Genomic DNA, 57,671 nt, shown 5'->3' on the forward strand with positions numbered 1-57,671 from the left:
GTCGCGCGGGCGGGGCGGGGGGCCGCGGCGGCGGGTCGCCCCGCGGCCGGGGGGGGGGGGGGGCCCGGCGCCGCCCCCCCCCCCCCCCCCCCCGCCCGTGTGTCGGGGATACTGGTAGGCGCAGACACAGAGGGAAAGGCCACACAACGTGACTGAGATCGAGATCGGGCGCGGCAAGCGCGGCCGCAGGGCGTACGCGTTCGACGACATCGCCGTCGTCCCGAGCCGGCGCACCCGGGACCCGAAGGAGGTCTCGATCGCCTGGCAGATCGACGCCTACCGCTTCGAGCTCCCCTTCCTGGCCGCTCCCATGGACTCGGTGGTCTCGCCGCAGACCGCGATCCGCATCGGTGAGCTCGGCGGCCTCGGCGTGCTGAACCTCGAGGGCCTGTGGACCCGGTACGAGGACCCGCAGCCGCTGCTCGACGAGATCGCCGAGCTGGACGAGGCCACCGCGACCCGCCGTCTGCAGGAGATCTACGCGGCGCCGATCAAGGAGGAGCTGATCGGGCAGCGCATCAAGGAGGTGCGCGACTCGGGTGTGGTCACCGCCGCCGCGCTCTCCCCGCAGCGCACCGCGCAGTTCTCGAAGGCCGTCGTCGACGCGGGCGTGGACATCTTCGTGATCCGCGGCACCACCGTCTCCGCCGAGCACGTCTCCGGCGCGGCCGAGCCGCTGAACCTGAAGCAGTTCATCTACGAGCTGGACGTCCCGGTCATCGTCGGCGGCTGTGCCACGTACACCGCGGCCCTGCACCTGATGCGCACCGGCGCGGCGGGTGTCCTGGTGGGCTTCGGCGGCGGTGCCGCGCACACCACCCGCAACGTGCTCGGCATTCAGGTCCCGATGGCGACCGCGGTGGCCGACGTGGCCGCGGCCCGGCGCGACTACATGGACGAGTCCGGCGGCCGTTACGTGCACGTCATCGCCGACGGCGGCGTGGGCTGGTCCGGCGACCTGCCGAAGGCGATCGCCTGCGGCGCCGACGCGGTCATGATGGGCTCCCCGCTGGCCCGCGCCACGGACGCGCCCGGCCGCGGTCACCACTGGGGCATGGAGGCCGTCCACGAGGACGTGCCGCGCGGCAAGCTGGTCGACCTGGGCATCGTCGGCACCACCGAGGAGATCCTCGCGGGCCCGTCGCACATCCCGGACGGCTCGATGAACTTCTTCGGCGCCCTGCGCCGCGCGATGGCCACCACGGGCTACAGCGAGCTCAAGGAGTTCCAGCGCGTCGAGGTCACCGTCGCGGACGCGCAGCACAAGCGCTGACGCCGGTCCCGCCGGTTTCGCGGCGGGCATGTCGTACGGGATGTCGTAAGGGATGTCGTACGGGAAAGGGCCCCGCACCTTCGAGGTGCGGGGCCCTTTCCCATGGGCGGGGGCGCCCTCCTACTCGGCGCCCTCCTACTCGGCGGCCTTCTTCGAGCCGCTGAACGCGGCGAACGCGGCCAGCGCGAAGAACAGGAAGGTCAGCGGGTCGAGATCTTCCTTCCACAGAGCCTGCACGGCGTCGAGGTGGTCGGTGAGGATCGTGCCGACCGAGATGTTCAGCTGCTTGCCGACGAGGATCGCGACGGCGAGCAGCTGGCCGAGGTAGACCGCGCCGAGCGAGAGCACGGCGCTGACCACCGGCAGGACCGGGTTGCGGCCGCCGGCCTTGCCCGCGGCGAAGCCGACGAGGAAGCCGACGCCGACGGCGGCCCAGCCGATCTCGCGCTCGATGGCACCGGCGATCCCGCCGTAGGCGCCGCCCGCGACGAGCGCGGCGACGAGCGCGGCCACCAGGCCGAGGCCCATGTTCGACCGGGCGGGCGCGGCCGGGGCGAACGGCGGCTGCGGCAGGGGCTCGGCGCCCTGGGCGAAGGGGTTGCCGGTCTGCGGTGCGGCCTGCGGAGCGGTCGGCTGAGCGGGCTCGGCGCCCTGGGCGAACGGGTTGCCGGGCGGCGGGACGGGCTGAGACATGAAGAAGTTCCCCCCATGGGAAGCGTGATGGAGCGATGAAGCGGCCTGGAGGCTAGCAGGCGTCCACGACATCCTCACAGGGGGTTTACTTCGGACACCCCCTAGAGCCGGTGGGCCGCGCCCGTCGGGGTGGCGCCGCGGGTGTCGAGGAGGAGCTGGGCCTTCACCGAGAGCCCCTGAAGGTCGTAGGTGCGGTGGTGCTGGAGCAGGATCGTGAGGTCGGCGTGGGCGGCGGCCTCGTACAGCGAGTCGGCGCGCGGGACGGGCAGCTCGCGGACGCGCCAGTCGGGGACGTACGGGTCGTGGTAGCTGACGGCCGCGCCCAGCTCCATCAGGCGGCGGGCGATCTCGTCGGCGGGGGAGCCCTGGCGGTCGGCCAGGTCGGGCTTGTAGGTGACGCCGAGCAGCAGGATCCGGGCGCCGCGGGCGGACTTGCCGTGCTCGTTGAGGAGGGTGGCGCAGCGCTGCACGACGTACTGCGGCATCCGCTGGTTGACCTGCCCGGCCAGTTCGACCAGGCGCAGCGGGCGGTGGCCCGCGAGGGTGTCGACGGGGACGCCGTGGCCGCCGACGCCGGGGCCGGGGCGGAACGCCTGGAAGCCGAAGGGCTTGGTCTCGGCGCAGCGGATGACGTCCCAGAGGTCGACTCCGAGGTCGTGGCAGAGCACCGCCATCTCGTTGACCAAGGCGATGTTGACGTGCCGGAAGTTGGTCTCCAGGAGCTTGACGGTCTCCGCCTCGCGCGGTCCGCGGGCCCTGACCACCTTGTCGGTGAGGCGGCCGTAGAAGGCGGCGGCGGATTCGGTGCAGGCGGGGGTGAGGCCGCCGATCACCTTGGGGGTGGCGGCGAGGCCGCGGGCGTCGCCGTGGATCCGGCTGCCGGGGTCGAGCCGGCCGGGGGAGTAGGCGAGGTGGAAGTCGCGTCCGGCGCGCAGCCCCGAGCCGCCTTCGAGGAGCGCGCGCAGCGGGCCCTCGGTGGTGCCGGGCGGCACCGGGGACTCCAGGATCACGGTGGTGTGCGGCCGCAGCCGGGCGGCGAGGGCGCGGGCGGCGTCGGTGACGGCGGTGAGGTCGAAGCCGCCGTCGGGTCCGGGCGGGGTGGGGGCGCAGATGACGGCGGTGCGGACCCGGCCGAGATCGGCCGGGCGGTCGGCGGCCTTGAAGCCCGCGGCGAGCAGCCGCCGGATCTCGGGCGCGGTGAGGGAGCCGTCGACGGGGGGCCGGCCCGCGGCGAGTTCGGCGACCGGGCGGGGGTCGGTGTCGTATCCGATGGTGGCGATGCCGGCCGCGGTGGCTGCCTGGGCGAGCGGGAGTCCGTGGTGGCCGAGGCCGATGACGGCGAGATCAGCGGGCATGGAGGTGGGCCGTCCTTCCCAGTAGCCGGAGGGGACGCGGCTCGCAACCCCTGTGGACCAAGGAAGCGAACGCAATGTCAGACTAAGAGTAAATATGACCGATATGCGGCATTGCGGGCCCGGAGGTCGCCGAGTGTTATCCACAGGGTGGGTGGTGGCGGTGGCTGAACTCGCGGGGGCGGGACAGAATCGACTGCGAGAGCCGGGCCGGGGGACGACGGGAGGCACCAACCGTGAGGACAGCGACACTGGGACCCGCAGAGCGCGCCGAGGCGCTGGCGGCGATGGCCGAGGGCGAGCTGGACGTGCTGGTCGTGGGCGCCGGGGTGGTGGGCGCGGGCACCGCGCTCGACGCCGTCACCCGCGGCCTCGCCACCGGCCTCGTCGAGGCCCGCGACTGGGCCTCCGGCACCTCCAGCCGGTCGAGCAAGCTGATCCACGGCGGCCTGCGCTATCTGGAGATGCTCGACTTCGCCCTGGTCCGTGAGGCCCTCAAGGAGCGCGGCCTGCTCCTCGAACGGCTCGCGCCGCACCTGGTGAAGCCCGTCCCGTTCCTCTATCCGCTCCAGCACAAGGGCTGGGAGCGGCTGTACGCGGGCTCGGGCGTCGCGCTGTACGACGCGATGTCGGTGTCCTCGGGACACGGCCGCGGCCTCCCGGTGCACCGCCACCTCAGCCGCCGCCACGCCCTGCGGGTCGCGCCCTGCCTGCGCAAGGACGCTCTGGTCGGCGCCCTGCAGTACTACGACGCCCAGATGGACGACGCCCGCTTCGTCGCCACCCTGGTGCGCACCGCAGCCAGTTACGGCGCGAAGGTCGCCAGCCGGGCCCGGGTCGTCGGCTTCCTGCGGGAGGGCGAGCGGGTGGTCGGCGCCCGGGTGCGGGACGTCGAGACCGGCGGGGAGTACGAGATCAGGGCCCGTCAGATCGTCAACGCCACCGGGGTGTGGACCGACGACACCCAGGCTCTGATCGGCGAGCGCGGCCAGTTCCACGTCCGCGCCTCCAAGGGCATCCACCTGGTGGTGCCCAAGGACCGGATCCACTCCAGCACCGGACTGATCCTGCGCACCGAGAAGTCCGTGCTGTTCGTCATCCCCTGGGGCAGGCACTGGATCGTCGGCACCACCGACACCGAATGGGACCTCGACAAGGCCCATCCGGCCGCCTCCAGCGCCGACATCGACTACCTCCTGGAGCACGTCAACAGCGTCCTGGCCACCCCGCTCGGCCGCGACGACGTCCAGGGCGTCTACGCGGGCCTGCGCCCGCTGCTCGCCGGTGAGTCCGACGCCACCAGCAAGCTGTCCCGCGAGCACACCGTCGCCCACCCGGTCCCCGGCCTGGTGGTCGTCGCGGGCGGCAAGTACACCACCTACCGGGTGATGGCCGAGGACGCCGTCGACGAGGCCGTGCACGGCCTCGACAAGCGGGTCGCCGCCTGTGTCACCGAGGACACCCCGCTGCTCGGCGCCGAGGGGTACCGGGCGCTGTGGAACGCCCGCGCGGGCATCGCCGCGCGCACCGGCCTGCACGTGGCCCGCGTCGAGCATCTCCTCAACCGGTACGGCTCCCTGACGGAGGAGATCCTCGACCTGATCGCCGCCGACCCGGCGCTCGGCAGGCCGCTGCCCGCCGCCGAGGACTATCTGCGGGCCGAGATCGTCTACGCCGCCTCCCACGAGGGCGCCCGCCACCTCGACGACGTGCTCACCCGGCGCACCCGGATCTCCATCGAGACCTTCGACCGGGGCACCCGCAGCGCCCGCGAGTGCGCCGAACTCATGGCGCCGGTGCTCGGCTGGGACGCCCGGCAGATCGACAAGGAGGTCGAGCACTACGAGAAGAGAGTCGAGGCGGAGCGCGAGTCGCAGCGCCAGCCGGACGACCTGACGGCGGACGCCGCGCGCCTCGGAGCGCCGGACATCGTGCCGATCTGACCCGTTCAGGGCACGTCCCGGGGGTGCCGGACGTTCTCGGAGTTCGGACCCGGGGGAGGCAGCGGTCCCGGAGTGAGGGACAATGAGCTCTCTTCCAGGGCGGGTTGCCGCATCGCGCGGGAGCGCCGGGCGCGGGCGTGATTCAGGGATCGCAGAGGGGACGCATGTCGGAGGCGGAGCAGTCGCGGAACACAGGGCGCGACCCCCGGCGGGACGCCGCCTCGGGCGCGGCCACCGACGGCGACCGAGGCGCGGTCCCGACCGCGCGCTCGGCGGAGCCGGACGAGCGGTCGCCCAAGGGTGGTGACGCCGTGTCGGACGCCGTGGCGGACGGTACGTCGGGCGCCGCTCCGGGTGCCGCTTCGGGCGCGGGCAAGGCCGCGGCGGAGCCGGTGGACGCGGCGCCGAAGGACGCGAAGCCCCAGGCCGGGGCGGACGCGAAGGCGTCGGGTGCGAAGGCGTCCGGCGCGCGGACTTCGGCCGGGGAGCCATCGGACGCGAAGCCGTCGGACACGAAGCCGTCGGACCGGCGGCCGGGTGCGAAGCCGGGCGCGGGCGCGCCCGTCACCCTGTCCAAGAAGTCCGGGAGCTCCGAGTCATCCGGCTCGTCCGGCTCGTCCGGCTCGACCGGGTCGACCGACGGGGCCGAGCCGGTCGCCGGGTTCGGGGCGGACACCGCGGCCGGCACCGGAACCGGCAGCACCGCAACCGGCGGCACCGGCCGCCCCGGTGACGCGGCGTCGGCCGAGGGCAGGCTGCTCGCCGGGCGCTACCGGCTCGGTGTGATGCTCGGCCGCGGCGGCATGGGCACGGTGTGGCGCGCGGTCGACGAGACCCTCGGCAGGACCGTCGCCGTCAAGGAGCTCCGCTTCCCCAGCAGCATCGACGACGACGAGAAGCGCCGCCTGATCACCCGGACCCTGCGCGAGGCCAAGGCCATCGCCCGGATCCGCAACAACGGCGCCGTGACCGTCTACGACGTGGTCGACGAGGACGACCGCCCGTGGATCGTCATGGAGCTCATCGAGGGCAAGTCGCTCGCCGACGCCGTCCGCGAGGACGGCACCCTCAGCCCGCGCCGCGCCGCCGAGGTCGGCCTCGCCATCCTCGACGTGCTCCGCTCCGCGCACCGCGAGGGCATCCTGCACCGCGATGTGAAGCCCTCCAACGTGCTGATCGCCGAGGACGGCCGGGCCGTCCTCACCGACTTCGGCATCGCGCAGGTCGAGGGCGACCCCTCGATCACCTCCACCGGCATGCTCGTCGGCGCCCCCTCGTACATCTCGCCGGAGCGCGCCCGCGGCCACAAGCCCGGCCCCGCCGCCGACCTCTGGTCGCTCGGCGGACTGCTCTACGCGGCCGTGGAGGGCAGCCCGCCGTACGACAAGGGTTCCGCGATCGCCACCCTCACCGCGGTGATGACCGAGCCCGTCGACCCGCCGAAGAACGCGGGCCCGGAGCTGGAGAAGGTCATCTACGGCCTGCTCGCCAAGGACCCGGCGCAGCGGCTCGACGACGCGGGCGCCCGGGCACTGCTGCGCGCCGTGCTCGACGCGCCCGAGGCCCCGCCGCAGCCCTCGCCCGAGGAGACCCGGGTCGTCCCGCTGCCCCCGCTGCCACCGGGCGAGCCCACGGCCGGTGCCGGGCCGAAGCCCGCCGAGGCCGCGGCCGACCGGATGCGCGGCGCCCTCAAGTCCGTGCGCAACGCCGCCGGAGCGGCCCGCACCGAGCCGCCGCGCCCCGCCCGGGGCACCACCGGCCACGCCGCAGGACCCGGCGCCGGAGCGGGCGCCCCCGACCGGCCCGGGTCGGCGAAGGCGTCGCTCACCGACGTCGTCCCGCGCCGCACCCTGGTGATCATCGCCGGGGTCGTGGTGCTGGCCCTGCTCGGCACGATCCTGTACGTCGCCCTCGGCGGCAACAAGGACGACGGCGACCAGCGGGCGGGCGCCGCGAACGGCGGCACCACCGCGTCCGCCGGGGCCTCCGGCGGCGCGGGCGGCAAGAACACCGACACCTCGCCGAGCGACCCGACCCAGCAGGGCAGCGGCGGCAAGCCGGCCGCCAGCAACGGCGGCCAGAGCGGCAGCACCCCCTCCGGCACGCCCGGCACCGCCCAGAACGGCGGCTCCGGCACCGGCGACACCGGCGACACCGGCGGCGCGGGCGCCGCGCTGCCGCCCGGCTACGTCCTGGTGACCAACGACCGCTTCCACTTCTCCATGGCCATGCCCGCCGCGTTCCGGATGACCGACATAGCGGGGGACAACTCCGGCGGGATATTCAACGCCGCCAAGGGCTCCTTCCCGCGCGTGCAGGTCGACTTCAACGACAGCCCGCGCGACGACGCGGCGGCCGCGTGGCGGGCCGCGATGGCAGGAGTCGCGGCGAGCAGCAACGGGTACAAGCACATCGGCATAGGTCCGGTGTCCTACAAGGGCTACCCGACCGTCGCCGACTGGGAGTTCGAGCGCACCCAGTACGGGCAGCGGATCCGGGTGCTCAACCGGGGCTTCAAGGTGGACGCCGACCGCGGCTACTCGATCATGATCAGCTGCGCCGCCGACAAGTGGGACGCGGCGGACTGCAAGACGCTGCGGGAGACGGCGTTCGCCACGTTCAGCCCCACGGACTGACCGGCGCACGTATCGTGAGAGGCCCCGCCCGAGACCGTGCGGGTGGGGCTCGGGGGACGGCAGGCGCGTGGGGAGGCGTCGTGGACGACTACGCCGGAAGGGTGCTCGCGGACCGCTACCGTCTGCCGCTGCCGCCACCGGACACGCACGCGTATCCGCACGAACTCGCGGAGACGCGCGCCTTCGACACCTACAGCGGCCAGGAAGTGCGCATCCGTCAGGTGCCGCTGCCCGAGGTCGTCGACGCCGAACTGCTCGACGGACAGCCCTACACCGAGCAGGGCCGGGCCACCCGCCGCCCGGCCGAGCCGACCGTCCGGCGCGCCGTCGAGGCCGCCCAGGCCGCCGCCCGGATCCCCGACCACCCGCGCCTCGACCAGGTCTTCGACGTGTTCGCCGAGGGCGGCTCGCTGTGGATAGTGAGCGAGTTCGTCCCCGCGACCCCGCTCTCCGAACTCCTCGCCGAGGGCCCGCTCAGCCCGTTCCGGGCCGCCGAGATCGGCGCCGACCTGCTCACCGCGCTGCGCGCGCTGCACGCGCACGGCTGGACCCATCGCAACGTCACCGCCCGCACCGTCCTGGTCTGCGACGACGGCCGCGTGGTCCTCACCGGCCTGGCCGCGGGCGCCGCCGAGGAGGCCCTGTGCGGCTACGCCCCGGTGCCCGACCCCGACGAGGACGACGCCTTCCCCTACCGGCCGCGCGCCGCCGAGGAGTTCCCGGCAGCCGAGGCCGAGGCCGAGGTGTACGAGGCGGAAACCTACGACACCTACGACACCGACGACACCGACGGCACCGAGACGCACGAGGACGAGGCGTACGGCGCCGAGGGGTACGAGGACGACGCCGACACGGACGCCGACGCCCGCCCGTACGGGCGCGGGGAGTCCGGCCCGCCCGAGCTCGGCCGCTACGCCACCGGCGGCGCCCCGTACGGCGCGTTCCCGGACACCGCCGCCGTGCCCGCGCCGATTCCGGCCCAGGCCCCCGCCCCGTACCCGTACCACGACACCGTGCTGCCGCCCGCCCGTTCGCCCGAGCCGTACCCCGACCAGACGTACCCCGACGAGACCTACGTCGACGAGCGCGGCCAGGACGGTGACGCGTACCCCGACGAGACCTATCTCGACACCCACCCCGACACCCACCCCGACGGTGGCGAAGGTGACGCGCCCGCCGCCACCGGGTACGGGCCGCACGGCGGCACTCCCTACGGTCCCGCCCGCGGCGCCCGGCCGGAACCGCCCGCCGTGCCCCCGGCGCAGGCCGGGCCGGTCGCGCCGCCCGCCGCCGACCCGCGCGCGCGGGCCGGGGCGATCGCCGCGTACCGGGCGGGCGCCCGGGCAGCCGCCGCGATCGGCGACACCGGCTCGCTCCCGGCCCAGCGCCCCGCCGGACCGCAGTCCGGACCGCAGTCCGGGCCCCCGGCCGGGCCGCCGGTCCCGCCCGAGCCGCAGTGGTGGGCACGGCCCGCCGACGACGGGGCCGACGACGGCGATGACGACGACACGTACGACGCCTACGACCGCTACGGACCGGAGGGCCCCGACGGCCCCCACCACCCCGACGGCCCCGACGACGAGGGCGGGACCCGGCCGCCCCGCGCGTACCTGATCGGCAACTGGAGCGACGGCCCGCACGCCTCCCGCGACGGCGGTCCGGCCGGTGGCGGCCCCGGCGGGGGCGGCCCGGTGCTGCCCGCGCTCCCCGCCGGATACCGGGCCGCCGCGCCCGACCCGGTGGCCGAGCCGATGCCCGCGCCCGCCGCCGACAGCTACCGCGGCCCGGTCACCCGGCTCGCCGCCGAACGCGCCCGGCAGACCCGGATGGCCGTGGTCGGCGCGGTCACCGAGCGCTGGGCGCCCGAGCAGGCGGGCCCGGTGCACGAGCACTGGCGGCTGGCCCCGCCGATCGGCCCCGCCACCGACCTGTGGGCGCTCGGCGCGCTGCTCTACCGGGCCGTCCAGGGCCACGCCCCGTACCCCGAGGACAACGTCGCCGAGCTGGTCCAGCTGGTCTGCGCCGAGCCGCCCGCCTTCGCCGAGGAGAGCGGCCCGCTGCGCCCGGTGGTGGAGTCGCTGCTCCGTCAGGACCCCACCGAGCGCCTGGACGTCGAGGAACTGAGCGGCTGGCTGCGGTCGCTCGTACGGTCCGCGCCCGAGCCGGACGCCGGGACCGGCGTCGTCCCGCTGCCGTCGCCCGATGCCACCCGGCTGCCCATCGTGCGCCGCCGGGGCGAGCTGGTGCGCCGCTGGCGCGGCGGCGCGGGCAGCCGACGCAGGCATGCCAAGGGGCGCGAGGGGCGGGGCGCGGCGGGCGGTCCCGAGTACGTGTCGTCCGCCCTGTACGCGGACGAGCCGGCCGGGTCGGGTCCCCGGGTGGCCTACGCGCCCGCGTACACCCCGACGGAACCCGCCGCGCCCGCGCCCGAGCGCGCCGCGCCGGAGCCCCGGCCGGCCTACGCGAACCAGACCGAGTACGCCGAGTACGCCGAGTACGCCGACGGGCAGGGCTACGACGAGATCCCGCAGCGCGCCTCACGCGCCCCGCGCGCGCCCGGGCGCCCCTCGGGCTCCCCGCGCAACCTCGGCCGCACCCTGCTGGTCCTGGTCCTGGTGCTGCTCGCCGCCGCCATCGTCTACGCGGCCTTCTTCATGCCCCGGCAGGGCGCGGGTGACGGCGGTACGGGCAAGGGCGGCACGGGCAAGGCCCCTTCGGCCTCCGGCGTCCCGGCCACGCCGTCCGGGCAGCCGCCCACGACCGGCGGCCCGTCCACCGGCACCGGCACGAAGCCGACCCCGGGTCCGACGGCCACCACCGCGCGGCCCACCGGGGATCCGTCGACGCCCGCCCTGGCCGAGGGCTACCAGCTGCACAAGGACCCGGAGGGGTTCCAGGTCGGCCTCGCGCGCGGCTGGCGGCGCAGCCCGATCAACGACGCCGGGCAAGTGCGCTTCACCAACGGTGACTTCACGCTGATCGTGGTGCCCGGCCGGGACTCGGTGCGGGCGTCGGGCGCCGACCCGCTCGCGTACCAGAACAACAAGGAGCGCGAGCTCCAGCCGTGGCGGGACTCCTCCTGGGCCGGTGCCTCCGGGCTCCGCCGGATCGACATCGGCCAGCAGGCCATGGCGGTCGGGCAGTTCACCTGGCCGGACAGCACCGGGCGTGAGGTGTTCGTGCGGAACCTGGCGCTGATCGACCGCGGCCGCTACCACGTCGTCCAGGTCATCGGACCTGATGAGCGACGTGACAAGGTGTCCGAGATCTACGACCAGGCGGTGAAGGTCTACCGGGCGACCCGCTGACCTGCGGCGCCGCCCGTCCCACCGGGTGGCGTCCGGGCGCTGTCCAGGCGATGTCCGGGCGGCGCCCGGGTCCGGTCGCGGTTGGCCGAAAACCGTTGCTGGTTACAGCTTGTCGGCAAAGCGAGCCCCGAGGTTCCGTCCGCCGTACCCCCCTCCGTAATCTTTCCTCGGAAGCGACCGAGCGGGGGCACGTGGAACATTCTGAGAGCACCGGAACCGGGCTGCTGCTCGCCGGTCGCTACCGGCTGGGCGAGTCCATCGGCCGCGGCGGCATGGGCAAGGTCTGGCGCGCCCACGACGAGGTGCTGCACCGGGTCGTGGCCGTCAAGGAGTTGACGGCGGGCCGGTTCGTGGCCGAGGCCGACCGGCTCGTGCTGCACGCCAGGACACAGAAGGAGGCCCGGGCGGCGGCCCGGATCAGCCACCCCGGCGTGGTCACCGTGCACGACGTCCTGGAGCACGACGACCGCCCGTGGATCGTCATGCAGTACGTGGACGGCCCCTCGCTCGCCGACGCGACCAAGGAGTCCGGCACCGTCGAGCCGCGCGAGGCCGCCCGGATCGGCCTGCACGTGCTCGGCGCGCTGCGCGCCGCGCACGCCGCCGGGGTGCTGCACCGCGATGTGAAGCCGGGCAATGTGCTGCTCGCGCGCGACGGCCGGGTGCTCATCACCGACTTCGGCATCGCCGCGATCGAAGGCGACTCCTCCATCACTCGTACGGGTGAACTCGTCGGCTCCATCGACTATCTGGCGCCCGAACGGGTGCGCGGCGGCGACCCGGGCTCCGCGTCCGATCTGTGGTCGCTCGGCGCCACGCTCTACGCGGCGGTGGAGGGTGGCTCGCCGTTCCGCCGCAGCTCGCCGATCGCCACCATGCAGGCCGTGGTGACCGAGGAACCGCCGTACCCGGAGAAGGCCGGGGCGCTCGCCCCGGTCATCGTCGCGCTGCTGCGCAAGGACCCGGAGCAGCGGCCGCGCGCCGACGAGGCCGAGCGGATGCTGCTCGACGCCATGGAGGGGCGCGCCCCGCAGGCGGCACAGGCGTACGTGCCGACCCAGCGGATGCGCCCCGAGGACCTCGCCGCCGCCGCGCCCGGGACGACCACCCCGCTGCCGGTGCCGTACGAGGAGCTGACCGAGGACCCGACCGCGCGGGTCCGGTCCGGGACGGGCACCCAAGTCCCTGGCACCCCGGCCGCCGCGTCCGCCCCCTCCGTAACGGTGGGAGAGCAGGCCACTCCCGCCACCCCGACCGCTTCCGCCACCCCGGGCACCACCGGCACCTCGGCCACTCCAGCCGCTCCCGTCCCGTCGCCGGGCGGTCCGGCGAACGGTTCCGGCCACGGCGGCGGCACGGTCGGCACCGGTACCACCGGAACCACCGGCACGACCGGCACCACCGTCGGCACCGGCGGGCCCCGCCCTCGGGGCCGCTGGCGCCCCGCGCTGATCGCCGCCGTCCTCGCCGGACTGCTCGCGGGCGGCGCCGTGTTCGTCGCCATGACCCAGTTCGGCGACAAGGGCGGCGACCAGGGCGGCGAGGGCAAGCCGGGGCCGACCGTCACCGACGGGGCGACCAAGTCGCCCGCCAAGGGCGGCGTCCCGGCGGGCTGGCACCGGGTCCAGGACCCGGAGGGCTTCAGCCTGGTCGTCCCGGACGGCTGGAAGCGCCAGATGGACGGCGACCAGATCGACTACACGCCGGACAACGGCCGCCACCGCATCCGGATCAGCGTCGACAAGTCGCCCGACTTCGAGAACCCGTACATGCACCTGCTCGATCTGGAGAAGATCGTGGCCAGGCGGATGGAGTACAAGCGGGTCCGGCTGACCCAGAACACCTTCCGCGACCAGGTCAATTCCGCCATCTGGGAGTTCACCTGGATCGAGAAGCAGACGTTCCCGGGACCGCGCCACGCGATCGACCAGGTGTACTACGGCGACGACGGCGTCGAGTACGCCCTGTACATGGCCTCGCCCGAGACGACCTGGGACCGCACCCGCGAGCAGTTCGACATCATGAAGAAGTACTTCAAGGCCCCGGGGGAGGCCGTGAGCCCCTGATCAGGGCGGATGTGCCAGCGATCGCTGGCGCGGTTGTGCGCGCCCGGTGAAAACGCGTTACTGGTGGGTACCCAAAGCCGGGATTGCGGCCTACGCTCGGGCTCATGACGGACTCGCAGGCAGCCGACGCGCAGGCCCCCACCACCGCCCAGACCGCCGAGGCCGGCCCGGCCGACCAGGTCCGGGCCACCCTGGTCGCCGAGGCGCCAGGGCGCGGCACCAACCCCGTCGCGGCCGCCCCCGCCGGGGCGCGCACCGCCGCCGACGTGGTCACGCCCGACCTGGTCGCGCGGCTCACCCGCGGGCTCGTGGGCTCCGGCCGTACCGCGAACCACACCCCCTTCACCGGGGCGAAGCTGGCCGACCTGCCCGAGTCCACCCCGGACGACGTCGCCGAGGCGTTCCGCCGCGCCCACGCCGCCCAGGGCGCCTGGGCCGCGACCCCGGTCCGGGCCCGCGGCGCCGTCATGCTCCGCTTCCACGACCTGATCCTCGACCGGCAGGCCGAGATCCTCGACCTCATCCAGCTGGAGACCGGCAAGGCCCGGCTGCACGCGCACGAGGAGGTCCAGTCGGTCGCCGTCGCCGCCCGGCACTACGGCCGCAAGGCCGACGCCTATCTGCGGCCCCGGCGGCACACCGGCGTGGTGCCCACCCTCACCAAGGTCACCGAGCTGCGCCAGCCGCGCGGGGTCGTCGGCCAGATCGCGCCCTGGAACTACCCCCTGGAGCTGTCGGTCGGCGACGCCCTGCCCGCCTTCGTGGCCGGCAACGCGGTGGTGATGAAGCCGGACACCGAGACCGCGCTCACCGCGCTGTGGGCCCGTGACCTGCTGATCGAGGCCGGGATGCCGGCCGAGGTGTTCCAGATCGTGCTCGGCGACGGCCCGGTGGTCGGCCCCGAGGTGGTCCGGCACGCCGACTACGTCTCCTTCACCGGCTCGACCCGTACCGGCCGCGAGGTCGCCCAGGGCGCCGCCGCCCGGCTCGTCGGCGTCAGCCTGGAGCTCGGTGGCAAGAACGCCATGCTGGTGCTCAAGGACGCCGACATCGAGAAGGCCGCCGCGGGCGCCGTCCGCGCCTGCTTCTCCTCCGCGGGCCAGCTCTGCATCTCCATCGAGCGGCTGTACGTGCACGAGTCGATCGCCGACGACTTCGTCGCCCGCTTCGCCGCCCGCACCCGCGCCATGCGGCTCGGCAGCTCCCTCGCGTACGGCGCGGACATGGGCTCCCTGGTCGGCGAGCGGCAGCTGGAGACCGTCACCCGGCACGTCGACGAGGCCGTCGCCAAGGGCGCCACGCTCGTCGCGGGCGGTGTCGCCCGCCCCGACATCGGCCCGCTGTTCTACGAGCCGACCATCCTCGACGGCGTCGAGGCGCCGATGGCGGTCTGCGCCGAGGAGACCTTCGGCCCGGTCGTGTCGATCTACCGGTTCACGGACGAGGACGAGGTCGTCGAGCGCGCCAACGCCACCGCGTACGGCCTCAACTCCTCCGTCTGGACCACCGACTCGCGCCGCGGCCACGCGGTCGCCGCCCGGCTGCGCACCGGCACCGTCAACATCAACGAGGGGTACGCGCCCGCGTACGGCAGCGTGCGCGCCCCGATGGGCGGCATGAAGGACTCCGGCCTCGGCCGCCGGCACGGCTCCGAGGGCATCCTCAAGTTCACCGAGGCGCAGACCGTCGCCCAGCAGCGGCTGATCCCGCTGGCCCCGTCGCTCGGCATGGACGACGCGAAGTACGCCGCGTTCATGACCACGTCACTGAAGGTGATGAAGGCCCTGCGGCTGCGCTGACCCGCGCCCGCGCCCGCATCCGTATCCGATTCGCCGTCCCTGTCGGCCCGTTCCGGTCCCGTTCCGTACGAGGAGAGCCATGACCGCGGTACCCCCTGCCCAGAATCAGGCCGAGGACGGCCCGGAGGGCGACGACAGCGCGTACGACGACACCGCGTACGACTACGACGTGGTCGTGATCGGCTCCGGCTTCGGCGGCTCGGTCACCGCGCTCCGGCTCACCGAGAAGGGCTACCGGGTCGGCGTCCTGGAGGCCGGGCGCCGCTTCACCCGGGCGACCCTGCCGAAGAACTCCTGGGACCTGAAGAACTTCCTGTGGGCCCCGACGCTCGGCCTCTACGGCATCCAGCGCATCCATCTGCTCGGCAACGTCATGGTCCTCGCGGGCGCCGGGGTCGGCGGCGGCTCGCTCAACTACGCCAACACCCTGTACGAGCCGCTGGCGCCGTTCTTCGACGACCCGCAGTGGAAGGACATCACCGACTGGCGCGCGGAACTCGCCCCGTACTACGACCAGGCCAAGCGGATGCTCGGCGTCCGGGTCAATCCGACGATGACGCCGTCCGATGTGCACCTGAAGGCCACCGCCCAGGCCATGGGCATCGGCGACACCTTCCACCTGGCGCCGGTCGGCGTGTTCTTCGGCGACGGGCAGGACTCCGACGGCTCCGAGACGGCACGGGCCAGGCCGGGCGGCGAGGTCCCCGACCCGTACTTCGGCGGCGCGGGCCCGTCCCGCCGGGCCTGCACCGAGTGCGGCGAGTGCATGACCGGCTGCCGCCACGGCGCCAAGAACACCCTCAACGAGAACTACCTCCACCTCGCCGAGCGGGCCGGGGCGACCGTCCACCCGATGACCACCGTCGTCGCCGTGACCGAGAACTCGCGCGGCGGCTTCGCGGTGCGCACCCTGCCCACCGACAACCGCAAGAAGGGCGCGGGCCGCACCTTCACCGCCCGCCGGGTGGTCGTCGCGGCCGGCACGTACGGCACCCAGACGCTGCTGCACCGGATGAAGGACAGCGGTCTGCTGCCGCACATCTCGGGGCGGCTCGGCGAGCTGACCCGGACCAACTCCGAGGGCCTGGTCGGCTCCCAGACCACCGACCGGCGCTACCGCAAGCGGCACGGCCACGCGCGCGCGGACTTCACCAAGGGCGTCGCCATCACCTCGTCCATCCACCCGGACGAGAACACCCACATCGAGCCGGTGCGGTACGGCAAGGGCTCCAACTCCATGGGCGCCCTCACCGTCCTCCAGGTGCCTTACGGCGCGCACCGGGTGCGCCGCTGGCTCGGGGAGGTCGTCAGGCACCCCGCCCTGGCCGTCCGCTCGCTGTCCAACCGGCGCTGGTCGGAGCGGACCATCATCGGCCTCGTCATGCAGTCCCTGGACAACTCGCTCACCACCTACCGCAGGCCCGGCGGCCTCGGGAAGGGCCTGCTCACCGCCCGGCAGGGGCACGGCGCGCCGAACCCGACCCAGATCGAGGCGGCGACCAGGGCCGCGAGCCTGATGGCCGAGGAGATCAACGGCTTCGCCGGGTCCAACATCGGCGAACTGATGGGCACCCCGCTCACCGCGCACTTCCTGGGCGGCTGTCCGATCGGCGCGGACGCGGAGTCCGGTGTCATCGACCCGTACCACCGGCTGCACGGGCACCCGGGCATCTCGGTGGTCGACGGCGCGGCCGTCTCCGCCAACCTCGGCGTCAACCCGTCGCTGACGATCACGGCGCAGGCCGAGCGCGCGATGTCCTTCTGGCCCAACAAGGGCGACGCCGACCCGCGGCCCCGGCCGGGTGCCGCGTACGTGCGGATCGCCGCCGTCGAGCCGAAGTCGCCCGCCGTCCCGGCGGAGGCGTTCGGCGCGCTGAAGCTGCCGTTCCTCGGGATGCCCGCGCTGCCGCCGAAGGCGGCGAAGCCCGCGGAGTAGGAGCGGGTGCCGTCCCGGCCGGGATTCCGGTACTCCGGCCGGGATTCCGGTACTCCGGGCGGGCGGCCCGGGACAGCGGAAAGGGCGCTGCACCCCCCTCCGAGTGCAGCGCCCTTCCGGTCTCCCGGTGTTGCTGACTAGATGACCGGTGACCTGGGGCATTGGTTGTAGCCCGCTCACGGAATCTTTATGTGACGCGCGTCACATGTGGGGCGGGTGATCGGTGGCGCCCGGGCCGGACATGGCACAGGGGCCCCGCGGCGCGATTCCGGTCGCGCGCACGGGGCCCCTGGAGGGCACCGGCGTCAGGGCTGCGGCGGTGCCGTGGGGGCGGCGCCGGGGGGTGGGGCGCCGCGTCGGGAAAGAAGGCGGAGGGGTGTCGCGGGGAGCGGGACGGTGCGGGACGCTTCGGTTCGGTTCGTATCGGCCGAGTCGCGGTCGGTCCCGGGCGTCCCCGGGACCGACCGCCTTTTCTGGGTGACCGGGCTGCTGTCCCCTGCCGTCCGGTCACGCGCGCTGGGGCGAGGTCCCACGACGCACCTCAGAGGTACGTCACACGCCCCAGCGAAGCCACGCGTGGTCTTGTTCGGGCCCGCCCCTGGCTGGCACGGACATCACGACCAACGAAGCCGCGGCGGACCCGGTCACGCGCCGTACGGGTGAGAGGCGGCCCGAACTCGGGTGCGGGGGCGTACGGGGACCGGTCCCGCGTCGCCCCGGGGGCGCTGCCGCAGGGTGGCTCAGACCCGGCCGCGGCACAGCTCCAGCATGGTCATCGCGAGCGAGGTGCCCGGCTTGCCGAGCGCGTCGCGGTAGTGCGCCAGGACCTCCATCTCGCGGGCCAGGTTCACCCGGCGGCCGCCGGAGGTGATCCGGGCCTCCTGGATGACGGCCGAGACGGCCATCCGTTCCTGGATCAGACCGATGATCCGGTCGTCGAGCGCGTCGATCCGCTCGCGGGCGTCGCCGATCAGGCTGGCCGCCTCGTCGGTGCGGGCGCCGGTCTGCTCGGTGAGGGTCTTGGTGCTCGTGGTGACGCTCATGGGTGGGGCTCCTTGTGCTCGTCGTGGTGGTGGGCACGGGGCCGGAGCGAGAGGACCCGAAACACAGAACGCCCCGGGCCTTTCGGACCGGGGCGCCTGGGAAGTCGTTGTCAGTTGCTGCAGCAGCACGACCTGTGGCGTCCGGACCGGCCGGCGCCATAGGTAAAGACGTGGTTCGTGAGCTTGCGCATGGCAGACAGTATGGCCCTCGGTGACGGAGCGGGGGCAACCCGGGTTCGGATGGTGAGACGAAGACCACCCCGGGGCCGCCCCGATTCGGATGGTGCGACGAAAGCCGAATCCCGCGCGCCGGTAGAATCGACAAATAGAGAACCTCTCCCACCCCCGCCGGAAGGCCGCCGTAGTGTCCTCAGCGCCCCCCGCTGCCGCGCCCGACGTCGTCCTGGTCGTCGACTTCGGCGCCCAGTACGCCCAGCTCATCGCCCGTCGCGTCCGTGAGGCGCGGGTCTACAGCGAGATCGTCCCGTCCACCATGCCGGTGGCCGAGATGCTGGCCAAGAACCCCAAGGCGATCATCCTCTCCGGCGGTCCGTCCTCCGTGTACGCCGAAGGCGCCCCGCGCCTGGACCGCGCGCTGTTCGAGGCCGGGGTCCCGGTCTTCGGCATGTGCTACGGCTTCCAGCTGATGGCGACCACGCTCGGCGGCACCGTCGACAACACCGGCTCCCGCGAGTACGGCCGTACCCCGCTGCACGTCTCCAAGGCCGGCTCGACCCTCTTCGAGGGCACCCCGGTCGAGCAGTCGGTGTGGATGTCGCACGGCGACGCCTGCTCCGCCGCCCCCGAGGGCTTCACCGTGACCGCGTCCACCGACGTGGTGCCGGTCGCCGCCTTCGAGAACGACGAGAAGAAGCTCTACGGCGTCCAGTACCACCCCGAGGTGCTGCACTCCACGCACGGCCAGCAGATCCTGGAGCACTTCCTCTACCGCGGCGCCGGCATCAAGCCCGACTGGACCACCGGCAACGTCATCGAGGAGCAGGTCGCCGCGATCCGCGCCCAGGTCGGCGGCAAGCGCGCGATCTGCGGTCTGTCCGGCGGCGTCGACTCCGCCGTGGCCGCCGCCCTGGTGCAGAAGGCCATCGGCTCGCAGCTCACCTGCGTCTACGTCGACCACGGTCTGATGCGCAAGGGTGAGACCGAGCAGGTCGAGAAGGACTTCGTGGCCGCCACCGGCGCCAACCTGGTCGTCGTCGACGCCCAGGAGCGCTTCCTGACCGCGCTGGCCGGCGTCTCCGACCCGGAGACCAAGCGCAAGATCATCGGCCGGGAGTTCATCCGGGTCTTCGAGCAGGCGCAGCTGGAGATCCTCCAGGAGGAGGGCCCCGAGGTCGCGTTCCTCGTGCAGGGCACCCTCTACCCGGACATCGTCGAGTCCGGCGGCGGCACCGGCACCGCCAACATCAAGTCCCACCACAACGTGGGCGGCCTCCCCGACGACATCGAGTTCGAGCTCGTCGAGCCGCTGCGCCAGCTGTTCAAGGACGAGGTCCGGATGGTCGGCCAGGAGCTCGGCCTGCCGGAGGAGATCGTCCAGCGCCAGCCGTTCCCCGGCCCCGGCCTCGGCATCCGCATCGTCGGCGAGGTCACCAAGGAGCGCCTGGACCTGCTGCGCGAGGCCGACGCCATCGCCCGCGAGGAGCTGACCTCCGCCGGTCTCGACCGCGAGATCTGGCAGTGCCCGGTCGTGCTGCTCGCCGACGTCCGCTCGGTCGGCGTCCAGGGCGACGGCCGCACCTACGGCCACCCGATCGTGCTGCGCCCGGTGTCCTCCGAGGACGCCATGACCGCCGACTGGTCGCGCCTGCCGTACGAGGTGCTCGCCCGCATCTCGACCCGCATCACCAACGAGGTGGCGGACGTCAACCGGGTCGTCCTCGACGTGACCAGCAAGCCCCCGGGCACCATCGAGTGGGAGTGACCCCTCCCGCCGTACGTGCCTGAGCGCGCCTGAAGCCGTCGTCCCCGAGCAGGGGGCGGCGGCTTCGCGCGTACGCCGACTCCGTACGCCGAATTCGTACGCCGAGTTCGGACGCCGGGTCTGTACGCCGACTGCGGACGCCGAGTTCGTACGTTGTCCGTACGGGCTCTGGTGACTTGCGGGTACGGGCGTTACCTTCCGGCGCATGACCGAGATACCGGCGCCCGGCCCGGCCCCCGTCCCCGTGGACCAGCTCCACTTCGCCATGCCGCCCGTCCACGCGACGGCCGCCGAGGAGCGCCTGCACCGCAAGCAACGGCTCGCCGCCGCGCTGCGGATCTTCGGGCGGCTCGGTTACGAGGAGGGCGTGTCCGGGCATCTCAGCGCGCGCGACCCGGAGCATCCCGACTGCTACTGGGTGAACCCCTTCGGTGCCCCGTTCGCCGACCTCACGGCGAGCGACCTGATCCTGGTCAACGGGGACGGCCAGGTCGTGCACGGCGGGCAGCACGTCAATCAGGCCGCCTTCACCGTGCACGCCCAGGTGCACCGGGCCAGGCCGGACGTGGTGGCGGTGGCGCACACCCACTCCACGCACGGGCGGGCGCTCGCCGCGCTCGGCGAGCTGATCGACCCGATCACCCAGGAGGCGTGCGCCTTCTACCAGGACCACGCCCTCTACGACGCCTACACCGGGGTCACCGTCGACCCCGAGGAGGGCCGCCGGATCGCGGTCGCGCTCAGCGGCTTCAAGGGGATCGTGCTGCGCAACCACGGGCTGCTCACGGTCGGTTCGTCGGTGGACGCGGCGGCCTGGTGGTTCATCGCGATGGAGCGCTGCGCCCAGGTGCAGCTGGCGGCACGGGCGGCGGGCAAGCCGGTGCTGATCGACCACCGGGACGCCGTCGCCACCCGGGAGCAGCTCGGCAGCGATCTGGTCGCGTGGATCAACTATCAGCCGCTGTGGCGGCGGATCAGCCGCACGGAACCCGAACTCCTGTCGTAGAAGACTCCTTTCCGTCAATGTGATGACTCTTCAATCACTCCCGCACCGGGGGTGGTGTCGCCTCTCCCGGGGCATTGGGTGCGGCACAATTCCCTGGAACCATGGGCGAGTTGGCTGACCGTTGTGCTGGGTCGGGCCGACGGTGCCGGTCGGACGAGTGGGGAAGTGGGCGGCGCCGTGGCGGTGCAAGAGGCGAGAGTGTGCGGCGACCCGGACGGCGGCGGCTGCCCGCACTGCGAACGCTCCGGCCACCGGCGTGCCGTCGCCGCCTTCCTCGCCCGCCGCGACGAACTCGCCGCCGGGCACGGGGTGCCCGCCGCCCTGGCCCACTCGCCGGTCGCCTCCCGGCAGTGGGTCTCCGACGCGCTCGCCCAGTCCGCCCGCACGGTGAGCGCCCGGGGCCGGGACGCGGGCCCCGGCCGCTCCGGCCGGGTGCGCCGCCGCACGGTCGCCGCCGCCTGGGGCGCGGTGCTCGCGCTGCTCCTCGGGCAGGCGCTCACCGCCCTCGGCACCGGCTGGACCGGCACCCGCACCGCCGCCCTGGGCGCGGCCGCGGTGCTCGCCGCCGCGCTGACCGGCGCCGCCGGGCTGCACCGGGCGCGCGGCGGGGTCCTCGCGCCGCTGCTCGGCGAGGACAACCGGGTCTCCACCTCCCGTACCGTCGCCGCCTGCTGGCTGCTGCTCGCCGTCTTCGCCGTCCTCCAGCTCTCGCTGCTGCTCGCCGCCGGGGCGCCGCACGTCGACCTCGGGCTGCGGCGCGGCGCCGGACTGCTCGTGGTGCTGGCCCTGGCCGGGTGGACGGCGGTCACCGCGCGGCTGATCGTGGCGCTGCGGGTGGCGGGCCGCCGGCTGCAGAAGGTCCGCGCCGACCGGCCCAGGGCCGCCGATCTGCTCTGCGACGACGACGGGCGGGCCGCCCTGACCGACCTGCAGTACGTCCTGGTGTCGACCGCCGTGCTGGTGGTCGCCGCGGTGCGGCTCGGCCGCGCCCCGGACCGGCTGCCCGAACTGCCCTGGGCGCTGGTGCTGCTGTTCGCCGTCTCGGTCACCTGCTACCTCTCCGGGAAATGCGCCGAGGGCGGCCGCCCCAAGATCTTCTCGGTGGTCCGGGCCCGCGAGGCGGGCGACCTCGACGCGCCCATCCGCACCGGCGACGACATCGAGATCCGGGGCACCGGCTTCGTCCCGGCGGGCGCCGCCGCGCCCGATCCGCTGACCCGGCTGGTGGTCCGGATCGGCCCGGTGCACGCCCATGTCCCGCTGGTGCCGGTGCCGGGCGGCTTCGCCAACCCCACCGACACGGCCCTCACCGTGCCGCTCCCGGTCGATGTGGAGCCCGGCCGGGTCGAGGTGTGGGTGGTGACCGCCGCCGGGGTGGAGACCAACCGGGTCACCGTCGACGTCCTCGACTGACCACCCCGACCCGGGCCCCCGGGGCCCGCGGCCCCCTTCGGTCACCGGAAACCCCGGGCCCAGGGAATGACCCCGCACAGAAATCCGAGGAGAATCGTTCCTGGGGGACTGTTGAAGGTAGAACGGACCCGGACGGGCAGCGGGACGGACACCCTGACGGATTCCCGGAAGGGCCCGCCGGACCGACAGCGAACGGGCAGCGGGACGAGAGGCGGCCGGAGATGACGGCGACGGGACCCACGGACGAGACGACACCGGGCGGCGGCTCCGGCGGGCTTGGCGGGCCCGGCGGGCTGGGCGGGCCCGGCGGACTTGGCGGGCCCGGCGCCTGGAAGGCCCTCGCCACCCGCTACGCCCTGGTCCCGCTGCGGATCTTCCTCGGCATCACCTTCATCTACGCGGGCCTCGACAAGCTCACCGACGCCGCCTTCATGGCCGACAGCGGCCTCGGCTCGATCGGCGAGACCATGCGCGGCGTCCGGGACACCTCGGCCGTCCCCGCCCTCGTCGACCTCGCCCTGAAGAGCCCGGTCGGCTTCGGCTACGCCATCGCGCTCGGCGAACTCGCCGTCGGCCTCGGCACCCTCTTCGGGCTCTTCGGCCGGGTGGCCGCCCTGGGCGGGGCGCTGATCTCGCTGAGCCTCTGGCTGACCGTCAGCTGGCAGGTGAACCCGTACTACCTCGGCAACGACCTCGCCTATCTGATGGCCTGGCTGCCGCTGCTGCTGGCCGGGACGCCGGTGCTGTCGCTCGACGCGCTCCTCGCCGCCCGCCGCCGTATCCGGTAGGCGGTCCAGGACGCCAGCGCGGCCAGCGCGCAGCCGCCGGACAGCACCGGCATCACCACGTACCAGGGGACGGACCAGACGCCCGCCGCGTCGCCGAGGAACAGCGCCGACAGGGTCAGCGCGGCAAGGCCGAGGATCAGCCGCCCGGGGCGGAACTCATGAAGCAGCACGGGTGACCTCCACCTGTCCGAGGCCGACCTCGAGGAAGAGGTCGACGGTGCCGCCCGGGGCGACGCCCGGCGGCGGGAGCAGCGTCCGGGTCTCGTCGAGATCCGGCTCGATGTCGATGTCGTCGTGCCGCACGCCGGGCGTGGCGGGCGGCTCGGGCGCGGTGGGCGCGGCCGGGGCCGTCTGGGCGGCCGGTGCGGCCGGTGTGTCCTGGGCGTCCCGGGCGTCCCGGCTGGCGCGCGCCTCGGGCGCGGGCGGGGCGCTCGGGGTGCTCCTGGGCAGCGGCGCGGCCTGGTTCGGCGGCAGGCTCAGATCCCCGAGACCCACCTGGGCGCGCAGCGTCACCGTCGCGTTCCGCGGCACGATCACCTTCACCTTGCCCGCGCCGACCTCCACCGAGGTCGACACCCGGGTGCCCGCGGGGACCTTCAGACCGGACAGGTCGAGTGTGCCGACACCCGTCCCCAGCTCGTACCGCGACTGCACCGAGGCGGCCGCCGCCGGTCGCCAGGTCTCCCGTGCCCACACGGTGGAGATCTGCTTGGGCAGCACCGAGGCCACCGTGAGCAGGCCCGCCGTCAGCACGAACAGACACAGCGTGCCGAAGCCGGTGCGGCCCAGGAAGCTGCTGATGAGCAGCCCGAGACCGATCACGCCGAGCGCCGCCGCGAGGCCGATCTGCAGGCTGGTGCCCAGCGGGTGGGAGTGCCAGGTCAGGCCGGTGCCCAGACCGCCGGCCATCAGGGCGAGCAGGAAGACGAGCCCGCCGATGGACAGCGGCTCCGCCCCGCTCCTGACCGAGGGCTTCGGCCGGGCTCCGGGCGGGACCGGCGGACCCCACTGGCCGCCCGGGGTCGGCACCGCACCGTTGACCAGGCCGTCCCGGTCGACGATCCCGTGCGGGCCCCAGAGATAGCCGATGGCCACCTTGCCGGTCGAGCCGTCCTTGACGATCGGGTCCCGCCACCAGGACGGGAACTCCACCAGCGGCGGAGCCTTGGTCTCCGGCGGCGCGTCGGAGACCGCGAGCGCGGCGGCCGGGTCTATCCGGCCGCCGTCCTCGGCGGTCTGCGCGACCGCCGGCCGCCGCTGCGACCAGACCGCGGCGCCGCTCACCGCGACCGTCAGGACCAGGGCGAAGGCCAGCGTCGAGCCGTTGCGCAGCATCGAAAGGAAGATGCCGCAGCCCACCAGGGCCATCAGCACCGCCGACAGCGAGGCGCCGGACACCCGGCCGGTCAGCAGCCGGCGGCCCTCGCTCTCCTCCTCGTCCGCGAGCGGGATCAGCAGCCACGCGAAGCCGTAGAACAGCAGCCCGACGCCGCCGGTCACCGCGAGGACCGCGAGCGCGACCCGGAAGATCACCGGGTCGAGGTCGAAGTGCCGGCCCAGACCCCCGCACACCCCGGCCACGACCTTCTGCCCGCGCGATCTCCGCAGCTGCGGAGCGGGCGGGGCCGGTGGGACCTCCGCCGTCGGCGGGGCCTCGTGGTGCGAAGGCGTGGAACTCGTCATGGCTCCATGGTGACGGCCCGTGACGCCCGGCGGCACCGGGATCGACCCTGGCCCGACCCTGATCTTCCACCCGGCCCCGACCCCGAGACCGTCCCAGGGTCGATATCCGGGCGGACCCTGATGCCCGGCGGCGGCCGAACGTGTGACGATCGGTACATGTCCGCAGCCGCTCGTGTCACCGACCTCGACGAACCCCCCGTGCGCAAGCTCTACCGCAGCGCCGACGGGCGGTGGCTCGGTGGGGTCGCGCGCGGCCTGGCCGGGCACCTCGGCCTGCCGGTGATCTGGGTGCGGGCCTTCTTCGTCGGCCTGATGCTGGCGGACGGCCTCGGCGCCCTGCTCTACGCGGTGTTCTGGATCGTCGTCCCGCTCGGCGTCGGCGGCCGGGCCACCCCGCGCCCCGTCTTCGAGACCACCGCGGACGGCCGCAGACGCCTGCGCAAGCCCGACAAGGGACAGATCTTCGCGCTCATCGCCCTGGCCGCCGGTGTCTCCGCCTTCGTGGGGAATCTGAACGTCGACCGGCAGGCCGGCCGCTACATCTGGCCCTCGCTGCTCATCGGCGTCGGCGTCGTCCTGGTCTGGCGCCAGGCCGACAACGCCCGCCGGGCCAGCTGGACCGACCCCGGCCGCCGCCGCCGGGTCTTCCAACTCGTCCGCGGCCTCGTCGGCGTCGGCCTGGTCGGCACCGGCCTCGCCGTGTTCATGGTGGTCCGCGGCTCGGTCACCGAGCTCGGCACCGCGCTGACCGCCGCCGTCGCCGTGCTCACCGGCATCGCGCTGCTCGCCGGACCCTGGCTGGTGCGCATGTCGCAGGACCTCAGCGAGGAGCGGACGCTCCGCATCCGCGCCCAGGAGCGGGCCGAGGTCGCCGCCCATGTCCACGACTCCGTGCTGCACACCCTCACCCTGATCCAGCGCAACGCGGAGGACCCCGGCGAGGTCCGCAGGCTGGCCCGCGCCCAGGAGCGCGAGCTGCGCAACTGGCTGTACAAGCCGGAGGGCACCGGCAAGGACGAGGAGGAGGAGCCGGGCACCGTCGCGGAGGCGGTCAAGCGGGCCGCCGCCGAGGTCGAGGACAAGCACGGCGTGCCGCTGGAGGTGGTGGTCGTCGGCGACTGCCCGCTCGACGAGCGACTGGGCGCGCAGATGCAGGCCGCGCGCGAGGCGATGGTCAACGCCGCCAAGTACGGTGGCCAGGGCGGGGCGGTGCAGGTCTACGCGGAGGTGGAGGGCCGGACGGTCTTCGTCTCGGTGCGCGACCGCGGCCCCGGCTTCGACCTGGACGCGGTGCCGGACGACCGGATGGGCGTACGAGAATCGATCATCGGCCGGATGCAGCGCAACGGCGGATCGGCGCGGCTGAGATCCGTGCCCGGCGGGGGTACCGAAGTGGAGCTGGAGATGGAGAGGGCGGACGGATGAGCGACGAGACCGAGACCGGGGCGGAGACCGGTGCTGTGGCCGGGACCGGGGGCGGCACCGGGGGCGGGGCGGCGGGTGGCCCGGGGCGCCGGGTGCGGGTCGTGCTCGTCGACGACCACCGGATGTTCCGCACCGGGGTGCAGGCCGAGATCGGCCGTACCGACGTGACCGGCGTCGAGGTGGTCGGTGAGGCCGCCGACGTGGACCAGGCGGTCACCGTGATCACCGCGACCCGCCCCGAGGTGGTCCTCCTCGACGTCCATCTGCCGGGCGGCGGCGGGGCCGAGGTGCTGCGCCGCTGCGCGAGCCTGATGGCGGCGGCCGAGGACCCGGTCCGCTTCCTGGCCCTTTCGGTGTCGGACGCCGCCGAGGACGTCATCGGGGTGATCCGGGGCGGTGCCCGCGGCTATGTCACCAAGACGATCACCGGCACCGACCTGGTCGCCTCGATCTTCCGGATCCAGGAGGGCGACGCGGTGTTCTCGCCGCGGCTCGCCGGGTTCGTCCTGGACGCCTTCGCGTCGACGGACGCGCCGCCGGTCGACGAGGACCTGGACCGGCTGACCCAGCGGGAGCGCGAGGTGCTGCGGCTGATCGCCCGGGGGTACGCGTACAAGGAGATCGCCAAGCAGCTCTTCATCTCGGTGAAGACGGTCGAGTCGCACGTCTCGGCGGTGCTGCGCAAGCTCCAGCTGTCCAACCGGCACGAGCTGACCCGCTGGGCGACGGCCCGCCGCCTGGTCTGACCCGCCGGGAGCCCGGAACCCACGGCCCCGGGGCCGTCAGCCCACCCGGGTCGCGCCCGCGAACGGCATCTCGTCGATCGGGGCGACCCGGACCGGGGCGCCGGGGCGCGGCGCGTGGATCATCTGGCCGCCGCCGATGTAGAGCCCGACGTGGCTGATGCCGGAGTAGAAGAAGACCAGGTCGCCGGGGGCGAGTTCGGCGCGGGACACCCGGCGGCCCGCGTTGATCTGGGTGTAGGTGGTGCGCGGCAGCGTCACCCCGGCCGCCCGCCAGGCGGCCTGGGTGAGTCCTGAGCAGTCGTAGGCGGACGGCCCGGTCGCGCCCCACACGTACGGCTTGCCGAGCTGTGCGCGGGCGAAGGAGATCGCCTCGGCGGCCCGTCCGGTCGGCGCGCTGATCGGGCCCCGGTCGGCGCCCGCCCGGTCGGCCCGGTCGGCCGGGGCCCCGCTCGCCGGGCCGGAGGCGCCCGAGCCGCCCGCGGCGGTGGCCGTGTCATGGCCGCCGGCGGCCACGGCCGCCTCGTAGCGGGCCCGTTCCTCGGCGGTGAGCCGGGCGAGCAGGGTCCTGGCGGCGTCGAGCTTGCTCCGCACGGCGGCCTTCTGCCGCCGCAGTTCGGCCTCCTGGGTCCGCAGCTCGTCCAGCCGGTCCGCCGACCGGGCCCGCAGCTGTCCGACGACGGCGAGCTCACGCCGTACCCCCGCGATGGCCGCGGCCTGCCGGTCGCCCGCCTTCTCGGCGAGCGCGGCCCGCTCCAGGTACTGGTCCGGGTCGGAGGTGAGGGCCAGCTGGATCGCCGGGTCGAGCCCGCCGGAGCGGTACTGCGCGGCGGCGACGGCACCGAGGGCCTCGCGGGAGCGGTTGAGCCGCTCGGTCCTGCGGGCGGCCTCGTCGCGCAGTCCGTCGAAGGCGGCCCGCGCCTGGTCGGCGCGTTCCTTGGCGCCGTTGTACTTCTCGGTCGCGACCTCGGCCTCTTCGTACAGCCGGTCGACCTGGGTCCTGACCTGCGCGGGGGTGGGGCGGGGCGCGGCGTGCCCGGAGCCCTCGAAGACGGTGGCGGTGGCCGCCGAGGCGAGGGCCAGGGTGGCGGCGGTGCGGGCCGCCTGGCCACCGAGGGGGGACTGCCTGGGCTTGCGGTGCGCTGCCACGAGGGCGGGTCACATCCTCTCCCTGTGGGGGACGCTGCCCGCCGGGGACCGGCGACGGCCCGCACAGGGGAGACGGGCCGCCGCCGGTTTTCTTTCGGCGGGGGCAACCGACAACCGCCGGAGCAATGGCGGTGATGGGGAGCCGGTCACCTGGTGGAGGACGCTAAACCTGGCCCGGCGCGTCGACCCGGCGTTGACCGCTATTGGCGCACGATGAACGAATCCGACCGCTCTCTTTCGCCCCTGTGGACCCGTGAACGGCGCTCACGGCACCGCCTGACCGATGCGCCGGACAACCGGGCCCCGGCCCCCGGCCGGTGCTATGGCCCCGGTTAGGCTCCGGGGCATGGACGTACTCCTTCATGTCTTCGTCGCCCTGCACATCATCGGGATCGCCGCCCTGCTCGGCGGCTTCCTCACCCAGATGAAGGCGATGGGCGCGGGTACGGCCCGCTTCACCCCGGCGATGCTGCACGGCGCCCTGACCATGCTGGTCACCGGCCTCGCCCTGGTCGGCCTCAGCCAGGCCAACGACTGGTCCGTGAACAACGTCAAGATCGGCATCAAGCTCGCCGTCCTGGTCGTCATCCTCGGCCTCGTCTACGTCAAGCGCGACGACGAGAAGGTCGAGAAGCCCCTGTTCGCCGCGGTCGGCGGCCTGACCATGGTGAACATCTTCATCGCCACGCTCTGGGTCTGACCCGCGCCCGGCCGGCCGGTCAGGCCGGTCAGGACAGTCAGGCCGGTCAGGCCGGGCGGACGCTGCCGTAGATCGGCATGTAGGAGATGGACTCCTCGCGGACGTACGCGCCCGGCTTCGGGGCGTGGATCATCCTGCCGCCGCCGATGTACATGCCGACATGGCTGATGTCGTCGTAGAAGAAGACCAGGTCGCCCGGGAGCAGATCCGCCGTCGCGACCCGCTTGCCGGTCTTCACCTGGTCCCAGGTGGTACGGGGCAGGTCCACGCCCGCCGCGCGCCAGGCGGCCTGGGTCAGGCCGGAGCAGTCGTACGAGCTGGGTCCGGTGGCGCCCCACACGTACGGCTTGCCGATCTGCGACCGGGCGAAGGCGAGCGCGTCCGCCGCCTTCGCCGCGTACGACGAGCCGCCCCCGGTGGACGGCGGCGGCGTCGTGGTGGTCGGCGGCTGCTGGGCGCGGCGCTCGCGGGCCGCCTTCTCGGCCGCCGCCTTCGCCGCGGCCTCGGCCCTCGCCCGCTCCTCCGCCTTGCGCCGCGCCTCGGCCTGCCGCTCGCGCTCCAGCTGTGCGAGCCGCGCCTTCTCCTCGGCCGTCAGCTCCGCGAGCAGCGTCCGGGCCTCCGCGAGCTTGCGCTGCACGGTCTGCCTGCTGTCTCGCAGCCGGTGCTGCGACGCGGTCAGCGCGGTCAGCTTCCGGGCCGCCTCCGCCCGCTGCTTCGCCGCCGCCGCGCGCCGGGACTCGTACTCCCGTACCGCCTTCTGCTGCCGCTGCGAGAGCCGGTCCATCAGATGGGTCTGGTCGAAGTAGTCCTGCGGGCTGTCCGCGAAGATCAGCGTGGCGGTCGGGCCGACCGCGCCGGTCCGGTACTGCGCGGCGGCGTACGAGCCGAGCGCCCGGCGCGAGGCGTTGATCTCCTCGGTACGGCGGGCCACGTCGTCCAGCATCCGGTCCACCTCGCGGCGCTGCCCGTCGGCGGCCTCCTTGGCCCGGTCGTACTCCTGGGTGGCGGTGCCGGCCTCGCGGTACAGCCGGTCGACCTTCCGCTGCACCTCCTCGACCGTCGGCTTCGCGGGCTGCGCGGGCACCGCCTGCGCGGTCTGCCCGGACAGCAGCGTGACGGACGCGAGGGCGGCCGTCGTGACACCGACGGCGGGGGCGTGGGGGCGGGCGCTGCGCGGCTTGCGATGGGACGCCAAGACCGGCATCTCCTTCCGTGGACGCCGACGCGCGACAGCTCCGGAAGACGTGGGGGAGGAGCCGGGTCCGGCGTGGGCGGCCCGTCACGGCGCGGTGCGCCGTCGCGGGGACGGGCTGCCTGGGCGTGCACGCTAGCGAGCCGTGGGACGGGTGGGAAGGCTGGTGGACCTTATGTCCGATACATTTTCGTGACCTGAAGCGGATGGTCGCCCTCCGTGAGCTTCCGGTCCCGATGCGTTCCCGAGCCCCGAGTCGCCTCCGCTCACGTGGGAGTCACTTCCGGGGACGGCAGCGCGCTGTCGGTCCGGCGTCCTAGACTCGTGAAGCGATGAGCAACAGCCTCTTTGACGACAGCTTCCTGGCGAGCCTCCAGAACCACGCCCCGGAGGAGCCCCCGCACTCGGCCGATGACGAGGAGCACGGCGCCCCACCCGGCGAGGACGTCCCGCACGACCTGTTCGGCGGGCAGTTCGACGCGCCTCCGGCCGACCGCGACGGCTACTACCGGGACGGCGCCCACCGCCCGGTCGTCGACCCGGCCGCCCTCCTCGACGGGCTCAACGAGCAGCAGGCCGCCGCCGTCGTCCACACCGACACCCCGCTGCTCATCGTCGCCGGTGCCGGATCGGGCAAGACCCGGGTGCTCACCCACCGGATCGCCCACCTCCTCGGCAGCCGCCACGTCCACCCCGGCCAGATACTCGCCATCACCTTCACCAACAAGGCCGCGGGTGAGATGAAGGAGCGCGTCGAGCAGCTGGTCGGCCCGCGCGCCAACGCCATGTGGGTCATGACCTTCCACAGCGCGTGCGTCCGCATCCTGCGCCGCGAGTCGAAGCGGCTCGGCTTCACCTCCTCGTTCTCGATCTACGACGCCGCCGACTCCAAGCGCCTGATGGCGCTGGTCTGCCGCGACCTGGACCTCGACCCGAAGAAGTTCCCGCCGAAGTCCTTCAGCGCCAAGATCTCCAACCTGAAGAACGAGCTCATCGACGAGGAGACCTTCGCCGACCAGGCGGCTGGGGGTACCTCCCAGGCCGAAGGCTCTGGGGGAGGCTTCGAGAAGACGCTCGCCGAGGCGTACCGGATGTACCAGGCGCGGCTGCGCGAGGCCAACGCCCTGGACTTCGACGACATCATCATGACGACGGTCCACCTGCTCCAGGCGTTCCCCGACGTCGCCGAGCACTACCGCCGCCGCTTCCGGCACGTCCTCGTCGACGAGTACCAGGACACCAACCACGCCCAGTACACCCTCGTCCGCGAGCTCGTCGGCACCGGCTACGAGGACCTCGGCCCGGCCGAGCTGTGCGTCGTCGGCGACGCCGACCAGTCGATCTACGCCTTCCGCGGCGCGACCATCCGCAACATCCTCCAGTTCGAGGAGGACTACCCGGACGCGACCACGATCCTCCTGGAGCAGAACTACCGCTCCACCCAGACGATCCTGTCCGCCGCCAACGCGGTCATCGAGCGCAACGAGTCCCGCCGCCCCAAGAACCTCTGGACCAACGCGGGCGCCGGAGCGCAGATCACCGGCTACGTCGCCGACACCGAGCACGACGAGGCACAGTTCGTCGCCGACGAGATCGACCGGCTCACCGACGCGCGCGACGCGAAGGCCGGTGACATCGCCGTCTTCTACCGGACCAACGCCCAGTCCCGTGTCTTCGAAGAGATCTTCATCCGCGTCGGCCTGCCCTACAAGGTCGTCGGCGGCGTGCGCTTCTACGAGCGCAAGGAGGTCCGCGACGTCCTCGCCTACCTGCGCGTCCTCGCCAACCCCGAGGACACCGTGCCGCTGCGCCGCATCCTCAACGTGCCCAAGCGCGGCATCGGCGACCGCGCCGAGGCGATGATCGACGCCCTCTCGCTCCGCGAGAGGATCACCTTCCCGCAGGCGCTGCGCCGGGTCGACGAGGCGTACGGCATGGCGGCCCGCTCCGCCAACGCCGTGAAGCGCTTCAACGCCCTCATGGAGGAGCTGCGCACGATCGTCGACTCCGGCGCCGGACCCGCCGTGGTCCTGGAGGCCGTGCTCGAACGGACCGGGTACCTCGCCGAGCTGCAGGCGTCCACCGACCCGCAGGACGAGACCCGGATCGAGAACCTTCAGGAACTCGCCGCCGTGGCCCTGGAGTTCGAGCAGGAGCGCGGCGAGGAGGGCGGCACCCTCGCCGAGTTCCTTGAGCAGGTCGCGCTCGTCGCCGACTCCGACCAGATCCCCGACGAGGACGAGGAGGGCGCGGGCGTCATCACCCTGATGACCCTGCACACCGCCAAGGGCCTGGAGTTCCCGGTGGTCTTCCTCACCGGCATGGAGGACGGCGTCTTCCCGCACATGCGGGCCCTCGGCCAGACCAAGGAGCTGGAGGAGGAGCGCCGCCTGGCGTACGTGGGCATCACCCGCGCCCGCGAGCGGCTGTACCTGACCCGCTCCGCGATGCGCAGCGCCTGGGGCCAGCCCTCGTACAACCCGGCCTCGCGCTTCCTGGAGGAGATCCCGGCCGCGTACCTGGACTGGAAGCGCACCGGACCGATGGCCAAGCCCGCCGGTCCGACCTCGGGGATCACCTCCTCGCTGTCCTCCTCGCGCTCCCGCTCCGGCCCCTCGGGCTTCGCCACCCGCCGCACCAGCGACAAGCCGGTGATCACGCTCAACGTCGGCGACCGGGTCACCCACGACCAGTTCGGCCTCGGCACGGTCATGGCCGTCACCGGCGTCGGCGGCGACGCGCAGGCGACCATCGACTTCGGCGACGAGAAGCCGAAGCGACTGCTGCTGCGGTACGCGCCGGTCGAGAAGCTGTAGCGGCCGTACGTACGACAGGTACGACGAAGGGCCCCCGCCGGTGATCGGCGGGGGCCCTCGTGCGTGTACAGGTGGTCAGCTCGTCGGGTCGAGACCGTGCGAGCGCAGCCACGGCAGCGGGTCGATCGCCGCGCCGCCGCCCGGCCGGACCTCGAAGTGGAGGTGCGGCCCTGTGGAGTTGCCGGAGTTGCCGGAGTACGCGATGACCTCGCCGGCCTTGACCTTGCCGGAGCGGATCTTGGTGCTGCTGAGGTGGCAGTACCAGGTCTCCGTGCCGTTCGGATCGGTCACGATCGCCATGTTGCCGTAGGCGCTGTTCCACTGGGTGCGTACGGTGCCGTCGGTCGCGGACATCACGGGCGTGCCGTACTGCACCGGGAAGTCGATGCCGGTGTGCAGCGACATCCAGTTGACCCCGGCCTGCCCGAACCGGGCGCTGAGCTGGTGCAGCTTCACCGGGAGCAGGTACTTCGGACGCAGCGCCTCCTTGCGGGCCGCCTCCTCCTCGCGCTTCTTCCTCTCCGCGTCCTGGCGGAGCTTCAGGTCGATGCGCTCCTGGGTGCGGCTCGCGCGCTCGCCGAAGTCGCGGGCGTCGGCGCTGAGCGCGGCGAGCTGGGTGTCCAGCTTGCTGTTCGCGGCGACCGGCTTGACCGAGGCCGGGTCGGCGGCCGCGAGCGAGGTCGTGTCGTCCTTCTGGTCGGACGCGCTGTCGGTGAGCCCGCCGACGGAGGCGGCCGCGATCCCGGCCACGCCCATCACACAGGCCGAGGGGACGGCGACGGTGAGCAGCGCGGAGCGCTTCGCGGGGGTACGGCGCCGGCCGCGGTTCCCGCCTGCGGCGCGGCGCACCGGGCGGGCGGCCTGCTCGGAGGTCTGTCCGGGAGCCAGGTCGGCGGGGTCGATCTCCAGGGCCACCATGGTCTCGGCGTCGTGGAACGCGTCGGGCGCGGCGGCGCCGTGCTCCGGCTCCTCGTCGGCCGCGGACCCCTGGTGCTCCGGGTGACCCGGGTAGACCTCGTAGGTCGCGGTCTCGTCGTAGGTCGATGTCTCGTTGTACGGGACGGTCTCGTCGTACGTGGCCGTGTCGTCGTACGTCGAGTCGCCGTACGCGGCTGTCTCGACGTAGCCGGTGCTGTCGTAGCCGGTGTCGTACGACGTGGTGGCGTCGGTGTACGCCTGGTCCTGGTAGCCGGAGTGCTCGGAGTGTCCGGCGTATCCGGTCTGCTCGGCGTAGTCCTGCGACGGGGTGTACTGGTGCGGGACGACCGGGTCGGGCGCCGTCGTGGTCTGGGCCGGGGCGGTCTGGTTCCAGGCGGTGGCGTCGTAGGCGCCGGTCTCGTGGCCGGGGGTCGTCCACTGCGCGGTGGCGTCGTACTGGGCGAACGCGGCCGCCTCGTACTGGCCGGTCTGCTGCGCCTCGTTCCAGGCGGTCGCGTCCCACTGGCCGGTGGCGGTGTAGGAGGCGTAGGAGCCGGTGTCCCACTGGCCGCTCTGCTCGGCGTAGGCCGCGTAGCCCTGCTGGCTGCCCTGCGTCTGCTGCTGCGCGTAGAGCGTGCCGTCCGTCTGGTGGCCCGCGTACGCGTCGTAGCCGCTCTGACCCGCGTCGTGACCGGCGCCGTAGGCCATGTCGTACGCCCCGGTCTCGTAACCGGCGGTGTACCCGCCGAACAGGGGGTCGACGGCGAAGCTGCCTGTGGTCTGGGTGGCGTCCGTGACGTACCCGGCGTGGGGGTGCTGGTCGTTCACCAACTTCTCTCTCGCCTCGGCAGCAGGGGGTCTGGCAGGGGGTCAAGCAGTGGCGTGACTGTACCCGGCAGTACGCGCGCCGGACAATCTTCGCGGGGTTTCGAGCCGTCGGGAAAGGGGCAATCGGCCGTCTTTCGGCGGGTTACGGAGAGAGCCTTGGCCCTGTGTTCGAAGAACGTTCGAAGAACGGCAACCTGCTGGCGGTCCGTCAGGCCACCGAGGCCGCCCCGGCCGTGCCGCCCCGGAGGCCGGTCACCCCGCCGTCCTCGTCCAGGGCCTGGAGGATGCCCGACGCGACCGCCGGATGCACCGGCAGCGCGAGATGCCCGATGCCGCTGACCCGCACGTTGTGCGTGAGCAGGTCGGGGTGGTCGAGCCGGGCCGTCTCCACCGGGACCATCACCTGGTCCAGGTCGCTCCAGAAACTCACGAAGCGGGTGCGGCAGCCCGGTGTCGGCCCCGCGAGATCGCGCAGCACCGCCGAGCCCGGCCGCATCTGCCGCACCAGCGGATGCGCGTCGGCGAGCGCGAAGGGCGCGAAGGCGGTGCCGGAGTGCGGGGTGCCCAGCATGACGAGGGTGCGCACCCGGGCGTCGCCGCCGAGCCGCTGGACGTAGTGGCGGCCGATGAGGCCGCCCAGGCTGTGGCCCACCAGATCCACCTCGGTCCCGCCGGTGCGGGCGAGCAGCTCCTCCACCCGGCGGCCGAGCAGCTCGGCGGCGACCCGCAGGTCGGTGGTGAGCGGGGAGTAGTTGAGCGACGCGAGGTGCGCACGGCCGTGCCGGGCGAGGGCGCGGCGCAGCAGGACGAACACCGAACGGTTGTCGACGAAGCCGTGCAGCAGCACGACGGGCCGGGCGGGCCCGGCGGGAGCCCCCGGGGGACCGGCGGGCGGGGTGCCGGGACGACGTTCGCCGATCAGGCCCGAGGGGTAGAGGACCAGATGTCCGGCGAGGACGGCCAGCTCGAGGGCGGTCGCCTTCATCCGGTCGGCGTGTGCGGTGGGGAAGAGCTCCATCGCCGACCTCCGTCCGGCCCGGTACGGCGGCTCGCCGCACCTCCGTGCCGTGCGGCTGGCGGCGCGGGTGTACGGCGACCCCGTGGCGGCTCCTCAGCGGGGCGAAAACGCCCCACGTGTGATTTCCCCCTCGCTGTCCACCGCGAAACGGGCACGTGCGGGATGCTGACGATAACGTTCGTTCACCTCCCCGGCAGCAGCGCGGGGGTCGCATGTGGAGGCAGTGATGGGTGTGACCGGTCCGATCCGCGTGGTGGTGGCCAAGCCGGGTCTCGACGGCCACGATCGTGGGGCCAAGGTGATCGCACGGGCGCTGCGAGACGCCGGTATGGAGGTCATCTACACGGGCCTGCACCAGACCCCCGAACAGATCGTGGACACCGCGATCCAGGAGGACGCCGACGCGATCGGCCTCTCGATCCTCTCCGGCGCCCACAACACCCTGTTCGTGAAGGTGATCGAGCTGCTGAAGGACCGCGACGCGGAGGACATCAAGGTGTTCGGCGGCGGGATCATCCCGGAGGCGGACATCGCGCCGCTGAAGGAGAAGGGCGTCGCGGAGATCTTCACGCCGGGCGCGACGACCGCGTCGATCGTGGAGTGGGTCAACGCGAACGTGCGCGTCGCGGCCTGAGCCGTGACCTGATCGCCCCGGGGCGCGGGCGCGGGCACGGGCGCGGGGGCGGGGGCGGCGTCGGTCCTCCGCCCGCCGCCCGGCCCGTACGGACCGGCCCGCCGCCCGGCCCGTACGGCTCAGCCGCCCGCCCCGGCCAGTTCCGCGTGCATCGCGGCCCGCAGCTCCAGGGTCGACACCAGCCGCTGGAACGCCTCCGACCAGTAGCCCGCGGCGCCGGGCGAGGCGTCCTCCGGCTCCGCAGGGAGGGTGGTCAGGGCCGCGAGCTGGGGCGCGGCGGCCGGAGCCAGACAGCGCTCGGCGAGCCCCATCACCCCGCTGAAGCTCCACGGATAACTGCCCGCGTCCCGCGCGATGTCCAGGGCGTCCACCACCGCACCGCCCAGCGGCTCCGCCCAGGGCACCGCGCAGACGCCGAGCAGTTGGAACGCCTCCGACAGGCCGTGCGCCGCTATGAACGAGGCCACCCAGGCCGCCCGCTCCGCCGCCGGGAGCGTCGACAGGAGCTGGGCCCGCTCCGCGAGCGAGGCGGTGCCGGGGCCGGTGGCCTGCGGGGCCGAGGGCGCGCCCAGCAGCGCGCGCGACCAGTCCGCGTCCCGCTGCCGGACGGCCGCCCGGCACCAGGCCGCGTGCAGCTCGGGCCGCCAGTCGTCGGTGACCGGCAGGGCCACGATCTCCGCCGGTCCGCGCCCGCCGAACCTGGCGGGCCAGAAGGCCAGCGGCGCCGCCTCGACCAGCTGGCCCAGCCACCAGGAGCGCTCCCCACGACCGGTCGGCGGGGTCGGCGACACCCCGTCGCGGCGCATCCCCGCGTCGCACTCGTGCGGCGCCTCCACCACCAGTGTCTCCGCGCCCGCCGTACGGTCCAGGGACACGCAGGACGCGGCCCGCTCCGCCATCCGGCAGGCGAGCGCCGAGGCGGGCAGCGCGGAGAGGAGTTCGGCGGCGGTGGCCCGGACATTACGGCTGCGGTCGGCGAGCGCAGCCTCCAGGAACTCCTCGTCGGCGGGGGCGAGTCCGGCCCGCAGCGAGTCGAGGAACATCAGCCGGTCCTCGGCCCGCTCCGAGGCCCAGGACGCCGCCAGCAGCTCCCGGCCCCGGTCCGGGTCCCGCGCCCGTACCGCCGCGAGCAGCGCGACGCGCTCCGCGAACAGGCCCTCCTCCCACAGCGCCCGCACCGCCACCGCGTCCGCCGGATCCGGCAGCGCCCCGCCCGCGCCGCCCGCACCGCGCAGCGCGAACTTCCAGTCCGGGTTGAGCCGGGCCAGCCACAGGCCGCGCGGCCCGGCGAACGTCAGTGCCTGCGACCGCAGATCGGTCCTGGCCCGGGCCGCGTCGAGCAGCGCGGGCAGGGCGGCGGCCGGTGCGCGATAGCCGTGCTCGTTGGCGGCGGCCAGCCACTGCGGCAGCAGCTCGGTGAGATCCGGCGCGGCGCCGCGCCGCCCCCCGGCCGGTGCGGGCGCCGCCCGGCCCGCGAGCAGATGGCCGAGCCGCCGCCGCGCGCCCTCGGGCAGCGCCCCGCGCTCGTCCACCGGAGCGACCTCCACGACCGCCCCGGCCGTACCCGGCCGCAGCCCCGCCCGCCGCCGCAGGGTGTGCGTGGCGGCGGCGCCGAGCAGCGCGGCCGGGGCGTCCTCGCCGCCACCGGAGGGCGGCGGCTTGCGGTCGGTGCCGAGCAGCGCGGAGGTGACGAGCTGTTCCCAGGCGTCCATAGGCTCCTCCAGAGAGAGGGGTGGGGAGAGGGAGAGGGAGAGAGGGATAAGAGGGGAGAGGGGCGGGGCGGTTGTGGGGACGGAGGACGGAGGTACGGGGCGCGGGCGGGGTACGGGGGTGGGGCACCGCCCCCGCGTCGCGGGACCACCGGCACACCGGGTCACCGGCACCGCGCCGCCGCCGTCACATCAGGGCCACCGTCTCTCCCGGCGCCTCCGGGCCCCACGCCGCCAGCGGCAGGAAGCCCTGGTGGCCGATCTCCCCGAACACGGTCAGCGGCCCGCCGCCCGACAGGGCGACCAGCCGCCACAGGCCCGGTTGTTGCTGGGCCGCGCGGGTCAGCGGTATCGCGTCCCGGACCGGGGCGCCGTCGGACGGCCCGGTGCGGGGCGAGCCGTCCGCGAGCTGCCAGCCGTCGGCCGAGCGGGCCGGGACCACCTCGGCGAGCGTCACCGGCCAGGAGTCGAGCCAGGGGTCCTCGCGCAGCGCCCGCCCGTACGTGGCGAGGGCCGGGCCGACCGGGGTGCCGGCGGGCGGCGGGCCCGCGGGCTCCGGCGGGCCGAACTGCTCGACGAGCTCGGCCCGAAGGCCACCGCTCGCCGCGTGCGGACGCAGCTCCGCGTCGAGGACGAGGCCCACCGGGAAGGCGAGTTGGGGCGCCCGGCCCGCCGCGCCGAAGGACAGCAGGAGCGCCGTCCGCCCGGTGGCCGCGCCGCGCAGCCAGACGCGGCGGGTGGTGAGTCGGCTGTCCGACGTCTCGTACTGCGCGAGCACCTGCCAGGCGTCCCGCACGGTGGGCCCGTCCGGCGCGGCCGAAAGACCGACCCGGCTGCGGACGGTTGCCGCCAGCGGCCCTGGCAGCCGGTCCGCCGACAGCCAGGCCCGGTCCAGGAGATGGGTCAGCGCGCACTCCTCCAGGAGCCGCACCGGCCAGCCGGGACCGGAGCCCGGGATCGCGCCCAGCTCACGGACCCGGCCCGCCAGGCCCGGCGCCTGGGCGTCGACCATCCGGGCCGCGGTCTCCTCCCACTGCCCGTACCCCGCACGCTCGGCGCCGGCGAGCCCGCCGCGCAGCAGATCCGCGAGCCGCTGCTCCAACTCCTGGGCGCCCAGGGTGATCCGGGCCGCCCGGCGCTCGGCCCTGCGGCGCGCCGCCGCCGGGTCCGCCGGGCCGCTCCCGGCTGGGCCCGGTGGCGGCGCGGCGGCCCGGGCCCGGCGGCCGTCCAGCCACCCGGCCGCCCAGTCCGGTGGCGTCCCGGCGCCCCCGGCGTCGCCGCCGGACCACAGCAGCAGCAGTCCCAGCGCGTGCTTGCACGGGAACTTCCGGCTCGGACAACTGCACATGTACGCCGGGCCCGTGAGGTCCACGGCCGTGCGGTACGGCGTGCGGCCGCTGCCCTTGCACAGCCCCCAGACGGCGTCGCCGTCCGTGCCCGTGCCGGACCACGGCCCCACCGAACCCAGCTTGCTTCCCGCTCTGCGCGACGCGTCGTCAGGAGCCAGTGCCAGCACCTGATCCGACGTCCAGCGCACCCCCTGCTCAGTCATACGAACGACCGTACGGGCCGCCACTGACAACGCCACCACCACCCCTGCGACCTGCGGTTTCCACCGGGCCCGACGGATTGTCAGTGGGATGGTGCACCGTGGATCCCACAGCAGGTCGAACGATCTGGAGGGGGACCCATGGCCCTGCCCGAAACCACCACGAAGTCCGTCGCGAAGCCCGTTACGACGGCCGTCACGACGCCCGCCGCGGAGCCGGTGCTGCGGCCGCACGCCGAGGACGCCTTCGCGGGCGAACTCGCCGCGCTCGCCGCCGCCGACGACCGGCCGCGCCCGGCCCGCTGGCGGCTCTCGCCCTGGGCCGTCGCCACCTATCTGCTCGGCGGCACGCTCCCCGACGGCACGGTGATCACTCCCAAGTACGTCGGGCCGCGCCGGATCGTCGAGGTCGCCGTCACCACGCTCGCCACCGACCGCGCGCTGCTCCTGCTCGGCGTCCCCGGCACCGCCAAGACCTGGGTGTCCGAACACCTGGCAGCCGCCGTCAGCGGGGACTCCACCCTGCTCGTGCAGGGCACCGCGGGCACCCCCGAGGAAGCCATCCGCTACGGCTGGAACTACGCGCAGCTCCTCGCCAACGGCCCCAGCCGCGCCGCACTCGTGCCCAGCCCGGTCATGCGGGCCATGGCCCAGGGCATGACCGCCCGGGTCGAGGAGCTCACCCGCATCCCCGCCGACGTGCAGGACACCCTCATCACCGTCCTGTCCGAGAAGACCCTGCCCATCCCCGAGCTCGGCGAGGAGGTCCAGGCCGTCGGCGGCTTCAACCTGATCGCCACCGCCAACGACCGCGACCGGGGGGTCAACGAGCTGTCCAGCGCCCTGCGCCGCCGGTTCAACACCGTCGTCCTGCCGCTGCCCGCCACCCCGGAGGCCGAGGTCGACATCGTGGCCCGCCGGGTCGACCAGATCGGGCGCGCGCTCGAACTGCCGGCCGTGCCCGAGGGCGTCGAGGAGATCCGCCGGGTCGTCACCGTCTTCCGCGAGCTGCGCGACGGAATCACCGCCGACGGCCGCACCAAGCTCAAGTCGCCGTCCGGGACGCTGTCGACGGCCGAGGCGATCTCCGTCGTCACCGGCGGCCTCGCCCTCGCCGCCCACTTCGGCGACGGCGTGCTGCGCTCCGCCGACGTCGCCGCCGGACTGCTCGGCGCGGTGATCCGGGACCCCGCCGCCGACCAGGTGATCTGGCAGGAGTACCTGGAGACGGTGGTCCGGGAGAGAGACGGATGGAAGGACTTCTACCGCGCCTGCCGCGAGGTGAGCGCATGACGCGGACCACCGCCACCGCCCCCGCCGCCGACCGCGGGCCCCTTGTCCTCGGTGTGCGCCACCACGGACCCGGCTCGGCCCGCGCCGTGCTCGCCGCACTCGACACCGCCCGGCCCAGGGCGGTGCTCGTCGAGGGACCGCCCGAGGGCGACGCCCTGGTGGCGCTCGCCGCCGACCCCGGCATGCGCCCGCCGGTCGCCCTGCTCGCGCACGCCGTCGACGACCCGGGCCGGGCCGCGTTCTGGCCGATGGCCGAGTTCTCGCCCGAATGGGCCGCCCTCCGCTGGGCCCTCGCCCACGGCGCCGAGGTCCGCTTCATCGACCTGCCCGCCGCCCACACCCTCGCCGCCTCCGACCCCACCTGGGGCGACGGCGACGAGGAGGTCACCGGCCAGGGCCTGCGCGTCGACCCGATCGCCGAACTCGCCCGCACCGCCGGCTACGACGACGCCGAGCGCTGGTGGGAGGACGTCGTCGAACTGCGCGGCAGCGCCGACCCGTTCGCCCCCTTCACCGCGCTCGCCGAGGCGATGGGCGCGCTCCGCGAGGCGTACGGGCACGGCGGCCATCCGCGCGACCTGGTCCGCGAGGCGTACATGCGGATCCAGCTCCGCACCGCCCGCAAGGAGTTCGGCGACGACATCGCCGTCGTCTGCGGCGCCTGGCACGTGCCCGCACTGCTCCGCGCCACCCCCGTCACCGCCGACCGCGCCCTGCTCAAGGGGCTGCCGAAGGTGCGGACCGAGCTGACCTGGGTGCCCTGGACCCACCGCAGGCTCGCCCGCCGCTCGGGCTACGGGGCGGGCATCGACGCCCCCGGCTGGTACGGGCACCTGTTCACCGCCCAGGACCGGCCGGTGGAGCGGTGGATGACGAAGGTCGCGGGACTGCTCAGAGCGGAGGACCTGCCGGTGTCCTCCGCCCATGTCATCGAGGCGGTCCGGCTCGCCGACACCCTCGCGGTGCTGCGCGGCCGGCCGTTCCCCGGGCTCGGCGAGACCACCGACGCCGTCCGGGCGGTGTTCTGCGACGGCTCCGACGTGCCGCTCGACCTGGTCCGCGACCGGCTGGTGGTCGGCGACGTGCTCGGCACGGTCCCGGCCGCCGCCCCCGCCGTACCGCTCCAGCGCGATCTGGAACGGCTCCAGCGCACCCTGCGGCTCAAGCCCGAGGCGGCGGAGCGCGAGCTCGACCTCGATCTGCGCAAGGACACCGACGCCGCCCGCAGCAGACTGCTGCACCGGCTGCGGCTGCTCGGCGTCGACTGGGGCGCCCCGGTCGCGGGCCGCGGCTCCACCGGCACCTTCCGGGAGAGCTGGCGGCTGCGCTGGGAGCCCGAGCTGCACGTCCAGGTCGCCGAGGCGGGCGTCTGGGGCACCACCGTCGAGTCCGCCGCCACCGCGCGGGCCGAGGCACGGGCCGTCGCCGCCGGTGAGCTCGCCGCCGTCACCGAGCTCGCCGAGCGGTGCCTGCTCGCCGGGCTCACCGCCGCCCTGCCCGCCGTGCTCACCGCGCTCGCCGACCGGGCCGCGCTCGACGCCGACGTCGCCCACCTCGCCCAGGCACTGCCCGCCCTCGCCCGCTCGCTGCGCTACGGCGACGTCCGCGCCACCGACACCACCGCGCTCGCCGAGGTCGCCACCGGCCTCGCCGAGCGGGTCTGCGTCGGCCTGCCGCCCGCCTGCACCGGCCTCGACACCGACGCCGCCGCCGAGATGCGCGAACGGCTCGACGGCGTCCACACCGCGATCGGTTTGCTCACCACCCGCCCCGGCGCCACGGACGAACCCGGCGCCACCGGCAACCCCGTCGGCCCCGACGGCCCCGGCAACGCCTCGGCGGGCGACGGCACGCTCGCCGGGCGCTGGGCCGGGGTGCTGCGCCGCCTCGCCGGCCGGGAGCGGGTGCCCGGCGTGCTGCGCGGCCGGGCCGCCCGGCTGCTGCTCGACGAAGGGCGGCTCACCGAGGACGAGGCCGCCCGGCTGATGGGCCTCGCCCTGTCGCCCGGGACCCCGCCCGCCGACGCCGCCGGATGGATCGAGGGCTTCGTCGGCGGCGCCTCCGGCGGCGGACTGCTGCTCGTCCACGACGAGCGGCTGCTCGGCCTGGTCGACGCCTGGCTCGGCGGGGTGCCCGCCGACGCCTTCACCGATGTGCTGCCGCTGCTGCGCCGCACCTTCGCCGGATACGAGCCCGGCGTCCGCAGGACCCTCGGCGAGCTGGTCGCGCGCGGCCCCGCGACCGGCGGCCCGGCCGTCGCCACCGCCACCGTCCCCGGCTTCGCCACCGTCCTCGACGAACAGCGGGCCGACGAGGTCCTGCCGCTGCTCCACCTCATCCTCGGCCCGGAGGTCCCCGCATGAGCACCCCCGCCCCCGAATCCGTTCCCCCGGCCGGGCCCGGGCCCGACGACGAGCGGCTGCGCCGCTGGCGGCTGGTCCTCGGCGGCGGCGAGGCCGACGGCACCGGCCGCGCCCTGTCCGGCACCGACGCCGCCATGGACGCCGCGCTCGCCGCGCTCTACGGCGGCCCGGGCAGCGCCGACCGCCGCACCGGACGGGACCGCTCGGCCGGGCTCGGCGGCTCGGCGCCCTCCGTCGCCCGCTGGCTCGGCGACATCCGCACGTACTTCCCCAGCTCCGTGGTCCAGGTCATGCAGCGCGACGCCATCGACCGGCTCGGCCTCGCCACCCTCCTCCTGGAGCCCGAGATGCTGACCGCCGTCGAGCCCGACGTCCACCTGGTCGGCACCCTGCTCTCGCTCAACAAGGCGATGCCGGAGACCACCAAGGAGACCGCGCGGGCCGTCGTCCGCACGGTCGTCGAGCAACTGGAGAAGCGGCTCGCCGCCCGCACCAGGACCACCCTCACCGGCGCCCTCGACCGCTCGGCCCGGATCAGCCGCCCGCGCCACCGGGACATCGACTGGGACCGCACCATCCGCGCCAACCTCGCCCACTACCTGCCCGAGCACCGCACGATCGTCCCCGAGCGGCTGATCGGCTACGGCCGGGCCGCCCAGTCGGTCAAGAAGGAGGTGGTGCTCTGCATCGACCAGTCCGGCTCGATGGCCGCCTCCGTCGTCTACGCCTCCGTGTTCGGCGCCGTCCTCGCCTCCATGCGGTCCCTCGCCACCCGGCTGGTCGTCTTCGACACCGCCGTCGTCGACCTCACCGACCAGCTCGACGACCCCGTCGACGTCCTCTTCGGCACCCAGCTCGGCGGCGGCACCGACATCAACCGGGCGCTCGCCTACTGCCAGTCGCGGATCACCCGCCCCGCCGACACCGTCGTCGTCCTCATCAGCGACCTGTACGAGGGCGGCATCCGCGACGAGATGCTGAAGCGGGTCGCCGCGATGAAGGCGTCCGGCGTGCAGTTCGTCTCGCTGCTCGCGCTCTCCGACGAGGGCGCGCCCGCCTACGACCGGGACCACGCCGCCGCCCTCGCCGCGCTCGGCGCCCCCGCCTTCGCCTGCACCCCCGACCTGTTCCCCGAGGTGATGGCCGCCGCTCTGGAGAAGCGCCCGCTCCCGATACCCGAGGGCTGAGGGGGAGGGGCGGCGAGCGAGGAAGGTCCAAGGGCCCGGGTGCGGACCCTCGTGCGGGATCCCTCGTGCGGGATCCCTCGTGCGGGATCCCGGGTGCGGAATCCGTCGCCGGGCGGCCGCCGGTACCCACCCGGACGGGTGCCGGAGGGGAGACTGAGGCTGATGTCACACCACCGGCTGGTCACCCCTCACCCCGCCGCCCGGCGCGCCGTGAGCACCCCGCTCCCCGGGCCCCGCCTGCCGTAAACCGGGTCCGGCCGGGCCCGGGCGCCCGCCGCGACCGCTCCGGACCGCCCCGCGCCGCCTACGGTCTGTGACCCGTATCACCGCTCGGTTGTGATCTGCGATTTAGGGACCTAGGTCCCACGGGGATAACCTGCGAGACGGACATGCCGCGTCCACGGACACCGTGTACGCCTCCCTTGTGACAGCGCAGTCACGTTGCCCTCCGCGGCACGCCCACGCAGACAACGAACCGCGATCATCAGAAAAGGGACGGACGCGCGTGGACCTGTTCGAGTACCAGGCGAGGGACCTCTTCGCCAAGCACGGTGTACCGGTGCTGGCCGGTGAAGTCATCGACACGCCTGAGGCGGCGCGCGAGGCCACCGAGCGTCTTGGCGGCAAGTCGGTCGTCAAGGCGCAGGTGAAGGTCGGCGGCCGAGGCAAGGCCGGCGGCGTCAAGCTGGCGGCGAACGCCGATGAGGCCGTCGCCCGCGCCACGGACATCCTCGGCATGGACATCAAGGGCCACACGGTCCACAAGGTGATGATCGCCGAGCTGTCCCCCGAGATCGAGGCCGAGTACTACGTCTCGTACCTCCTCGACCGCACCAACCGCACCTTCCTCGCCATGGCGTCGGTGCAGGGCGGCATGGACATCGAGGAGGTCGCGGAGAAGACCCCCGAGGCCCTCGCGAAGGTCCCGGTCAACGCCGTCGACGGCGTCGACATCGAGAAGGCCCGCGAGATCGTGGCCCTGGCGAAGTTCCCGGCCGACGTGGCCGAGGGCGTCGCCGAGGCCATGGTGACCCTGTGGCAGACCTTCGTCGCCGAGGACGCGCTCCTCGTCGAGGTCAACCCGCTGGTCAAGACCAAGGACGGCCGCATCCTGGCCCTGGACGGCAAGGTGTCCCTGGACGCCAACGCCGACTTCCGCCAGCCGGAGCACGAGGCCCTCGAGGACAAGGACGCAGCCAACCCGCTCGAGGCTGCTGCCAAGGCCAAGGGCCTCAACTACGTCAAGCTGGACGGCGAGGTCGGCATCATCGGCAACGGCGCCGGCCTGGTCATGTCGACCCTGGACGTCGTCGCGTACGCCGGTGAGAACCACGGCGGCGTGAAGCCGGCCAACTTCCTCGACATCGGTGGTGGCGCCTCCGCCGAGGTCATGGCGAACGGCCTGGAGATCATCCTGGGCGACCCGGACGTCAAGTCCGTGTTCGTCAACGTCTTCGGTGGCATCACCGCCTGCGACGAGGTCGCCAACGGCATCGTCCAGGCCCTGGCGCTCCTCGCCTCGAAGGGCGAAGAGGTCACCAAGCCGCTGGTCGTGCGCCTCGACGGCAACAACGCGGAGCTGGGTCGCAAGATCCTGTCGGACGCGAACCACCCGCTCGTGCAGCGCGTGGACACCATGGACGGCGCGGCCGACAAGGCCGCCGAGCTCGCGGCTGCGAAGTAAGGGACGAGGTCAGAACACCATGGCTATCTTCCTGACCAAGGACAGCAAGGTCATCGTCCAGGGCATGACCGGTGCCACGGGCATGAAGCACACCAAGCTCATGCTGGGTGACGGCACCAACATCGTCGGTGGCGTGAACCCGCGCAAGGCCGGCACGACCGTCGACTTCGACGGCACCGAGGTCCCGGTCTTCGGCACCGTCGCCGAGGCGATGGAGAAGACGGGCGCCGACGTCTCCGTCCTCTTCGTCCCGCCGGCCTTCGCCAAGGCCGCCGTGGTCGAGGCGATCGACGCCGAGATCCCGCTCGCCGTCGTCATCACCGAGGGCATCGCCGTCCACGACTCCGCCGCCTTCTGGGCGTACGCGCAGTCGAAGGGCAACAAGACCCGCATCATCGGCCCGAACTGCCCCGGTCTCATCACCCCGGGCCAGTCCAACGCCGGCATCATCCCGGGCGACATCACGAAGCCGGGCCGCATCGGCCTGGTCTCGAAGTCCGGCACGCTGACGTACCAGATGATGTACGAGCTCCGTGACATCGGCTTCTCGTCCGCCGTCGGCATCGGTGGCGACCCGGTCATCGGCACCACCCACATCGACGCCCTCGCGGCGTTCGAGGCCGACCCCGACACCGACCTGATCGTCATGATCGGCGAGATCGGCGGCGACGCCGAGGAGCGTGCGGCGGACTTCATCGCGAAGAACGTCACCAAGCCGGTCGTCGGCTACGTCGCGGGCTTCACCGCGCCCGAGGGCAAGACCATGGGCCACGCCGGCGCCATCGTCTCCGGCTCCTCCGGCACCGCCCAGGCGAAGAAGGAGGCCCTTGAGGCCGCCGGTGTCAAGGTCGGCAAGACGCCGACCGAGACCGCCAAGCTGGCGCGCGCCATCCTCGCGGGCTGAATCCGCGAAGCGGCACGCTGAAGGGGCCCTGCCCCACCCGGAATCCCGGGTGGGGCAGGGCCCCTTCGCCACTCCCTCGGCCTACTCGACGGCCGGGACCAGCCGCTCCGGACCCGGGTTCGGGGCCGTGCGCAGCTTGTCGCGCAGCTCCTTGTCCTCCGGGCCGAGCTTCTGCGGCCCGCCGCGCACCGGCACCCCTTCGACGACCTCGCCCGGCGCGTTCACCGGGATGTAGCGGTCCGGCGCGGTCGCCGCGGTGAACGCCGTGACGCCGATCAGCGCCGCGCTCACCCCGACCACCGCCCGGGTCAGCAGCCGGGACCGGTGCTCGCTGCCGGTCCGCACCTTGCGGGCGGCGGGCAGGGTCGCCGTCGGCGCCTCCGCGACGAGCGCGCCGAGTCGTTCCTGCAGTGCCTCGGGTTCGGCGAGCTCCGGGATCCGCTTCCCGATCACCGTCCGGGCGTGCAGCAGCCGGTTCCCGGCGGCCGGGGTGCTCGCCTCGGTCTCGGCGGCCGTCTCCGGCAGGTCGAGCCCGAGGCCGTCGTAGAGCAGGACGGTACGGCGGTACGGCGCCGGGAGGTCGAGCAGCGCCCCGAGCAGCGCCCGCCGGGACGCCTCGGTCGGGGCCGAGTCCGGATGCCGGTGCCTGCGCCGGAACCGGTGCCAGGGCGAGAGCGCGTACTCGTAGGCCGCCGCCCGCACCCAGCCGACCGGGTCGGCGTCGGTCGCGACCTCGGGCCAGTGGTCCCAGGCCAGGTGGAAGGCGTGCTCGACGGACTCGCGGGAGAGCCGCCGCCGCCCGGTGAGCAGATACGTCTGGTGGACCAGGCCGGGCGCGGCATGGTCGTACAGCGCGTCGAACGCTTCCTCGGGCGTCGGCCCGGGTTCCGCCACGGCGGCGGAAGCGGGGGCGGAGGCAGGAGCGGGGGCGGGCGCCTCGGCCGGAGCCTGGGCGACCGGCGCCGCCACGGCCCGGACCGGCCGCGGCTCGGCGGCCTTCGGGCGGGCCTTGCGCACCGGCTTCGGCGCGGCCGCCGCCGGTGCCGGTGCCGGGCTCGGGCCCGGGGCCGGGGCCTTCGGGGGGCGCGCGGTCCCCTTCGCGGCCGGGCGGGGGCGGGTGCCCCCGGCGGCGGCGGGCCGGGCGGGCTTGTCCGTCCGCGAAGGCTCGGTACGCGCCGATTCGGTACGAGGCTGGGTACGGGCTTCGGTACGAGGTTCGGTACGGGGCGGGGGCTCGGTACGGGGCGGGGCCGGGTCCTCATGGACGCCGAGCAGCTTCGCGTACGCCTCACGCTTGCGTCCCCTGGGGGAACTGCGACCGGTCTCCCAGGAACGGACGGTGGCGCGGGTGACGCCCAAGGTCTCCGCCACCTGTTCCTCGGTGAGCGAGAGTGCCTCGCGCAACCGCCGCCGTTCCTTGGGGGACGGCAACGCGACGGAGGGGCTCGTCGGACTCATCGGCGTCGACCTCCCACAGCGCGGCTCTGGGCCGAAAAGTACATAAACGTATCTTGAGCGACACAGCGACCATTCGCCTGTTACGCGGACAAACCGCGTGTCGCTGGCAGCATGGGCCCCGTGACGCACGTGACCGAGCAGCGCCCGCCCACGGCGCTCGACGCCCCGGTCCAGGGCCGCGCCTCCGCCGCCCTGGCCACCGCCTTCGCGCGGGGCGGCGTCGCCGCGGGCCTCGGCCTCGGCGCGCTCGCCGTCCTCGTGACCGCCGCCTGGATCGCTTCCCCCTTCCCCGACAGCGGTCCCGGCGGCGCCCTCCACACCGCCGCGGGGCTGTGGCTGCTCGCCCACGGCGCCGACCTCGTCCGCACCGACACCCTCTCCGGCGTCCCCGCCCCGCTCGGCGTCACCCCGATGCTGCTCACCGTGCTGCCGCTGTGGCTGGTGCACCGGGCCGCCCGGGACACCCTCGACCCGGACGACGGCCACGCCGGACCCGCGCCGGTGCCCGCTCTGGCGGCGGTCGTCGGCGGATATCTGCTGGTCGCGACCGGTGCGGTGGCCTACTCGCAGTCCGGCTGGCTGCCCGCGGACCTGGTCCGTACGGCCGTCTGGACGACGTTCAGCGTCGTCGCGGCGGCCTGCGCGGGCCTCTGGACCGCCCGGGGCAGGCCGCTGCCCGGCGAGGAGCGGATCGCGACCGCCCTGCGCGCCGCCGGGCTCGGACTGCTCGGCCTCGGCGCGGGCGGCGCGCTGCTCGCCGCGGCCTCACTGCTCTGGCACGTGGGCGACGCGCAGTCCTCGTACGACGGACTCGCGGGGGAGTGGTCCGGTCGGGTGGCGGTCGCGCTGCTCGTGCTCGCGCTGCTGCCGAACGCCGTCGTCTGGGGCGTGGCGTACGGCCTCGGCCCCGGCTTCGCCCTCGGTGCGGGCGCCCTGGTCACCCCGCTCGGCTTCACCGGCGGCGCCCCGGCGCTGCCGGACTTCCCACTGCTCGCCGCGCTCCCCGGCCAGGGCCCGGGCAGCTGGACGCACTGGACGGCGGCCGTCGTCCCGGCGGTGGCGGCGCTTGTGCTCGGCCGCCGGGTGGGCCGGGTGGCGCGGTCCTGGACCACGCAGGAGACGGCGCTCACCGCGCTCGGCGCCGCCTGGGCGGTCGGCGCGCCGGTCGCGCTGCTCGCGGGGTTCGCGGGCGGGCCGCTGGGCCCCGGGCGGCTCGCGGCGTTCGGCCCGGTGTGGTGGCAGGCGGGCGCGGCGGCGGTCCTGTGGTGCGTGGCGCTGGGGCTGCCGACCGCGCTCGCGGTACGGGCCTGGGGCCGCCGCGCGGTGCGCCGGGCGGCGCTGCCGCCGAGGCCGGTCGCCGCGCCGTTCCCCGTACCGCCGCCGCTCCCGCTCTCCGTACCGCCGCCGGCCCCTTCGCCGGTCCCGGCCCCGCTCGGCGAGGGTGACGCCGAGGCCGAGGCCGAGGCCGGGGCCGAAGCCGAAGCCGAGGCCGAGGTCGCGGCGGACGCCGAGACGGATGCCGGGGCTGTCCCCGCCGACCAGGTCACCGCGGAACCGGACACGGCCGGGTCCCTGGCCCGGCTCGACGCCCTTGAGGCCCAGGACCAGGCCGACGAGGGGTACGGCGTTCTCCCGGCGGCGTGGGAACCCCGGGAACCCCGGGAACCCCGGGAACCCCGGGAGCCCCGGGAGCCCCGGGAACCGCGCCCCGCGACCGGCGACCGACCCCGCGAGTGATCCCTCGGGGGGACCGCTACTCGCGCACGCCCAGGGTGTCCCTGAGCGGCTTCGGCAGCAGGTCGTTGCAGGCCAGCTGGCTCTGCTTGGTCAGGGCGTCGTCCCGGCACTCGTAGAAATCGCGGTAGACCAGGTGCGTCAGGAAGACGCTCCCGATCACCATCAGGGCGAGCGAGGACGCCACGAGACCGCTGATCGCCGCGGTCTGCTTGGCGCGGTTCGCGCTCGCCCGGGCGGCGTTCTGCTGCGGGGACGGCGGACCCTCCGGGGTCTTCGTCCGGGTGCGCAGCGCGCTGATCGCCCAGTACAGGCCGAGCGCGCCGAGCAGCAGCGCCAGCTCCTGGAAGACGAACGCGAAGAAGAACGCCCACATGCCGGAGAGCACCGCGTACCGCGCGCGCCGCTGGGCCGGGTCGGTCGGGTCCCAGCGCAGGCCGGGCCCGCCGGATCCACCGGAGCCGCCGGGGCCCTGGTCGCCGCCGGGTCCGCCGCCCTGACCGCCCTGTCCGCCCTGGCCGTTCGCGGGGCGCTCCGGGCGGCCGCCGAAACCGTCCGAGGAACGGCCCGGCTGACTGCTGCTCCAGCCCGGGCCCGCGCCCGAACCCTCCTCGGGCCGCTCCTCCTGGCCGCCCTCCTGCCCGCCCTCCGGGCGGCGCGGCCGCCACGGCTGGTCCGGGCGCCCCTCCGGCGGCGGCGCGAACGGGTTGTTGTCGTTCGTGGACTGGCTGGACTGGCGATCCGGCATGTGCTGGACGTCTTCCCTCTGTCTGTCGTGCCCTGATTTCGGCCGTGTGCGGCGGTGCCGCGGCCCTCTGCCGTACTGCTGGGTGACTGCTGCGTACTACTGCGTGCTGGCCGTCGGACCCTGACGCTACCGCCCGGTCCCGCCCCCGTCCCGTGGGGGCCGTCCGGAGTGCCGGTATCGTTGCTGACGGTCGAGCCCTTCGTAGGGTTCCCCGTATCGGGGGACGCGATTCGTTCGTACGACCGCACAAACATCATGGAAAGAGTGACCCCAGTGGCTGCCGCCCGTCTCGTCGTCCTGGTCTCCGGCTCCGGCACGAACCTCCAGGCCCTGCTCGACGCCGTCGCCGCCGACCCCGAGGGCTACGGCGCGCGGATCGTCGCGGTCGGCGCGGACCGGGACGGGATCGTCGGTCTGGAGCGGGCCGAGCGGGCCGGGCTGCCGACCTTCGTGTGCCGGGTCAAGGACCACGCCACCCGCGAGGAGTGGGACCGGGCGCTCGCCGAGGCCACCGCCGCGTACGAGCCGGACCTCGTCGTGTCCGCCGGGTTCATGAAGATCGTCGGCAAGGAGTTCCTCGCCCGCTTCGGCGGCCGGGTCGTGAACACCCACCCGGCACTGCTGCCCAGTTTTCCCGGTGCCCACGGGGTGCGGGACGCCCTCGCGTACGGCGCGAAGGTCACCGGGTGCACCGTCCACTTCGTCGACGACGGCGTCGACACCGGCCCGATCATCGCCCAGGGCGTGGTCGAGGTACGGGACGAGGACGATGAAGCCGCGCTCCACGAGCGCATCAAGGACGTCGAGCGCTCGCTGCTCGTCGAGGTCGTGGGGCGCCTCGCCCGCAACGGCTACAGCATTGAGGGACGAAAGGTTCATGTCGGTGAACACGGACACCGTTAAGCCCATCCGCCGCGCGCTGGTCAGCGTCTACGACAAGACGGGGCTGGAGGAGCTGGCCCGCGGTCTGCACGAGGCGGGCGTCGAGCTGGTCTCCACCGGCTCCACCGCGTCGCGGATCGCCGCGGCCGGCGTCCCGGTCACCAAGGTCGAGGAGCTGACCGGCTTCCCCGAGTGCCTGGACGGACGGGTCAAGACCCTCCACCCGCGCGTGCACGCCGGGATCCTCGCCGACCTGCGCCTGGAGTCGCACCGCGCGCAGCTCGCCGAGCTCGGCGTGGAGCCGTTCGACCTGGTCGTGGTGAACCTGTACCCGTTCCGGGAGACCGTCGCCTCCGGCGCCACGCCGGACGAGTGCGTCGAGCAGATCGACATCGGCGGCCCGTCGATGGTGCGCGCCGCGGCCAAGAACCACCCGTCGGTGGCGATCGTCACCAGCCCGGAGCGGTACGCGGACGTGCTCGCCGCGGTCGGCGCGGGCGGCTTCGACCTGACCGCCCGCAAGCGGCTCGCCGCCGAGGCGTTCCAGCACACCGCCGCGTACGACGTGGCCGTGGCGTCCTGGTTCGCCGCCGACTACGCGGCCGCCGACGCCTCCGGCTTCCCCGACTTCCTCGGCGCCACGTACGAGCGGAGCAACGTGCTGCGCTACGGCGAGAACCCGCACCAGGGTGCCGCGCTGTACGTCGACGGCACGGGCGGCCTCGCCGAGGCCGAGCAGCTGCACGGCAAGGAGATGTCGTACAACAACTACACGGACACCGACGCCGCGCGCCGGGCCGCGTACGACCACGACGAGCCGTGCGTCGCGATCATCAAGCACGCCAACCCGTGCGGCATCGCGATCGGCGCGGACGTCGCCGAGGCGCACCGCAAGGCGCACGCGTGCGACCCGCTGTCGGCGTTCGGCGGCGTCATCGCCGTCAACCGCCCGGTGTCGGTCGCGATGGCCGAGCAGGTCGCCGAGATCTTCACCGAGGTCATCGTGGCCCCCGGCTACGAGGACGGCGCGGTCGAAGTGCTGGCGAAGAAGAAGAACATCCGCGTGCTGCGCGCCGAGGGCGCCCCGGCCAACCCGGTCGAGGTCAAGCCGATCGACGGCGGCGCGCTGCTCCAGGTCACCGACCGCCTGCAGGCGGACGGCGACGACCCGGCGAACTGGACCCTCGCGACCGGCGACGCGCTCTCCGCCGCTGAGCTGGCCGAGCTGTCCTTCGCCTGGAAGGCGTGCCGCGCGGTCAAGTCCAACGCGATCCTGCTCGCCAAGGACGGCGCGTCGGTGGGCGTGGGCATGGGCCAGGTCAACCGCGTCGACTCGGCGAAGCTCGCGGTCGAGCGCGCCGGCACGGAGCGCGCGACCGGCGCGTACGCGGCGTCGGACGCCTTCTTCCCGTTCCCGGACGGCCTGGAGATCCTGACGGCGGCGGGCGTGAAGGCGGTCGTGCAGCCGGGCGGTTCGGTCCGTGACGAGCAGGTCGTGGAGGCGGCGAAGGCGGCCGGCGTGACGATGTACTTCACGGGGACGCGCCACTTCTTCCACTGAGCCGCGACCGCGTGAGCGGACGCGGGCCCGCCCGACGCCCAGGCATCGGGCGGGCCCTGCGAAGATTCCGCCGGTCCGGCCACCTCTGTTCTAATGGGTTGCTCTTTCGTCGGCGGCAGGTCCCTGGGGGCACGGTGTTGGATGTGCAGAACGGTTCCGCGGCGGAGCCCGCCGTTCCCAGGGCCGGTTCCGGTAGCTCCGGGCCCGCCGGGGAGAACGGCGAGAACAGCCCGGCCGGAGTCCCGGCCGGTGCCGGGTCCGCGGCCCCGGCCGCGCCCGTGCTGCCGTACGCACTGCTCGCCGGGGTCTTCGGGCTGCTCTACTTCCTCTACTCCTGGGTGCAGTACGAGCGTTTCCGCTCGCCCTCCTGGGACCTCGGGATCTTCGAGCAAGCGGTCCGCGCGTACGCCGAGCTGCGTGCCCCGATCGTCGACATCAAGGGCCCCGGCTTCCTCATACTCGGCGACCACTTCAGCCCGGTGACGGCGCTCCTCGCGCCGCTCTACTGGGTGTGGTCCTCCCCGCTCGCCCTGCTCTTCGCGCAGGCCGCGCTGTTCGCCGCGTCCGCCGCCGTGGTCGGGCGCACCGCGCAGCAGGTGCTCGGCAGCCGGGCCCTCGGGATCGCGCTGACCGTCGCGTACGGGCTGTCCTGGGGCCTTCAGGAGGCGGTGAAGTCCGACTTCCACGAGATCGCCTTCGCCGTCCCGCTGCTCGCCCTGACCTGCCGGGCCCTGCTGCTCGGCCGCTGGACCGCCGCCGTCGCCTGGGCGCTGCCGCTGGTCCTGGTCAAGGAGGACATGGGGCTCACCGTCGCCATGGTCGGCGCGGTGCTGTTCGTCAAGGGACAGAAGCGGCTCGGCGCGGCCGTCGCCGGGTTCGGCGTCGCCGCCTTCGCGCTCACCGTGCTCGTGCTCATCCCGGCCGCGAGCCGGGTCGGCCAGTACGACTACTGGGCGAAGATCGAGAAGGGCGGCGACGGGGCGGAGGTCTCCTTCCTCGACTCCGTGCTCGGCGCGTTCCAGCACGGCGAGAAGTGGGAGATGGTGCTGTTCGTGCTCGGCGTCGCCGGGTTCCTGTGCCTGCGCTCGCCGCTGACGCTGCTCATCCTGCCGACCCTGGCCTGGCGTTTCCTGTCCCACGACGCCAACCACTGGGGCTTGTTCTGGCACTACAACGCCATCCTCATGCCGGTGGTGTTCCTGGCCCTGGTCGACGCGGTCCGCGCGGTGCGCAGCTCGCCGCGGCCCTGGCTCGCCGCGTACGGCCGGGTGGCGATCCCGGTGGTCACGGCGATCGCCGCCGTGCACGCCCTGGACATGCCGCTGCGCGAGCTGACCCGCCCCGCGACGTACACGGTCGACGCCCGGACGCTCGACGCCCGGCGTGCGGTGGCGGCGGTCCCGGCGGGCACCAGCGTCGAGACCAACGTGACGCTGATGGCGCACCTGACCGCCGACCACACGGTCTACTGGGTCGGCGGCGCCCCCGGCGTCAGCCCCGACTACCTCGCCCTCGACCTGAGCTCGGGCTGGTCCCAGCCGGTCGCCGACCCGGTCGGCCTGGCTGCCCAGCTGCACCCGGAGGCGCGGTACGAGGTGGCCGTGCAGGCCGGGCAGTTCGTGGTGCTCAAGCGGCAGTGAGCGCGTGAGCGAGCGAGTACTTGAGCGAGCGAGCGCTTGAGCGGATACGGCGAAGGGGCCGGGTTCCTGCTTGGGTTCTAGGCGTCGTTGCAACACCCCAGTTCAGGGGTGGCGATGGACTTCGAGATCCGACGGGACCGGACCCCTCAAGGGCCCAGAAAGCTGAGCCGGGAGCGGGAGGCATACTCCCGGCTCATGCAGCAGGGCTACAGCAACCGGGAGGCGTGCCGGATCGTCGGCATAGCCGCCCGCACGGGCAGGAAGTGGCTTCACGGGCGTAAGCCCACGGGCACACAGAGGAAGGCGCTGGCACCGCTTGGCGCGGTGGCGGCGCCTTCCGGGCCGTCCCGGTATCTGGGCGAGGCGGACCGTATCCACATCGCCGACCGGCTGCGGGAGAAGGCGACGGTCCGCGCGATCGCCGCCGAGCTGGGCCGCAGCCCCTCCACCGTCAGCCGGGAGATCCGCCGCAACGGCACGGTCGATCCCCGCGGCCGGCGGCACTACCGGCCGCACGCGGCTCAGTCCCGCGCCGAGGCCCGCCGGCCCCGCCCGAAGCCGGGGAAGATCGCACGGAATCCCGAGCTGCGGGACTTCATCCAGGACCGCCTGACCATACGGTGGAGCCCGGAGCAGATCTGCCAGGCTCTGCGGGACACCTTTCCCGAGCGGCCGGAGATGCACGTGGTCCACGAGACGGTCTACCAGGCCCTCTACGTCCAGGGCCGGGGCGAGCTGCGCCGCGAACTCGCCCGGGCTCTGCGCTCCGGCCGTGCCCGGCGCAGACCCCACCGTCAGGCCGCTGCCCGCCAGCCGCGGTTCACCACACCCATGGTCATGATCAGCGAGCGGCCCGCGGAAGCCTTGGACCGTGCCGTCCCCGGCCACTGGGAGGGCGACCTCATCATCGGCAAGGACGGAAGATCGGCCATCGGCACGCTGGTCGAACGCGCCACCCGCTACGTCATGCTCCTGCACCTGCCCGGCGACCACGGCGCCGAGAACGTCCGGGACGCACTGGTCACCACGGCCCGGACCCTGCCCGCCCACCTCAAGCGGTCCCTGACCTGGGACCAGGGCTCCGAGATGGCCGCCCACGGAGCTTTCACCCTGGCCACCGGCATCCCGGTCTACTTCTGCGACCCGGCCAGCCCCTGGCAGCGCGGATCGAACGAGAACACCAACGGCCTGCTGCGGCAGTACTTCCCCAAGGGCACCGACCTGTCCGTCCACACACCCGAACACCTGACCTCCGTCGCCGCCGAACTCAACGGCCGCCCACGCAAAACGCTCGACTGGGAAACCCCAGCCGAGCGCCTGCATAAACTGCTCACGGCCTGATCAACACAACCGTGTGTTGCAACGACCGCTAGAAACCGCCCTGTCGGAACCCGGCCCCTTCGCGTGCCGCCCGCGTCGCGCGCGGTGGCATGGTGGATCAGAACTGCTGGCGGTGGCGGTTGAACCAGGCCGCGCCGTCCGACTTCGCCGCGAACACGACGACCAGGATCGCCATCACGGTGTGCGCGAGGCCGACCACCACGAACGGGTAGATGCCGAGCACCGCGGTGATGATGCCGAAGACGATCGCGGTGACCCGGATGCCGTTGCCGCCGCTGCCGAACTTGGCACCGAGGACGATGGCGAGCACACCCCAGGCCAGGATGGCCAGGGCGACGCCCCAGACCAGACCGGGCGCCCAGTCGGCGATCTCCTGGAACTGGACGTCGTCCTTCAGGGCCGGGTCGTTCTTCGCGGCGGAGACGCCGACGGCCGCGAGGGCCGCGAAGATCGCGCCGATGACCTGGAAACCGCCGATGACGAAGAGCATCACGCGGGCCGCCTTCAGGCCGCCCGGCATCTCGGTCGGCACACCCGGGTAGCCGGGGCCGCCGTACGGCGAGACCGGCGGGGCCGCCGGGTAGCCGTAGCCGCCCTGCGGCGGGACGCCCTGCGGGGCCTGGGGGTGGCCGTAGCCGGGCTGCTGGCCCTGCTGCTGCCCGTAGGGGTTGTTCGGGTCGCCGAAGCTCATCGAGAGGTTCCTCCGTATGGTCTGTGTGCGGGGACGACGCTTGCCCTGCGCGGAGGAAAGTCATCCCGCCTGTCACGACCCCATGAGAGGCGTCATGACATGTCACGGAGAATGAGCGGATTTGCCCCCCGGCACTGCTTGCGGCACTGCACCGATCATCGTGGTCAAAATGTCGACCCGTTGTCCAGTCGATAGCGCGTGCGGTTGTGCAAGTGCAACCTCCGCCTCCGTTCCGGCCTCCGTTCCGGCCTTCGGTTCGGCCCTCGTTCCGGCCTCCGCGACCGCCGCCCGGCGCGGCCGGAATTGGAAACCGGCGGGGGTCTTCCGGGAGGATGGCGCCATGAGCGCCCAGATTCTCGATGGCAAGGCCACCGCCGCCGCGATCAAAGCCGATCTGACCGCCCGGGTGGCGGTCCTGAAGGAGCGGGGCGTGACGCCCGGTCTCGGCACCGTCCTCGTCGGCGACGACCCCGCGAGCCAGAAGTACGTCGCGGGCAAGCACCGCGACTGCGCACAGGTCGGCATCTCCTCGATCCAGCGTCAACTGCCCGCCACGGCCTCGCAGGAGGAGATCGAGGCGGTCGTGCGCGAGCTCAACGAGGACCCGGAGTGCACGGGTTACA

The 57,671-nt window shown here is 74.0% G+C and carries 41 protein-coding genes (1 of these 41 only partly in view); 27 read left to right on the forward strand and 14 right to left on the reverse strand.

The features are described 5' to 3' along the window. Positions 1 to 148: 148 nt before the first annotated feature. The gene (locus ACIPXM_RS03065) at positions 149 to 1,273 is read left to right on the forward strand and encodes a GuaB3 family IMP dehydrogenase-related protein (protein ID WP_401651292.1); all 1,125 of its coding nucleotides are present in this window, start codon (positions 149 to 151) and stop codon (positions 1,271 to 1,273) included. 135 nt (positions 1,274 to 1,408) lie between these two features. Here the strand turns inward: ACIPXM_RS03065 and ACIPXM_RS03070 are convergent, their stop codons facing one another. Together ACIPXM_RS03070 and ACIPXM_RS03075 are read right to left on the reverse strand one after the other, a co-directional pair. Continuing rightward, a complete protein-coding gene (locus tag ACIPXM_RS03070) occupies positions 1,409 to 1,966 on the reverse strand; it encodes a hypothetical protein (protein ID WP_401651295.1) in 558 nt (185 codons plus the stop codon). 101 nt (positions 1,967 to 2,067) lie between these two features. Continuing rightward, positions 2,068 to 3,321, reverse strand: coding sequence for a nucleotide sugar dehydrogenase (locus ACIPXM_RS03075; RefSeq protein ID WP_401651297.1), 1,254 nt, complete (start codon positions 3,319 to 3,321; stop codon positions 2,068 to 2,070). A 233-nt stretch (positions 3,322 to 3,554) separates the two neighbouring features. Here ACIPXM_RS03075 and ACIPXM_RS03080 point away from each other — a divergent pair, with 233 nt between their 5' ends. From ACIPXM_RS03080 to ACIPXM_RS03105, 6 genes are all read left to right on the forward strand, one after another. Further along, positions 3,555 to 5,261 (forward strand): glycerol-3-phosphate dehydrogenase/oxidase, encoded by a 1,707-nt coding sequence (locus tag ACIPXM_RS03080; protein ID WP_401651300.1) that lies wholly within the window; start codon positions 3,555 to 3,557, stop codon positions 5,259 to 5,261. A gap of 164 nt (positions 5,262 to 5,425) precedes the next feature. Continuing rightward, the gene (locus ACIPXM_RS03085; RefSeq protein ID WP_401651303.1) at positions 5,426 to 7,897 is read left to right on the forward strand and encodes a serine/threonine-protein kinase; all 2,472 of its coding nucleotides are present in this window, start codon (positions 5,426 to 5,428) and stop codon (positions 7,895 to 7,897) included. An 80-nt stretch (positions 7,898 to 7,977) separates the two neighbouring features. After that, a complete protein-coding gene (locus ACIPXM_RS03090) occupies positions 7,978 to 11,205 on the forward strand; it encodes a protein kinase (protein ID WP_401651306.1) in 3,228 nt (1,075 codons plus the stop codon). Between the two features lie 191 nt (positions 11,206 to 11,396). Further along, the gene (locus tag ACIPXM_RS03095) at positions 11,397 to 13,271 is read left to right on the forward strand and encodes a protein kinase (RefSeq protein WP_401651309.1); all 1,875 of its coding nucleotides are present in this window, start codon (positions 11,397 to 11,399) and stop codon (positions 13,269 to 13,271) included. 104 nt (positions 13,272 to 13,375) lie between these two features. Beyond that, positions 13,376 to 15,070, forward strand: coding sequence for a succinic semialdehyde dehydrogenase (locus ACIPXM_RS03100; protein ID WP_401651312.1), 1,695 nt, complete (start codon positions 13,376 to 13,378; stop codon positions 15,068 to 15,070). 79 nt (positions 15,071 to 15,149) lie between these two features. Continuing rightward, on the forward strand, positions 15,150 to 17,006 hold the full coding sequence (locus ACIPXM_RS03105; protein WP_401651315.1) for a GMC oxidoreductase: 1,857 nt from the start codon (positions 15,150 to 15,152) through the stop codon (positions 17,004 to 17,006). Positions 17,007 to 17,746: 740 nt separating this feature from the next. Here the strand turns inward: ACIPXM_RS03105 and ACIPXM_RS03110 are convergent. Beyond that, positions 17,747 to 18,049 carry a chorismate mutase gene (locus ACIPXM_RS03110; RefSeq protein WP_401651318.1) on the reverse strand — a complete coding sequence of 101 codons (303 nt, stop codon included), beginning with the start codon at positions 18,047 to 18,049 and terminating at the stop codon, positions 17,747 to 17,749. 364 nt (positions 18,050 to 18,413) lie between these two features. Here ACIPXM_RS03110 and guaA point away from each other — a divergent pair, with 364 nt between their 5' ends. From guaA to ACIPXM_RS03130, 4 genes are all read left to right on the forward strand, one after another. Continuing rightward, the gene (guaA, locus tag ACIPXM_RS03115; protein WP_401651321.1) at positions 18,414 to 19,991 is read left to right on the forward strand and encodes a glutamine-hydrolyzing GMP synthase; all 1,578 of its coding nucleotides are present in this window, start codon (positions 18,414 to 18,416) and stop codon (positions 19,989 to 19,991) included. 205 nt (positions 19,992 to 20,196) lie between these two features. Continuing rightward, positions 20,197 to 20,997, forward strand: a complete 801-nt coding sequence (locus tag ACIPXM_RS03120) for a class II aldolase/adducin family protein (RefSeq protein ID WP_401651324.1) — start codon at positions 20,197 to 20,199, stop codon at positions 20,995 to 20,997. Between the two features lie 177 nt (positions 20,998 to 21,174). Then, positions 21,175 to 22,410 (forward strand): hypothetical protein, encoded by a 1,236-nt coding sequence (locus ACIPXM_RS03125; protein WP_401651326.1) that lies wholly within the window; start codon positions 21,175 to 21,177, stop codon positions 22,408 to 22,410. A 221-nt stretch (positions 22,411 to 22,631) separates the two neighbouring features. Next, positions 22,632 to 23,198, forward strand: a complete 567-nt coding sequence (locus ACIPXM_RS03130; RefSeq protein ID WP_401651328.1) for a DoxX family protein — start codon at positions 22,632 to 22,634, stop codon at positions 23,196 to 23,198. Here the strand turns inward: ACIPXM_RS03130 and ACIPXM_RS03135 are convergent. Both ACIPXM_RS03135 and ACIPXM_RS03140 read right to left on the reverse strand, forming a co-directional pair. Continuing rightward, positions 23,108 to 23,368 carry a hypothetical protein gene (locus ACIPXM_RS03135; RefSeq protein WP_401651331.1) on the reverse strand — a complete coding sequence of 87 codons (261 nt, stop codon included), beginning with the start codon at positions 23,366 to 23,368 and terminating at the stop codon, positions 23,108 to 23,110. The genes ACIPXM_RS03130 and ACIPXM_RS03135 overlap by 91 nt on opposite strands. Then, a complete protein-coding gene (locus tag ACIPXM_RS03140) occupies positions 23,355 to 24,881 on the reverse strand; it encodes a PspC domain-containing protein (protein ID WP_401651333.1) in 1,527 nt (508 codons plus the stop codon). Before ACIPXM_RS03140 ends, ACIPXM_RS03135 begins: the two co-directional genes overlap by 14 nt. A 156-nt stretch (positions 24,882 to 25,037) precedes the next feature. On the opposite strand from ACIPXM_RS03140, the gene ACIPXM_RS03145 reads away from it, so the two are divergent. After that, positions 25,038 to 26,306: a PspC domain-containing protein gene (locus ACIPXM_RS03145; RefSeq protein ID WP_401651336.1), complete on the forward strand. Its 1,269-nt coding sequence runs from the start codon at positions 25,038 to 25,040 to the stop codon at positions 26,304 to 26,306. Then, positions 26,303 to 27,052, forward strand: a complete 750-nt coding sequence (locus tag ACIPXM_RS03150; RefSeq protein ID WP_401651339.1) for a LuxR C-terminal-related transcriptional regulator — start codon at positions 26,303 to 26,305, stop codon at positions 27,050 to 27,052. Before ACIPXM_RS03145 ends, ACIPXM_RS03150 begins: the two co-directional genes overlap by 4 nt. A 36-nt stretch (positions 27,053 to 27,088) precedes the next feature. Here ACIPXM_RS03150 and ACIPXM_RS03155 read toward each other — a convergent pair whose 3' ends face one another. After that, complete coding sequence (locus ACIPXM_RS03155; protein ID WP_401651342.1) at positions 27,089 to 28,198, reverse strand: NlpC/P60 family protein; 1,110 nt, start codon at positions 28,196 to 28,198, stop codon at positions 27,089 to 27,091. A gap of 346 nt (positions 28,199 to 28,544) precedes the next feature. Between ACIPXM_RS03155 and ACIPXM_RS03160 the strand changes: the two genes are divergently transcribed. Further along, positions 28,545 to 28,898, forward strand: a complete 354-nt coding sequence (locus tag ACIPXM_RS03160) for a hypothetical protein (protein WP_401651344.1) — start codon at positions 28,545 to 28,547, stop codon at positions 28,896 to 28,898. Positions 28,899 to 28,944: 46 nt separating this feature from the next. Here the strand turns inward: ACIPXM_RS03160 and ACIPXM_RS03165 are convergent, their stop codons facing one another. Further along, positions 28,945 to 30,102 carry an NlpC/P60 family protein gene (locus ACIPXM_RS03165; protein ID WP_401651347.1) on the reverse strand — a complete coding sequence of 386 codons (1,158 nt, stop codon included), beginning with the start codon at positions 30,100 to 30,102 and terminating at the stop codon, positions 28,945 to 28,947. Between the two features lie 320 nt (positions 30,103 to 30,422). Between ACIPXM_RS03165 and pcrA the strand changes: the two genes are divergently transcribed. Continuing rightward, a complete protein-coding gene (pcrA, locus tag ACIPXM_RS03170) occupies positions 30,423 to 32,906 on the forward strand; it encodes a DNA helicase PcrA (protein WP_401651350.1) in 2,484 nt (827 codons plus the stop codon). A 75-nt stretch (positions 32,907 to 32,981) separates the two neighbouring features. On the opposite strand, the gene ACIPXM_RS03175 is transcribed toward pcrA, so the two are convergent. Both ACIPXM_RS03175 and ACIPXM_RS03180 read right to left on the reverse strand, forming a co-directional pair. Then, positions 32,982 to 34,652, reverse strand: coding sequence for a peptidoglycan DD-metalloendopeptidase family protein (locus ACIPXM_RS03175; RefSeq protein ID WP_401651352.1), 1,671 nt, complete (start codon positions 34,650 to 34,652; stop codon positions 32,982 to 32,984). A 208-nt stretch (positions 34,653 to 34,860) separates the two neighbouring features. Beyond that, positions 34,861 to 35,670 (reverse strand): esterase/lipase family protein, encoded by an 810-nt coding sequence (locus tag ACIPXM_RS03180; protein ID WP_401651355.1) that lies wholly within the window; start codon positions 35,668 to 35,670, stop codon positions 34,861 to 34,863. Positions 35,671 to 35,896: 226 nt separating this feature from the next. Here ACIPXM_RS03180 and ACIPXM_RS03185 point away from each other — a divergent pair, with 226 nt between their 5' ends. Beyond that, positions 35,897 to 36,304, forward strand: a complete 408-nt coding sequence (locus tag ACIPXM_RS03185; RefSeq protein ID WP_401651358.1) for a cobalamin B12-binding domain-containing protein — start codon at positions 35,897 to 35,899, stop codon at positions 36,302 to 36,304. A 119-nt stretch (positions 36,305 to 36,423) separates the two neighbouring features. Here the strand turns inward: ACIPXM_RS03185 and ACIPXM_RS03190 are convergent, their stop codons facing one another. Together ACIPXM_RS03190 and ACIPXM_RS03195 are read right to left on the reverse strand one after the other, a co-directional pair. Continuing rightward, complete coding sequence (locus ACIPXM_RS03190; protein WP_401651360.1) at positions 36,424 to 38,016, reverse strand: DUF5691 domain-containing protein; 1,593 nt, start codon at positions 38,014 to 38,016, stop codon at positions 36,424 to 36,426. 184 nt (positions 38,017 to 38,200) lie between these two features. Beyond that, positions 38,201 to 39,565: an SWIM zinc finger family protein gene (locus tag ACIPXM_RS03195; RefSeq protein WP_401651363.1), complete on the reverse strand. Its 1,365-nt coding sequence runs from the start codon at positions 39,563 to 39,565 to the stop codon at positions 38,201 to 38,203. A gap of 138 nt (positions 39,566 to 39,703) precedes the next feature. Between ACIPXM_RS03195 and ACIPXM_RS03200 the strand changes: the two genes are divergently transcribed. The 5 genes from ACIPXM_RS03200 to sucD all read left to right on the forward strand — a co-directional run bounded on the left by ACIPXM_RS03200 (position 39,704) and on the right by sucD (position 46,993). After that, a complete protein-coding gene (locus ACIPXM_RS03200; RefSeq protein WP_401651365.1) occupies positions 39,704 to 40,855 on the forward strand; it encodes an AAA family ATPase in 1,152 nt (383 codons plus the stop codon). Then, entirely contained in the window at positions 40,852 to 43,218 is a 2,367-nt protein-coding gene (locus tag ACIPXM_RS03205; RefSeq protein WP_401651367.1) for a DUF5682 family protein, read from the forward strand. Before ACIPXM_RS03200 ends, ACIPXM_RS03205 begins: the two co-directional genes overlap by 4 nt. Continuing rightward, positions 43,215 to 44,405 carry a VWA domain-containing protein gene (locus ACIPXM_RS03210; RefSeq protein WP_401651370.1) on the forward strand — a complete coding sequence of 397 codons (1,191 nt, stop codon included), beginning with the start codon at positions 43,215 to 43,217 and terminating at the stop codon, positions 44,403 to 44,405. The genes ACIPXM_RS03205 and ACIPXM_RS03210 overlap by 4 nt, the downstream gene beginning before the upstream one ends. 505 nt (positions 44,406 to 44,910) lie before the next feature. Then, positions 44,911 to 46,089 (forward strand): ADP-forming succinate--CoA ligase subunit beta, encoded by a 1,179-nt coding sequence (gene sucC, locus ACIPXM_RS03215; protein WP_401651373.1) that lies wholly within the window; start codon positions 44,911 to 44,913, stop codon positions 46,087 to 46,089. A gap of 19 nt (positions 46,090 to 46,108) precedes the next feature. Continuing rightward, positions 46,109 to 46,993, forward strand: a complete 885-nt coding sequence (gene sucD / locus ACIPXM_RS03220; RefSeq protein ID WP_315891685.1) for a succinate--CoA ligase subunit alpha — start codon at positions 46,109 to 46,111, stop codon at positions 46,991 to 46,993. 81 nt (positions 46,994 to 47,074) lie between these two features. Here sucD and ACIPXM_RS03225 read toward each other — a convergent pair whose 3' ends face one another. Next, the gene (locus ACIPXM_RS03225) at positions 47,075 to 48,451 is read right to left on the reverse strand and encodes a helix-turn-helix domain-containing protein (protein WP_401651377.1); all 1,377 of its coding nucleotides are present in this window, start codon (positions 48,449 to 48,451) and stop codon (positions 47,075 to 47,077) included. 120 nt (positions 48,452 to 48,571) lie between these two features. On the opposite strand from ACIPXM_RS03225, the gene ACIPXM_RS03230 reads away from it, so the two are divergent. Further along, positions 48,572 to 50,188 carry a DUF6350 family protein gene (locus tag ACIPXM_RS03230; RefSeq protein WP_401651379.1) on the forward strand — a complete coding sequence of 539 codons (1,617 nt, stop codon included), beginning with the start codon at positions 48,572 to 48,574 and terminating at the stop codon, positions 50,186 to 50,188. Positions 50,189 to 50,204: 16 nt separating this feature from the next. Here the strand turns inward: ACIPXM_RS03230 and ACIPXM_RS03235 are convergent, their stop codons facing one another. Then, a complete protein-coding gene (locus tag ACIPXM_RS03235) occupies positions 50,205 to 50,933 on the reverse strand; it encodes a hypothetical protein (protein WP_401651382.1) in 729 nt (242 codons plus the stop codon). 273 nt (positions 50,934 to 51,206) lie between these two features. Here ACIPXM_RS03235 and purN point away from each other — a divergent pair, with 273 nt between their 5' ends. From purN to ACIPXM_RS03255, 4 genes are all read left to right on the forward strand, one after another. Next, positions 51,207 to 51,836, forward strand: coding sequence for a phosphoribosylglycinamide formyltransferase (gene purN, locus ACIPXM_RS03240; protein WP_401652469.1), 630 nt, complete (start codon positions 51,207 to 51,209; stop codon positions 51,834 to 51,836). Beyond that, positions 51,811 to 53,376 (forward strand): bifunctional phosphoribosylaminoimidazolecarboxamide formyltransferase/IMP cyclohydrolase, encoded by a 1,566-nt coding sequence (gene purH, locus ACIPXM_RS03245; protein ID WP_401651384.1) that lies wholly within the window; start codon positions 51,811 to 51,813, stop codon positions 53,374 to 53,376. Before purN ends, purH begins: the two co-directional genes overlap by 26 nt. Positions 53,377 to 53,510: 134 nt before the next feature. Beyond that, a complete protein-coding gene (locus ACIPXM_RS03250) occupies positions 53,511 to 55,016 on the forward strand; it encodes a DUF2079 domain-containing protein (RefSeq protein WP_401651387.1) in 1,506 nt (501 codons plus the stop codon). Positions 55,017 to 55,211: 195 nt separating this feature from the next. Continuing rightward, positions 55,212 to 56,357: an IS30 family transposase gene (locus ACIPXM_RS03255; RefSeq protein WP_401651389.1), complete on the forward strand. Its 1,146-nt coding sequence runs from the start codon at positions 55,212 to 55,214 to the stop codon at positions 56,355 to 56,357. Between the two features lie 97 nt (positions 56,358 to 56,454). On the opposite strand, the gene ACIPXM_RS03260 is transcribed toward ACIPXM_RS03255, so the two are convergent. Then, on the reverse strand, positions 56,455 to 57,048 hold the full coding sequence (locus ACIPXM_RS03260; RefSeq protein ID WP_401651392.1) for a hypothetical protein: 594 nt from the start codon (positions 57,046 to 57,048) through the stop codon (positions 56,455 to 56,457). A gap of 340 nt (positions 57,049 to 57,388) precedes the next feature. Here ACIPXM_RS03260 and ACIPXM_RS03265 point away from each other — a divergent pair, with 340 nt between their 5' ends. Next, positions 57,389 to 57,671: the 5' end (the start) of a bifunctional methylenetetrahydrofolate dehydrogenase/methenyltetrahydrofolate cyclohydrolase gene (locus ACIPXM_RS03265; protein ID WP_401651395.1), read on the forward strand. The gene runs 578 nt beyond the window's last position; only the first 283 of its 861 coding nucleotides appear in the window; the start codon lies at positions 57,389 to 57,391; its stop codon lies beyond the right edge, outside the window.

It is taken from the genome of Streptomyces sp. NPDC090025 (genome assembly GCF_044748125.1).
Taxonomy (GTDB): Bacteria; Actinomycetota; Actinomycetes; order Streptomycetales; family Streptomycetaceae; genus Streptomyces.

Bases quoted from the DNA above. Each gene is read 5' to 3' on its own strand.
- ACIPXM_RS03070 (WP_401651295.1), bottom strand. From the start codon at position 1,966: ATGTCTCAGCCCGTCCCGCCGCCCGGCAACCCGTTCGCCCAGGGCGCC.
- ACIPXM_RS03075 (WP_401651297.1), bottom strand. From the start codon at position 3,321: ATGCCCGCTGATCTCGCCGTCATCGGCCTCGGCCACCACGGACTCCCG.
- ACIPXM_RS03085 (WP_401651303.1), top strand. From the start codon at position 5,426: ATGTCGGAGGCGGAGCAGTCGCGGAACACAGGGCGCGACCCCCGGCGG.
- ACIPXM_RS03100 (WP_401651312.1), top strand. From the start codon at position 13,376: ATGACGGACTCGCAGGCAGCCGACGCGCAGGCCCCCACCACCGCCCAG.
- ACIPXM_RS03105 (WP_401651315.1), top strand. From the start codon at position 15,150: ATGACCGCGGTACCCCCTGCCCAGAATCAGGCCGAGGACGGCCCGGAG.
- ACIPXM_RS03110 (WP_401651318.1), bottom strand. From the start codon at position 18,049: ATGAGCGTCACCACGAGCACCAAGACCCTCACCGAGCAGACCGGCGCC.
- ACIPXM_RS03120 (WP_401651324.1), top strand. From the start codon at position 20,197: ATGACCGAGATACCGGCGCCCGGCCCGGCCCCCGTCCCCGTGGACCAG.
- ACIPXM_RS03130 (WP_401651328.1), top strand. From the start codon at position 22,632: ATGACGGCGACGGGACCCACGGACGAGACGACACCGGGCGGCGGCTCC.
- ACIPXM_RS03140 (WP_401651333.1), bottom strand. From the start codon at position 24,881: ATGACGAGTTCCACGCCTTCGCACCACGAGGCCCCGCCGACGGCGGAG.
- ACIPXM_RS03145 (WP_401651336.1), top strand. From the start codon at position 25,038: ATGTCCGCAGCCGCTCGTGTCACCGACCTCGACGAACCCCCCGTGCGC.
- ACIPXM_RS03150 (WP_401651339.1), top strand. From the start codon at position 26,303: ATGAGCGACGAGACCGAGACCGGGGCGGAGACCGGTGCTGTGGCCGGG.
- ACIPXM_RS03160 (WP_401651344.1), top strand. From the start codon at position 28,545: ATGGACGTACTCCTTCATGTCTTCGTCGCCCTGCACATCATCGGGATC.
- ACIPXM_RS03165 (WP_401651347.1), bottom strand. From the start codon at position 30,102: ATGCCGGTCTTGGCGTCCCATCGCAAGCCGCGCAGCGCCCGCCCCCAC.
- pcrA (WP_401651350.1), top strand. From the start codon at position 30,423: ATGAGCAACAGCCTCTTTGACGACAGCTTCCTGGCGAGCCTCCAGAAC.
- ACIPXM_RS03180 (WP_401651355.1), bottom strand. From the start codon at position 35,670: ATGGAGCTCTTCCCCACCGCACACGCCGACCGGATGAAGGCGACCGCC.
- ACIPXM_RS03185 (WP_401651358.1), top strand. From the start codon at position 35,897: ATGGGTGTGACCGGTCCGATCCGCGTGGTGGTGGCCAAGCCGGGTCTC.
- ACIPXM_RS03190 (WP_401651360.1), bottom strand. From the start codon at position 38,016: ATGGACGCCTGGGAACAGCTCGTCACCTCCGCGCTGCTCGGCACCGAC.
- ACIPXM_RS03195 (WP_401651363.1), bottom strand. From the start codon at position 39,565: ATGACTGAGCAGGGGGTGCGCTGGACGTCGGATCAGGTGCTGGCACTG.
- ACIPXM_RS03200 (WP_401651365.1), top strand. From the start codon at position 39,704: ATGGCCCTGCCCGAAACCACCACGAAGTCCGTCGCGAAGCCCGTTACG.
- ACIPXM_RS03205 (WP_401651367.1), top strand. From the start codon at position 40,852: ATGACGCGGACCACCGCCACCGCCCCCGCCGCCGACCGCGGGCCCCTT.
- ACIPXM_RS03210 (WP_401651370.1), top strand. From the start codon at position 43,215: ATGAGCACCCCCGCCCCCGAATCCGTTCCCCCGGCCGGGCCCGGGCCC.
- sucD (WP_315891685.1), top strand. From the start codon at position 46,109: ATGGCTATCTTCCTGACCAAGGACAGCAAGGTCATCGTCCAGGGCATG.
- ACIPXM_RS03225 (WP_401651377.1), bottom strand. From the start codon at position 48,451: ATGAGTCCGACGAGCCCCTCCGTCGCGTTGCCGTCCCCCAAGGAACGG.
- ACIPXM_RS03235 (WP_401651382.1), bottom strand. From the start codon at position 50,933: ATGCCGGATCGCCAGTCCAGCCAGTCCACGAACGACAACAACCCGTTC.
- purH (WP_401651384.1), top strand. From the start codon at position 51,811: ATGTCGGTGAACACGGACACCGTTAAGCCCATCCGCCGCGCGCTGGTC.
- ACIPXM_RS03255 (WP_401651389.1), top strand. From the start codon at position 55,212: ATGCAGCAGGGCTACAGCAACCGGGAGGCGTGCCGGATCGTCGGCATA.
- ACIPXM_RS03260 (WP_401651392.1), bottom strand. From the start codon at position 57,048: ATGAGCTTCGGCGACCCGAACAACCCCTACGGGCAGCAGCAGGGCCAG.